The organism is Aequorivita vladivostokensis, from assembly GCF_000952855.1.
GTDB classification, from domain to species: domain Bacteria; phylum Bacteroidota; class Bacteroidia; order Flavobacteriales; family Flavobacteriaceae; genus Aequorivita; species Aequorivita vladivostokensis.
Genome location: NZ_JSVU01000005.1, coordinates 1 through 57,671, shown reverse-complemented (window position 1 = coordinate 57,671; position 57,671 = coordinate 1). Strand labels below are relative to the sequence as shown.

50 protein-coding genes (1 of these 50 running past the window's edge) are annotated in these 57,671 nt (G+C 37.5%); 41 read left to right on the top strand and 9 right to left on the bottom strand.

All coding sequences use genetic code 11. From position 1 onward, the window contains the following. The 6 genes from MB09_RS09135 to MB09_RS09105 all read right to left on the bottom strand — a co-directional run. On the bottom strand, nucleotides 1-260 hold the beginning of the coding sequence (locus tag MB09_RS09135) for an ABC-F family ATP-binding cassette domain-containing protein (protein ID WP_045080600.1). It extends 1,609 nt beyond the left edge of the window; the window shows 260 of its 1,869 coding nt (coding positions 1-260); it begins with the start codon at nucleotides 258-260; its stop codon lies off the left edge, out of view. An 82-nt stretch (nucleotides 261-342) separates the two neighbouring features. Continuing rightward, nucleotides 343-816: a hypothetical protein gene (locus tag MB09_RS09130; RefSeq protein WP_045080599.1), complete on the bottom strand. Its 474-nt coding sequence runs from the start codon at nucleotides 814-816 to the stop codon at nucleotides 343-345. A 9-nt stretch (nucleotides 817-825) separates the two neighbouring features. Beyond that, nucleotides 826-1,341, bottom strand: coding sequence for a hypothetical protein (locus tag MB09_RS09125; RefSeq protein WP_045080598.1), 516 nt, complete (start codon nucleotides 1,339-1,341; stop codon nucleotides 826-828). A 68-nt stretch (nucleotides 1,342-1,409) separates the two neighbouring features. After that, on the bottom strand, nucleotides 1,410-2,345 hold the full coding sequence (locus MB09_RS09120) for a leucine-rich repeat domain-containing protein (protein ID WP_052671342.1): 936 nt from the start codon (nucleotides 2,343-2,345) through the stop codon (nucleotides 1,410-1,412). A 74-nt stretch (nucleotides 2,346-2,419) separates the two neighbouring features. After that, nucleotides 2,420-5,941, bottom strand: a complete 3,522-nt coding sequence (locus MB09_RS15485; RefSeq protein ID WP_052671341.1) for an alkaline phosphatase PhoX — start codon at nucleotides 5,939-5,941, stop codon at nucleotides 2,420-2,422. A gap of 193 nt (nucleotides 5,942-6,134) precedes the next feature. Then, nucleotides 6,135-7,964, bottom strand: a complete 1,830-nt coding sequence (locus MB09_RS09105; RefSeq protein ID WP_045080597.1) for a cytochrome-c peroxidase — start codon at nucleotides 7,962-7,964, stop codon at nucleotides 6,135-6,137. Between the two features lie 223 nt (nucleotides 7,965-8,187). Here MB09_RS09105 and MB09_RS09100 point away from each other — a divergent pair, with 223 nt between their 5' ends. Together MB09_RS09100 and MB09_RS09095 are read left to right on the top strand one after the other, a co-directional pair. Further along, nucleotides 8,188-8,982, top strand: coding sequence for a polysaccharide biosynthesis/export family protein (locus MB09_RS09100; protein ID WP_045080596.1), 795 nt, complete (start codon nucleotides 8,188-8,190; stop codon nucleotides 8,980-8,982). A gap of 5 nt (nucleotides 8,983-8,987) precedes the next feature. Then, nucleotides 8,988-11,456 carry a GumC family protein gene (locus MB09_RS09095; RefSeq protein ID WP_045080595.1) on the top strand — a complete coding sequence of 823 codons (2,469 nt, stop codon included), beginning with the start codon at nucleotides 8,988-8,990 and terminating at the stop codon, nucleotides 11,454-11,456. A gap of 204 nt (nucleotides 11,457-11,660) precedes the next feature. Here the strand turns inward: MB09_RS09095 and MB09_RS16165 are convergent, their stop codons facing one another. Beyond that, the gene (locus MB09_RS16165) at nucleotides 11,661-11,861 is read right to left on the bottom strand and encodes a hypothetical protein (RefSeq protein ID WP_165586691.1); all 201 of its coding nucleotides are present in this window, start codon (nucleotides 11,859-11,861) and stop codon (nucleotides 11,661-11,663) included. An 11-nt stretch (nucleotides 11,862-11,872) separates the two neighbouring features. Here MB09_RS16165 and MB09_RS09085 point away from each other — a divergent pair, with 11 nt between their 5' ends. The 3 genes from MB09_RS09085 (at nucleotide 11,873) to MB09_RS15480 (ending at nucleotide 16,670) form a co-directional block, all read left to right on the top strand. Continuing rightward, nucleotides 11,873-13,159 (top strand): nucleotide sugar dehydrogenase, encoded by a 1,287-nt coding sequence (locus tag MB09_RS09085; RefSeq protein ID WP_045080593.1) that lies wholly within the window; start codon nucleotides 11,873-11,875, stop codon nucleotides 13,157-13,159. 210 nt (nucleotides 13,160-13,369) lie between these two features. Then, complete coding sequence (locus MB09_RS09080; RefSeq protein ID WP_045080592.1) at nucleotides 13,370-14,344, top strand: SDR family oxidoreductase; 975 nt, start codon at nucleotides 13,370-13,372, stop codon at nucleotides 14,342-14,344. Between the two features lie 415 nt (nucleotides 14,345-14,759). Further along, a complete protein-coding gene (locus MB09_RS15480) occupies nucleotides 14,760-16,670 on the top strand; it encodes a hypothetical protein (RefSeq protein WP_052671340.1) in 1,911 nt (636 codons plus the stop codon). A gap of 100 nt (nucleotides 16,671-16,770) precedes the next feature. Here MB09_RS15480 and MB09_RS09070 read toward each other — a convergent pair whose 3' ends face one another. After that, complete coding sequence (locus MB09_RS09070; RefSeq protein ID WP_045080591.1) at nucleotides 16,771-17,622, bottom strand: SdiA-regulated domain-containing protein; 852 nt, start codon at nucleotides 17,620-17,622, stop codon at nucleotides 16,771-16,773. A 1,076-nt stretch (nucleotides 17,623-18,698) separates the two neighbouring features. Here MB09_RS09070 and MB09_RS09055 point away from each other — a divergent pair. From MB09_RS09055 to MB09_RS09045, 3 genes are read left to right on the top strand one after another with little or no spacing between them, the layout of a single operon-like run. Next, nucleotides 18,699-19,019, top strand: coding sequence for a hypothetical protein (locus MB09_RS09055; protein WP_045080807.1), 321 nt, complete (start codon nucleotides 18,699-18,701; stop codon nucleotides 19,017-19,019). Nucleotides 19,020-19,025: 6 nt separating this feature from the next. Beyond that, nucleotides 19,026-19,535: a DUF2231 domain-containing protein gene (locus MB09_RS09050; protein ID WP_131459875.1), complete on the top strand. Its 510-nt coding sequence runs from the start codon at nucleotides 19,026-19,028 to the stop codon at nucleotides 19,533-19,535. 6 nt (nucleotides 19,536-19,541) lie between these two features. Continuing rightward, entirely contained in the window at nucleotides 19,542-20,426 is an 885-nt protein-coding gene (locus tag MB09_RS09045) for a cation diffusion facilitator family transporter (RefSeq protein WP_045080588.1), read from the top strand. A 577-nt stretch (nucleotides 20,427-21,003) separates the two neighbouring features. Here the strand turns inward: MB09_RS09045 and MB09_RS09040 are convergent. Next, nucleotides 21,004-21,411 (bottom strand): helix-turn-helix domain-containing protein, encoded by a 408-nt coding sequence (locus tag MB09_RS09040; protein WP_045080587.1) that lies wholly within the window; start codon nucleotides 21,409-21,411, stop codon nucleotides 21,004-21,006. An 849-nt stretch (nucleotides 21,412-22,260) separates the two neighbouring features. Here MB09_RS09040 and MB09_RS09030 point away from each other — a divergent pair. The 33 genes from MB09_RS09030 to MB09_RS08870 form a co-directional block, all read left to right on the top strand. Continuing rightward, entirely contained in the window at nucleotides 22,261-23,127 is an 867-nt protein-coding gene (locus MB09_RS09030; protein WP_045080585.1) for an ABC transporter permease, read from the top strand. After that, on the top strand, nucleotides 23,127-24,407 hold the full coding sequence (locus MB09_RS09025; RefSeq protein WP_045080584.1) for an ABC transporter ATP-binding protein: 1,281 nt from the start codon (nucleotides 23,127-23,129) through the stop codon (nucleotides 24,405-24,407). The genes MB09_RS09030 and MB09_RS09025 overlap by 1 nt, the downstream gene beginning before the upstream one ends. Nucleotides 24,408-24,418: 11 nt before the next feature. Then, nucleotides 24,419-25,117, top strand: coding sequence for a class I SAM-dependent methyltransferase (locus tag MB09_RS09020; RefSeq protein WP_052671337.1), 699 nt, complete (start codon nucleotides 24,419-24,421; stop codon nucleotides 25,115-25,117). A 12-nt stretch (nucleotides 25,118-25,129) separates the two neighbouring features. After that, the gene (locus tag MB09_RS09015; RefSeq protein WP_045080583.1) at nucleotides 25,130-26,089 is read left to right on the top strand and encodes a hypothetical protein; all 960 of its coding nucleotides are present in this window, start codon (nucleotides 25,130-25,132) and stop codon (nucleotides 26,087-26,089) included. Between the two features lie 23 nt (nucleotides 26,090-26,112). Further along, nucleotides 26,113-27,051: an NADH dehydrogenase gene (locus MB09_RS09010; protein ID WP_084709071.1), complete on the top strand. Its 939-nt coding sequence runs from the start codon at nucleotides 26,113-26,115 to the stop codon at nucleotides 27,049-27,051. After that, nucleotides 27,051-28,142, top strand: a complete 1,092-nt coding sequence (locus tag MB09_RS09005; protein ID WP_084709070.1) for a DegT/DnrJ/EryC1/StrS family aminotransferase — start codon at nucleotides 27,051-27,053, stop codon at nucleotides 28,140-28,142. The genes MB09_RS09010 and MB09_RS09005 overlap by 1 nt, the downstream gene beginning before the upstream one ends. Nucleotide 28,143: 1 nt before the next feature. Further along, nucleotides 28,144-28,755, top strand: coding sequence for a NeuD/PglB/VioB family sugar acetyltransferase (locus MB09_RS15475; RefSeq protein WP_165586690.1), 612 nt, complete (start codon nucleotides 28,144-28,146; stop codon nucleotides 28,753-28,755). Next, nucleotides 28,752-29,927, top strand: coding sequence for a glycosyltransferase family 4 protein (locus tag MB09_RS08995; protein WP_052671335.1), 1,176 nt, complete (start codon nucleotides 28,752-28,754; stop codon nucleotides 29,925-29,927). The genes MB09_RS15475 and MB09_RS08995 overlap by 4 nt, the downstream gene beginning before the upstream one ends. Nucleotides 29,928-29,931: 4 nt before the next feature. Then, a complete protein-coding gene (gene gmd / locus MB09_RS08990; RefSeq protein ID WP_045080801.1) occupies nucleotides 29,932-31,044 on the top strand; it encodes a GDP-mannose 4,6-dehydratase in 1,113 nt (370 codons plus the stop codon). A gap of 16 nt (nucleotides 31,045-31,060) precedes the next feature. Continuing rightward, the gene (locus MB09_RS08985) at nucleotides 31,061-31,984 is read left to right on the top strand and encodes a GDP-L-fucose synthase family protein (RefSeq protein ID WP_045080800.1); all 924 of its coding nucleotides are present in this window, start codon (nucleotides 31,061-31,063) and stop codon (nucleotides 31,982-31,984) included. A gap of 8 nt (nucleotides 31,985-31,992) precedes the next feature. Continuing rightward, a complete protein-coding gene (locus MB09_RS08980; protein WP_045080582.1) occupies nucleotides 31,993-32,832 on the top strand; it encodes a glycosyltransferase family 2 protein in 840 nt (279 codons plus the stop codon). Between the two features lie 60 nt (nucleotides 32,833-32,892). Continuing rightward, nucleotides 32,893-33,846, top strand: a complete 954-nt coding sequence (locus MB09_RS15470) for a glycosyltransferase family 2 protein (RefSeq protein WP_052671334.1) — start codon at nucleotides 32,893-32,895, stop codon at nucleotides 33,844-33,846. 25 nt (nucleotides 33,847-33,871) lie between these two features. Next, on the top strand, nucleotides 33,872-34,999 hold the full coding sequence (locus MB09_RS08970) for a glycosyltransferase family 4 protein (RefSeq protein WP_045080581.1): 1,128 nt from the start codon (nucleotides 33,872-33,874) through the stop codon (nucleotides 34,997-34,999). A 4-nt stretch (nucleotides 35,000-35,003) separates the two neighbouring features. Beyond that, entirely contained in the window at nucleotides 35,004-36,845 is a 1,842-nt protein-coding gene (gene asnB, locus MB09_RS08965) for an asparagine synthase (glutamine-hydrolyzing) (protein ID WP_045080580.1), read from the top strand. A 116-nt stretch (nucleotides 36,846-36,961) separates the two neighbouring features. Further along, entirely contained in the window at nucleotides 36,962-37,858 is an 897-nt protein-coding gene (locus MB09_RS08960; RefSeq protein WP_052671351.1) for a class I SAM-dependent methyltransferase, read from the top strand. A gap of 108 nt (nucleotides 37,859-37,966) precedes the next feature. Then, nucleotides 37,967-38,752 carry a sulfotransferase family 2 domain-containing protein gene (locus MB09_RS08955; protein ID WP_084709069.1) on the top strand — a complete coding sequence of 262 codons (786 nt, stop codon included), beginning with the start codon at nucleotides 37,967-37,969 and terminating at the stop codon, nucleotides 38,750-38,752. A gap of 10 nt (nucleotides 38,753-38,762) precedes the next feature. Beyond that, nucleotides 38,763-39,632, top strand: coding sequence for a glycosyltransferase family 2 protein (locus tag MB09_RS15465; protein ID WP_052671333.1), 870 nt, complete (start codon nucleotides 38,763-38,765; stop codon nucleotides 39,630-39,632). A gap of 3 nt (nucleotides 39,633-39,635) precedes the next feature. Continuing rightward, a complete protein-coding gene (locus tag MB09_RS08945) occupies nucleotides 39,636-40,637 on the top strand; it encodes a glycosyltransferase family 2 protein (RefSeq protein WP_045080577.1) in 1,002 nt (333 codons plus the stop codon). Then, complete coding sequence (locus MB09_RS08940) at nucleotides 40,634-41,833, top strand: glycosyltransferase family 4 protein (RefSeq protein WP_052671332.1); 1,200 nt, start codon at nucleotides 40,634-40,636, stop codon at nucleotides 41,831-41,833. Before MB09_RS08945 ends, MB09_RS08940 begins: the two co-directional genes overlap by 4 nt. 141 nt (nucleotides 41,834-41,974) lie before the next feature. After that, entirely contained in the window at nucleotides 41,975-43,366 is a 1,392-nt protein-coding gene (locus MB09_RS08935) for an asparagine synthase-related protein (protein WP_045080576.1), read from the top strand. Nucleotides 43,367-43,471: 105 nt separating this feature from the next. Further along, nucleotides 43,472-44,524 (top strand): glycosyltransferase family 4 protein, encoded by a 1,053-nt coding sequence (locus tag MB09_RS08930; protein WP_045080575.1) that lies wholly within the window; start codon nucleotides 43,472-43,474, stop codon nucleotides 44,522-44,524. Nucleotides 44,525-44,528: 4 nt separating this feature from the next. Continuing rightward, the gene (locus tag MB09_RS08925) at nucleotides 44,529-45,380 is read left to right on the top strand and encodes a sulfotransferase family protein (protein ID WP_045080574.1); all 852 of its coding nucleotides are present in this window, start codon (nucleotides 44,529-44,531) and stop codon (nucleotides 45,378-45,380) included. An 8-nt stretch (nucleotides 45,381-45,388) separates the two neighbouring features. Next, complete coding sequence (locus MB09_RS08920) at nucleotides 45,389-46,567, top strand: glycosyltransferase family 4 protein (RefSeq protein ID WP_045080573.1); 1,179 nt, start codon at nucleotides 45,389-45,391, stop codon at nucleotides 46,565-46,567. Between the two features lie 136 nt (nucleotides 46,568-46,703). Further along, on the top strand, nucleotides 46,704-47,597 hold the full coding sequence (locus MB09_RS08915) for an FkbM family methyltransferase (RefSeq protein ID WP_045080572.1): 894 nt from the start codon (nucleotides 46,704-46,706) through the stop codon (nucleotides 47,595-47,597). Between the two features lie 139 nt (nucleotides 47,598-47,736). Then, nucleotides 47,737-48,795, top strand: a complete 1,059-nt coding sequence (locus MB09_RS08910; RefSeq protein WP_131459873.1) for an exostosin domain-containing protein — start codon at nucleotides 47,737-47,739, stop codon at nucleotides 48,793-48,795. Next, nucleotides 48,758-50,137, top strand: a complete 1,380-nt coding sequence (locus MB09_RS08905; protein ID WP_240484822.1) for a glycosyltransferase family 2 protein — start codon at nucleotides 48,758-48,760, stop codon at nucleotides 50,135-50,137. The genes MB09_RS08910 and MB09_RS08905 overlap by 38 nt, the downstream gene beginning before the upstream one ends. Beyond that, nucleotides 50,137-51,195: a glycosyltransferase family 4 protein gene (locus MB09_RS08900; RefSeq protein WP_045080570.1), complete on the top strand. Its 1,059-nt coding sequence runs from the start codon at nucleotides 50,137-50,139 to the stop codon at nucleotides 51,193-51,195. Before MB09_RS08905 ends, MB09_RS08900 begins: the two co-directional genes overlap by 1 nt. Then, on the top strand, nucleotides 51,159-52,301 hold the full coding sequence (locus MB09_RS08895; RefSeq protein ID WP_045080569.1) for a glycosyltransferase: 1,143 nt from the start codon (nucleotides 51,159-51,161) through the stop codon (nucleotides 52,299-52,301). The genes MB09_RS08900 and MB09_RS08895 overlap by 37 nt, the downstream gene beginning before the upstream one ends. 112 nt (nucleotides 52,302-52,413) lie before the next feature. After that, the gene (locus MB09_RS16565) at nucleotides 52,414-53,616 is read left to right on the top strand and encodes an O-antigen ligase family protein (protein WP_084709067.1); all 1,203 of its coding nucleotides are present in this window, start codon (nucleotides 52,414-52,416) and stop codon (nucleotides 53,614-53,616) included. Next, on the top strand, nucleotides 53,617-54,567 hold the full coding sequence (locus MB09_RS08885; RefSeq protein WP_052671330.1) for a glycosyltransferase family 2 protein: 951 nt from the start codon (nucleotides 53,617-53,619) through the stop codon (nucleotides 54,565-54,567). Nucleotides 54,568-54,664: 97 nt separating this feature from the next. After that, the gene (locus MB09_RS08880) at nucleotides 54,665-56,143 is read left to right on the top strand and encodes a hypothetical protein (RefSeq protein ID WP_131459868.1); all 1,479 of its coding nucleotides are present in this window, start codon (nucleotides 54,665-54,667) and stop codon (nucleotides 56,141-56,143) included. Between the two features lie 8 nt (nucleotides 56,144-56,151). Beyond that, on the top strand, nucleotides 56,152-57,165 hold the full coding sequence (locus MB09_RS08875) for a glycosyltransferase family 4 protein (RefSeq protein WP_045080566.1): 1,014 nt from the start codon (nucleotides 56,152-56,154) through the stop codon (nucleotides 57,163-57,165). A 266-nt stretch (nucleotides 57,166-57,431) separates the two neighbouring features. Then, nucleotides 57,432-57,671, top strand: a 240-nt coding sequence (locus MB09_RS08870) for a transposase (RefSeq protein WP_045080565.1), incomplete at its 3' end; no start/stop codon positions are given.

The following is a 57,671-nucleotide window of genomic DNA, read 5'->3' as shown; positions in this document are numbered from 1 at the left end:
ATGGTTTGCTCTATCGTAAGTGAAGGATCTAAATCCGGTTCCTGCGGCAGATAGGCGATTTTCAAACCTTTTCTGAAAACCACATTTCCGGTGTCGGCCTTATCGTTTCCGGCGATTATATTGAGAAGCGATGTTTTTCCGGTTCCGTTCTTGGCAACAAAACCTATTTTTTGCCCTTCGTTAATTCCAAAGGAGATATTCTCAAACAAAACCCGCATCCCGAAGGACTTGGAGATATTTTCTACTGAAAGGTAGTTCACGGTTTATATTTTTGGCAAAAGTACTGTAAATGTTTAATGAATAATATTTAATGGAATTTTTGTTGATAGTTTATGTAATATTTCAATTACTATATTTTGACAAACGTTGCAATTTTCGAATTTCCCTTTTTTCAATTGTTGCCAAAGGCTTATTGCGATCACATAAACTTGTTATGAAATCTGAATTATTCCTTGTATAACTATTATAGAAATCTGAATTAATCGAATAAACAAGGTATGTTTCTCCTAAATTGAATTTATAACCACAACTTGCGGATTCTCTTGCAGAAACCACTTCAATTATTTTGGTTTCACTCTGTCCCTTAAAAGTTTGGACAACTTCAAAAATATAGATTAGGGGATAACCGGAAAATGTGGTTTCTCCAGTTTCATTATCAATAATGTCTATCACTTTTCCTGTGAAAACCAAATCAGATCTTTGGAATTCAATTTTTACTTTTTTTCCCAAACTAATATTTTCCTCTATACAGCTGCATGCAAGGGCCTGTGTAATGGAAATTAAAACGAAAATTATAATGAATATGAAGTTTTTCATTTCTAAATATTAAATTTTGTTTTCCTTTAAATCCTTCGCCAAACTGGCGGTCTTCAACTTTTTATTCCTAAGGATATATGCCATATCCGAAGTATTGTCAACCATTAATTGGGTGTGGTAATAATTGATGTGCTCCAAAATGGCAAAGAGGTTTGCGGCAAAAGACCACATTAAAATATTCGCATGAAACTCATTCCAACTCACAAGTAATAGCTGGAATGCAAAAATTATAGGGATGCCCATTATCAAAAAGAGATTAATGCGTTTGGCCTTCTTGAAAAACTTTAAATTTTTCACTTGCAGAACTGGCTTTCCTTCCATTCGCCATAGCTTAAGTTGCCAGTATTTTTGACCTTGGTAAAGAATAAAAATACACAGCATCATGCCATAGAGAAACCAAATACTTCTTACAAATGGATGTTGGGTAAGAAAATAGATCGCCAAAAGGGGAAATGTGAAAAAAGCGTGCAACTTCTCCAAAGGGTAGTACCAACGCAATCTTTTAACCAAATCTTGTTTTCCCATTATTTTCTGCTGAAAGCATTATTTCGAAAAATAACAAAAAATATGGATTAGTGAAAATAGTTGGCGCTTTAAAAATAAACGCTACAATTTGGCAGCAAACCCTTAATTCTTTCTTTTTCCGAAGCAGCAATTGGATTGCCCACCAAAATAAGTGTTTTAAGGTTTTTAAGTTTTTCCAAGTGGTTTGGCATCGTTTTAAGATGGTTGTTTGAAAGAATCAAAAGCTCCAATGATTCCAAATTTGAAAACGATTCGGGAAGTGATTTTAATTTATTGTCATTCAGCAGCAGCGATTTCAAATTGTGAAAAGTGCCAATTTCCTTTGGAAGATGCTGCAATTGGTTGTGCTCCATATTCAATTCTTCCAATTTTTCTAGCTGCGACCAACCCTCGTTGAACTCATTAAATTGGTTAAAACCCAAATCAAGCGATTTTAGTTTTCTTACTTCAAAAAATGTATGCGGCATAAAGCTCAGTTGGTTGTTGTCCAGTTCCAAAACCTCCAGACTTTTGCATTTGTTGATACTTTCGGGCAATACGGTGATATAATTAAAGGAAAGATGCAGATAACGCAGGTTTCTCAATTTATTTATTCCCGTGGGCACTTCCGCGATTTCATTGTTTGAAAGGTTTAAACGTATTAAATTTTTTAATTGGTCAATTTCTTCGGGAATATATTTTAATGAATTCAGCATTAAGTTCAGCACTTCCAATTTTTTTAAACTAAATAAATGTGGGTTCAATGTTTCCAGATTATTTCCCATTAAATTGATGAAACGTAGGTTTTTAAGCAGTTTTATGGAATCTGAAATTTGAAATAAATGGCGATCGCGAAAATTCAATTGGGTTGCTCTTTTATTTTCTGCCAAGGCTACTTCAATACTTTGATATACCGGAGCTTTTAATGGATTGGCATTTTGTGCCACAACGGAAGTATAAAAACTAAAAATCAGCAAAATGTAAAGGAATATTCTGAAGCATCTTTTTTTTGGGGAATAGCTCATCTTTGTGAAAATATTTTATGAGAAAAGGACCGATACATAAATATCGGCCCTTTAAATTCTTATTATTAAACTAATTATTTACTTGTTAGAATTTTAAACTGACCCATTTTGCCGTCAATTTCTATATTCATTATCAGCACATTGTTGCTTGCAGTAAAGCTTGAAAGGTCCAGCTCTATTTTTTGGTTTCCGCCCGTAGTTTCAGCGTTTGTGCTGTAAAGGCTTCTTCCCAAAAGATCGTAAACTTCAATTTTAACTGTTTTTCCTGCATCTGCGGAATTCAACTCCAAAGTAATATCACCTTTTGTCGGGTTTGGATACAGAGATAGGTTTTGAAGCGCATCATTTTCATCAATTCCAACCAACATTTCTACTGTTATGTATTGTGATTTTACTTCAGTAGCACTTGTTCCGGCAATATTTAAAACTTCGAGCGAAACATCATATACGCCAGCAGTATTGTATGTAACAACAGGAGATTCATCTGAGGAGGTAGCCGGTGTTCCACCTTCAAAAGTCCAAAACCATGAATTTGTGTTGTTCTGGCTAAGATCGGTAAATGTGACTGATTCACCTTCGCTAACAAAAACTCTATCAGCTTCAAAAGCGGCTACAGGCATTTCAGCTACTCTAATATAATCTGTTTTCATTTCGCTATCACTGGCTCCGGCAAGATTGGAAATTTCAAGTGTAACGTCATATTCTCCGGGAGTGTTGTAAGTAACAACAGGGGATGGATCAGTTGAGGTTGCTGGCGTTCCGCCTTCAAAAGTCCATAACCAAGAATCTGCAGTATTTCCACTTAAATCGGTAAAGGTTACTGTTTCCCCTTCGGTAATTAATAGGTCATTTGCTTCAAAATCGGAAAGTGGGTCCTGATCAACAGTTATATATTCTGTTTTGATTTGCGCATCACTTGTTCCGGCAATATTTGAGACCACAAGCGTAACATCGAATGTACCCGGAGTATTGTAAGTAACCACAGGTGATTGATCGGTTGAGGTTTCCGGAATTCCACCTTCAAAAGTCCAGTTCCACGCATCTGGAGTGTTTTCACTTAAATCAGTAAATGTAACTGTTTCACCTTCCGTAATTATTGTGTTATTAGCCTCAAAATCTGCAATCGGAGCTTGTATTCCAATCTCGGTGCGAAGTGCGAAAACAACAGTTGCCGAAGCATTGAAAGTTACATCGTTCAAAGTTGCATCCTGCTGTGGGGAATTGCCACCACTTGGATGTTGTACGGAAAAAAATCCATATTTATAATCTGGAGTAAAAGTTAAACCCGTTGGCTCAGACCCAGCGGGCATAGAGCTGTGTAACAATACTTTTGGATTGCTCTGGGTGTGGTCTGGACGCACTACCCAAATGTAATTGCGACCGCCATCCTGAAGAACCCAAAGGTTTCCTTTGTCATCAAAAGTAAGATTGTCGTTTCCATCGCTCCAAGCTTCTGTAAATACACCTTGGTCTGTATTTATGTCGTATGATTTTCCGCCGACAAATGTTTCAAATTCAGAAATTGTGTTTCCATCATCCTTAAATCTATAAACGCGATCTTTTCCTTTAGCGGTAAAATAAATTTTTCCGGTTATTGGATTTATTTCGCAATCTTCCACACCGTTAAAGTTTGTTCCGCCAAGGGCTCCTGCAACCGATGAAATATTATTGCGGTCAGCTTTTGTGGTATTCGGAACCTGTATCCACGTAGCGGTAGATGAACTTGGATCGTTTCCTGAAAGTGGAAGATCCAATTTCAATACATACACGGTTCCGCTTGTAAGATCGCCGGGAGTGTCGGCCACAAATTTGTACACACAGTCCGTGCCTCCATCTTCACCGTAATATGCAGTTGTGCCGTCAGCAGAAACAACTACGTTTTCATGGTTCATACGGCCCATTGCCCAAAGTTTTTCCTGTCCATTTCCATAATCCATAACCTGTGCGGTAACAGGGTCGATTTCCACAAGCCAGCCTACGTCCTGATAGCCATCGCCATTGGCATCGCCACCACTTGTATTTTCCTCGGCCGTTATTGCGGTTCCCCAGGGAGAAATACCCCCCGAACAGTTTCTTATAGTAGTTACCAAAGCATTATTGTAAAAATCAACTGCTTGTGTATCATCCAAAACCCAAAGATTTGTTGCATTATCCAAATGAAGATTTACCATTGAAACTCCTCCCGGACTGTTTTCGTGGTTTACTGAAAGATATCCAAGCTCGCTGCTGCCGGCATTTCCAATATATCCTGTAAAATCGTGGTTCCCAGGTACTGTTCCGCCGCCAATTGTATAGGCGCTTCCTTGCTTTAAAATCTGTTGGAAATTGTGCTCTTGTGGAATAATCATATTAGAGGTTTGCCCTGTGGGAACGATAGATGTAAAACAACCAATGTGCTCATCTGCACATTCCACCGAAAGGTCTTCATAATTCTTGATATACATATCAAAACGCAAGTCTGAACTCTGACCGTCGCGGTTATGAATTTCAACGGAAATACGGTTGATACCGTTCACAAGAACACTTTTTGGTACTTGTTGGGTGAAGTAAATATTTTCGTTTATTCCATCAATTATGGTTGACGAATGCGTTAAATAATCAGTTGGTTCTTCAGGCATATTATCACGGAAAACTTCAACTCCATTCACATAAACAATTGCGCCATCGTCTCTTTTTAAGCCGAATTCAACAAATTCTGAAACATTTGCCAAATCAACTTCAATATCCTTTGAAAAATAATAGGTAATATATTTGTCGTTCGAATTTGGACCAAAAGAAATTAAGGTATTTACAGGATCACCATAACCTAATGTTCCATGGCCATTGGCCCAAGATGAATTATCATACGCCAATTCCGTCCAGTTTTCGCCATCCAGACTTGTGCCGTTGTCTAAATATTTCCAGCGGGAATCCTTTGCAACGGGAAAAGGAGTTGGTTCCAAGGGAGGAAGCACCTCTGTGGAACTCACGGCCATATCAAAACCAAGATCGCTGCTATTAGCTGAAGCTTGGTGAAGTTCAACAGCGATAACATTAGTGCCATTTTGAAGTAAATTAGCAGTTACTTCTTGAAAATAAGTAGTTTCATTGGAACCGCCCACAGTAGAAGAAGCATACGTATTATAGGTAATAGGACCCGAAGGCATATTCATGCGGAAAGCTTCGGTGCCATTTACGTAAACAACAACGCCATCATCACGGCGAACGTCAAAAATTAAATCGAGAAATTGTGACGCATCAGCAATATCAAAAGTATTTCTGAAATAATAGGTGGGGTATTTGTTGTTTGCATCTGGACCAAAATTCAAGGTAGTGGTTTCAACACCATCACCATATCCGAAAATACCATTTCCGGATGCCCAGGCGGTATCATCAAATGCCACATCTTTCCAAGTTGTACCAAGATCTACGCCCGTATCGTTGTATTTCCATTCGCTTAAAGCAGGAATGGGAAACACACCGTTTACGGCAATGTTTTCTGAAGTCCCGGCAACACAAGCTGTGCTGATCGAAACATTTTTTGGCGTTTCAGCTTTTACGCCAAAGCCCATTAAAATGGCCACTAATAAATTGACCAATAGGAATTGTTTTTTCATTTTTTGTGGTTTAGAGGGTTTTATTAAGTGCTGTAAAAGTAGTTTCGGTAAGTTGCCCTACAGTAACCTGAAATTTAAGGTTGGGTAAATCCTATGTTGCGGGTGTTATTAAATCCTTAACCTGGAGAATTTGGTCTTTTAGAAAGAAATTATTGTTATCTTTTTATTTGTAGGTAGTTAGCAAAAAAAGAAACTATTTATAAGAATTTATATCACTTAACGTTTTCATAAACGCAATCAATTCTTTTTTTTCTATATCGGTTAGCTCTAGTTTGTCGGGCGCCAAAGTTTGATTTGCCACATTCAGTCCCATTCCCGCACCGCCACCTTCGTTGTAGAAATCAATTACCTCTTCCAAGGTTTCATAAGCCCCATTGTGAAAATATGGGCCAGTGAATTCCACATTTCGAACCGTAGAAGTTTTAAAGGATTTTTCATAAATCCAAGCTTCTTCACTTAATATGTTATTTGCAATTCTTCCTGCGTCGGTATCAAGGGTTTTAATTTTCGCTTTTGGATCTTTCAGAACACCTAAAATTTCAGTTTCATTTTCGCTGTAAAAAGGGGGAACCAAACCTGAAAAAGTAGGGGCGAAGTGGCAGGTGGCGCAGCTCGCTTTTCCCATAAAAAGATTGAAGCCATTTTTTTCTTCCATAGAAAGATTATTGGATTCATTGCGTACGTATTTATCAAATTTACTGTTCCAGGAAGTAAGTGAAAGCACATACGAGGCCAAAGCTTTTGAAAATTTTTCGCGTGTTATTTCCCCTTTTCCAAAAACTTCCCTGAATTTTTTGGCATACTTTTCATTCTCGTTCAGTTTCTTCAAAATATCGCTATATGCAGTGTTGAACTCGTCTTCATTAAAAATTACATGCTCAGCCTGTTGTTCCAATGTGAAGGCTCGCAAATCATAAAAATAACGATCGGCATACACTGAATTTAAAAGTGTTGGCGCATTGCGGAGCACCGTTTTGCCTTGCACATTACTGGCAGATTTTGAAGCATTATCCGTAAAGGCCATTTCGGGATTATGACAGGAAATACAGCTTAATTGCCCATTGTTGCTAATGGAGGCATCGTAAAAAAGGTCCTCTCCCAAAAGCTTTATTTGTGCATTATCTTCCTCTTTCTTTAATCCGGTGAAAAAATAGGGATTCAAAAAATCTGCAGCAAAAATGGAATTACTTGTGGGATTCCATGAGGTTGTATTTGCAAGGGAAGCATCAATTTTTGGGGATTGAATCATCCCCAGATTTTTATAAAGTGGATCGATGTATTTTTTTAGAAATTGTAATCGGTCAAAAGTTTCAAAGTTTGACGCATTTTGAATATTTACAATGGCACCTTCAAAAAGAGAAATAATTTTTTCATTTTTATAATTTTCAGCAAAATAAGCTTTCATTCCCTTTAAGGAAGATTCCGCTTCCGGGAGGGCGCTTAATGAGCCCGGAGTATCAAAACCTGTGATTCCCATAGAAAATATTCTAATTAATTGCAGACGCATGGCAGCAATGTCATTATCAAAAAGGTTTTTTGTTTTCGGAAGGGAATTATAGAGCAAGCTATAGCTGGCATTGAGTTTTGTGGCGAGGGTAGCGATTTTTGTTTTTTCATCAAAGGCTTCTTCTGAAAAAACCAATTCGTCCAAAACCTGCAATCCTTCCGGTTCCAAAACGGTAGGACGAGTATTTTCGCGTTCTATATGGAGCAGGGGCGCCCCGTTAAAATGTTCGTTCGTATATTCCGGATATTGGAAGGCAATGTAAAACTCAATTTTTTTATAAGCTTCCCGAGCGGAAAGCACTGCTTTTTGAAGTGACTCCTGATTTGTTTTTCCAAGTTGATAGTCGGACGCCACTTTTTCCAACGCCGCCGTAGTATTTTTAAATTGTGAAAGCTGCTGCTGAAGAACATACAGTTTTACAAATTCTTTATTTGACGGTGAAAAGGAATAAAAAAGCGAAATACTTATACTGGAGAATAGTATTAAGACAAAACTGATTTTCTTGGAACGCGGCATTTATTTTTCATTTTTAGGAATTATAAATAATTGCCGAAAATAGAAACCGTTTAAGGGGAGTGTGTTATTTTAATATTAAAAAACAATTAAGTTAGCAATGCTTTTAAAAGCAAGTAAATGCTTAAAGTCTACAGCCCAAAGTTTATCACAATTAAGGATAAGAAAAAATGTTTCATTATTAAATGCGTTACTTTATATTTGTCCATTAACAACCCTGCCTTGTATGAAGTTTACGTATCTATTGCTGTTTTTGATTGTTGCCGTATGCACAACTTCCTGCGTTACTACCAAACAACTTACGTATTTGCAGGAAAACACCAGCAGTGCCGATACTCTGGCGCTATTGCGAAAAAGACAGGAGCCGTACCGACTTCAGATAAACGACCTGTTGAGTATCCGGGTAAAAGCTTTGGACCAGGAGACAGTGGGCATCTTTAACCCCATTAGCGATGCCAACCCAAACGCTACCGGGGAGGAAAGGCTGTATTACGATGGCTTTGTGGTGGACGACCACGGCAATATCCGCATTCCGAGTCTCGGCGAGATGAACGTATTGGGCTATACTGTAGATGAGGTGCGCGAACGTTTGGAGGAAATATTACTACGCGATTATTTTAAAGCCGAGGCAAATGTATTTGTAACCGTCAAATTGGCGGGTATCCGTTATACCATCAATGGCGAAATAGGCAGCCCGGGCTCAAAAATTATTTATCGCGACCAAGTGAGCATTATGGAAGCCATCGCCAACAGTGGCGATATCACCCTTACGGGCGATAGGACCGATGTGGTGATCATTCGCCAATACCCTGCCGGCCAAAAGGTGCACCACATAGACCTTACCCGCCTGGACGCGATGAACTCGCCATATTATTACGTAAAACCGAATGACCTGATTTTAATAAATCCATTGCCGCAAAAATCGTTGGGTACGGGCACCACTGGGTTGCAATCATTCACTACAATTATATCCATAACAACAGCATTGGTAACAACCATATTGTTATTTACCCGATTATAACAGCTATGAGCGAGGAATTCGAAATAAACGAAACCCATACCACTTTTGATTTTAAAGGTTTTCTGTTTAGGCTTTTGCACCATTGGCCGCTGTTTCTGGTTTCCTTGGCCATTGCCTTCTCCATAGCCTATTATATAAATGTCCGCAAACTGCCGGTGTATCAGATGGAGAATATGCTTTCCATTAAGGACGACCAAAACCCCTTTTTCACCAGCAATACTAGCCTAACCTTTAATTGGGGCGGTACTACCGATAAGGTAAATACGGCCGTTATTACCCTACAGTCCCGATCGCATAACGAAAAAGTGGTAGAGCGTCTGCAATATTATTTGAACTATTTGCGCGATGGGAAATATCAGCAGGTAAACGCCTACCGGCAAACGCCTTTTCTTGTGGAAGTGGATACTACCAAACCACAAATGCTGAATAAGCAGATTAAGATTGTTTTTAAGGATTCGGTGAACTACAACCTTAGTGTTTCCTTTAAAGAGGCAGGAAACATCAACCTTCAAAATTACAGTACCAAAGAGAGAAGTACTAGATTTGTGGATGCGGGCGAATTTTCGCAGGATTTTAAAATTGGCGAACCCGTGCGGCTACCTTTTTTCAGTGGCGTATTAATGCCCAATCCCGAAGTAATCTCAAATCCCGGTACGCCGTATTACATTGTCTTTAGAAATTATGACGGCATTGTGCGGAGGTACTTGGGCATACGCGTTGATCCGGAAAGCAAAGGTTCCTCGGTGCTTAGAATGCGGCTTACGGGCGATAATAAGGCCCAGTTGGTAGATTACCTAAATACTTCGGTCGAGGTTTTAAGTGAAGATATGCTGGAGCGCAAAAACCTCTTTGCCACCAAGACCATCAAGTTTATTGACAGCAGTCTCGCTATCAAGTCGGCCGAACTGTCGACCGTTGAGGATGAACTCAACCAATTCAAAAACAAGAATGCCATCTTCAATCTTGAAAATGAAGGTTCTGAGATCAATGCCAAGTTGAACGAATTGGATCTGCGGAAGGAATCGGTAAACCGAGAACTCAACTACTACAACACCCTCCAGGATTATTTGATAAATCGCTCCGACTATCGCGATGTGCCGGCGCCCTCAGTTGCGGGCATTTCGGAAGCTAGTGTAGTGGCTGGGGTAGGCAAGATAGTGGCCCTTGCCGAGGAACGCAATAAGCTTCAATATTCCTTTAAGGAGGGCGCTCCTATTTTTAACGATATAGATAGGCAGATAAATGCTGTGAAAACGGTTTTATTGGAAAATATCCGTTCTTCAAAAAGTTTAAAAAATCAGGAATTGAGTTCCATCAATCGCGATATTGGCCGCTATGAGGGAGAAATACGAAAACTTCCAAAGGAACAACAGGACTTATTGAATATAGAGCGCCGCTATAACCTGAGCCAAGGTACCTACAACCTGTTTTTGGCAAAACGCAGCGAGGCAGGACTTGTAAAGGCTGCCAATGTGAGTGACGTAATGGTTATCGATTCTGCGAAGGATACGGGTGGCGGACAGATTGGCCCCAACACCCAATTAAACTATATGATGGCGGGCTTGCTGGGCTTTTTCTTTCCTTTGATTTTTGTATTCCTCAGGGTGTTTTTCGACACCAAGATCAGTAATGTAAAGGATTTGGAACGGGTTACTTCAATTCCACTTTTGGGGATTATCGGGAAAAGTCCTATAGACACCAATCTGGTGGTCCTTACAAAACCAAAATCGGCCATGGCCGAAGCCTTTAGGGCGCTGCGCTCCAGTTTGCAATTTATATACAAAAAACAGGGTATAAAAGGCGCCAAAACCGTATTGGTAACCAGCTCTGTGAGTGGGGAAGGGAAAACCTTTTGTTCCATTAACCTAGCCTCCGTCTTTGCCCTTAGTGAAAAGAAAACGGTCTTGGTGGGTCTTGATCTTAGAAAGCCAAAGATATTTGGCGACTTTAATATAAATAACGATATGGGGGTAGTGAACTTCCTTATCGCCGAAGCCGATATTGATACCGTAATACAAAAGACCGAAATAGCGCATTTGGACGTGATTCCCTCTGGCCCCATTCCGCCCAACCCTTCAGAACTGCTAATCAGTGAAAAATTGGATGAATTGATCAATGGCCTAAAAGAGCGCTATGATTATATTATTCTGGATTCCCCGCCCCTGGGCCTTGTTTCCGATTCGTTGGAACTAATGAAACACGTGGATGCTACACTATATATGGCACGGTTCAATTATACTCATAAAAATATGTTCACCTTCGTAAACGAAAAATACAAAACGGGTGAAGTAAAACACATCAGCATCGTGCTCAACGGGTATGTGGAGAAGGCCGGCAGAGGTTACGGCTACGGCTATGGGTACGGTTACGGCTATGGTTACGGCACTTATGGCAATTACGGCAATGGCTATCACGAACATATCAAGCCCACCACTTTCTTGGATCGGGTTAAGGGTATTTTTATAAGAAAGTAACATCTCCCCCCAACCCCCTCTTCGAAGAGGGGGCTTTTAATTTTTAGGACATAATTTAGACTGACGTCCCTCTAGACCCCCTTCGTAGGGAGACTTTTATTTCTTTCAATAAAATATAATTTTTTTTCCGACTCGGGCTCCTCCCTTTGAAGGCGATGTGCTGAGCGAAGTCGAAGTAGAGCCGGGGGAGGGATGTTTTTAATTTTAACAGCAGTACTTTCCGTTAAAACCCTTAATTTTGCCGACCAAAGAAGCCGATAATCGAAATAGTATTGAAAATGAGATTGTCTCAGCAAAAGCATCAAAAGCATCAAAAGCATCAAAAGCATCAAAAGCAACAACAGTATCAATAGTATCAATAGTATCAACAGCATCAACAGCATCAACAGCATCAACACGACCCACAGTCCCACAACATGAAACAAGACCCCACAATCGCAATCATTGGCTTAGGTTACGTAGGCCTACCTCTTGCCGCTGCATTCGCGGAAAAATATAAAGTAATCGGTTTCGATATCAATTCAGAACGTATCAAACAATTGCAGCAAGGTGTTGACAATACATTGGAGCTTTCTTCGGAAGAAGTAAAGAAGGCCTTATCACAGGATGGTAATAGTGGTCTTAAAGTGACTGACGACCCATCGGAAATGGCTGCTGCCACCGTATTTATCGTGACTGTTCCCACGCCTACTAACAGATATAACCAACCCGTTTTAGTCCCGTTACAGAAGGCCAGTGAGACCGTGGGAAAACTCCTGAAGCCTGGAGATACGGTAATCTATGAATCTACGGTGTATCCCGGGGTGACAGAGGATATCTGTGTGCCTATTTTGGAAGAACATTCCAAGTTGAAGTTCAACAAGGATTTTTACGCGGGCTATTCTCCAGAACGAATCAATCCCGGCGATAAGCAACATACCGTGACCAAAATTTTAAAGGTTACTTCGGGTTCCACCCCCGAAGCCGCGCAGTATGTTGACAATCTGTATGCCTCCATAATAACGGCAGGCACCCATTTGGCTCCGTCCATAAAAGTAGCGGAGGCAGCTAAAGTGATTGAGAATTCGCAACGCGACATCAACATAGCTTTCGTAAATGAACTCTCAAAGATTTTCAGATTGCTGGATATAGATACCCAAGATGTCTTGGAGGCGGCAGGTACCAAATGGAACTTTTTAAAGTTTACGCCTGGCCTAGTGGGCGGACATTGCATAGGCGTGGATCCGTATTACTTGGCCCAAAAGGCTCAGGAAGAAGGGTATAACCCAGAGATTATTCTGGCCGGAAGACGCATGAATGACGGTATGGGCAATTACGTGGCCCAAGAGGTAGTTAAGCTGATGATCCAAAAGGAATGTAAGGTGAAGGGAGGCCACGTGCTCGTTCTGGGCATTACCTTTAAGGAAAACTGTCCCGACATCCGCAATAGCAAGGTTATAGATGTTATAGAACAATTGCGTAAATACAATCTCAATATAGATGTCTATGATCCTTGGGCCAAGGCATCTGAAGTTTCAAATGAATTCGGCCTACGCTTATTAAGCGAGGAAGGACAGCTGAAACAGAGTTACGAGGCCATTATTTTGGCAGTAGGACACAAGGAGTTTTCTGATTTCCAATTGGAGAAGCACAGGGCCTCTCCCTCGATCGTTTTTGACGTGAAATCATTTTTCCCCAAAACTTGGGTTGATGGCTGCCTGTAGTTGTCGGTTGCTAGGTTTTGGATGTTTGATTATGCGCTCGATGACAACCTTTGTATTAATGAATAAAAAAAATTACGAATTCCATAAAAAGTAAACCATAGAGAAATCAAAGAAGGCACAAAGGGACACTGCGAAAATATTTGTGACCTTTGTGAAAAACTCAGTGTCCTCTGTGGTTAAAAGATAAATCCATAATTTACAATTAACGCTTTGCAGACTCCCAAATACCACACCACAGACCTCTCAAAACATTCTTTCCTCATAACCGGCGGTGCAGGCTTTATAGGCTCAAACCTTGTCGCTTATTTATTGGGAAACAATGCCAAAAAAGTTCGAGTCCTAGATAATCTAGCTACAGGATTTAGGAAGAATCTTGATGCGTTTCAGGATAATCCCAGTTTTGAATTTCTGGAAGGCGATATCCGCGATTTGGAAACCTGTAAAAAAGCCATGGACGGGATCGACTATGTGTCGCACCAAGCCGCCTTGGGTTCCGTACCGCGCTCCATCAACGATCCCCTTACTTCAAACGAAGTGAACGTTACGGGTTTTGTGAATATGCTGGTGGCACAAAAGGAAAGTGAAAGTGTGAAACGATTGGTGTACGCAGCTTCCAGTTCTACCTACGGCGATAGCAAAAACCTTCCAAAAGTAGAACATACCATAGGTAAACCCCTTTCGCCTTATGCGGTTACCAAACTGGTAAACGAACTTTATGCCGATGTGTTCCATAAGACCTATGGTACCGAAACCATCGGATTGCGTTATTTCAACGTGTTTGGCCCCAACCAGAGTCCTACGGGGGCTTATGCGGCGGTCATTCCCCTGTTTATGCAGGCGCTAAAAGATAAGAAGTCGCCCACCATAAACGGCGATGGCGAACAGACACGCGATTTTACTTTCGTGCAGAACGCAGTGCAGGCAAATGTGCGTGCTTTTTTCGCAAAAGAGGAGGCGGTTAATGAGGTCTTTAATGTGGCTTTTGGCGAAAGGATAAGTTTAAATACGCTGTGGGAAAACCTTAAATCCATCTCAGGAATCGATATTACGGCTACCTATGGTCCCCCCCGCAAGGGCGATGTGCGCGATTCTTTGGCGAATATAGACAAGGCGAGAAAACTTTTGGAATATAACCCATTGTTTTCCGTAAAGCAGGGCCTCCAGCTTACCTGGGAACAGTTTTAGAACCGCACTTCAACCCCGGAATTATTTCTCCAGAATCCAATCAATAGAGATGGAAGTTTTACGAAACTTCATTGCTTTTATTGGTTCATATCTAAAATGGATAAGTAGAAAAATATATCGTTAAAGGACACCCCTTTTTTCAAATTCCAGAAGAATTTTGCTTCAAATTGGCAATTTTGAAATGTTAAAGTTTTAACAGCGCTGTCCGATAAGGCTTTCGGTGTCAATAGTTTCCTACACAAAAAAAGCCTTTATCGAAATTTGAAAACATCTTAACGGATATTCTGCCAATTTTTCTGACAAACGCCCCATACCTTAAGTATAGCGCACAAAATTTGCATTTTTACAAAGCCTTCAATATTATTGTTACGCCCCTTATCATAATAATTTCGTTTTAATCTAAAAACATTTTTTTATGAAAAATTGGTCATTTCCCCAAGCATGTGCATTTAGTATTTGCTGCCTATTTTTATTTCTTTCATTTAATTCTTTTGCCCAAGTTGGTATTGGAAATACTAATCCAAATAACGATGCACTTCTTGAAATTGGAGATGCCACTACAACTACAAAGGGTCTGTTATTGCCGAGGGTAAACCTTGTAAATACATCCAGTTTTGCGCCTATGACGGCCCATGTACAAGGGATGGTTGTGTATAACAAAAACACCGCTGGCGATGTCACCCCCGGCTATTACTATAACAACGGCTCGCAATGGGTACGCCTTGCTGCCGATGCTCCAAGTGATGACTGGTCTAGAGCTGGAAATGCTGGGACAGTCGCGAACACTAATTTTTTAGGCACTACTGACGATATGGCGTTGAGATTTAGAACCTATAATTCAGATAAATTTGAAATTTCAAGTGGTAATGCTGCCAATAGAGGTAGATTACGCGCTTTTGAAAACGGTTCAGCGGCCCGGCCCACTTATTCGTGGCAGACAGATACAGACTTAGGAATGTATCGTATATCGGCAAACACGCTTGGTTTTTCCGCATCGCAAGCATCATTCAATGGTAATCCATTATATGCGTTCGATAGATTTACCGTACATGGAGCTGATAATGAATATGCAATTAATGCTTATGCTTCTGGCGCTAATGGGGTGGGAGTCTTTGCTGAAAGTATAGGATATGATGGCATGGTGGCAATAGCCGCAAGATATGGAGTCTATGGATCTGGTTCTTTCGGAACCTATGGTGATGGAGTACTTTACGGAAGTTATGGTATAGTAGATAATAGTACAGGCATGGGGATGAGAGCACACAATAGCAATAGCTCGGGTACTGGCCTACTTGCATCTGGAAATAATGCTCTTGGAAATTATTTAGGTGGTGGATCTGGTGTGGCAGGTTCGGGAAATACAGGGATGTACGGACGATCCTTAACGGCTACAGGAACAGGAGTGATTGCTTCGGGAAATAACAATGCTTCTATTGCGGTTTCTCCTAACGGCTCCGGCTTGGCCGGCTCGGGAAGCGTTTTAGGAATTTTTGGATATGCTGGATTAGGGAGCATAGCAAATGGAAATAGAGGGAACCATGGCGGGGAGTTTATTTTGGATTCAGATAATGATCCTACTACCAATACGGCTACAAATGGCAATAGGGCAACTGCAATTTTAGCCGGTTTTGATGATATAGCTGCCTCTGGACCTGGAGGAGTGCCCAATCTACCCGTCGCAGATAGTTATTTTGGCGGTTATTTCAGTGGGGGGAATGAAAATGCCTCTGGCACCCCACCCAGTTATTCATACGTGGGTTTGAGATACAATACCGGATCCAACGGAACTACTGGTACGGATTATAAAATTATTGGGCCTGGTACTGTTTCTACATTAATTAACGATCATAATAATAACCCAAGAATCATGTTTGCCCCAGAATCACCGGAAATTGTTTTTCAGGATTATGGTGTTGGCAAGCTTACAAATGGAGTAGCAAGAATTCGTATAGATCCTATATTAAGACATTCGTTGTATATCGATGATCAACATCCACTAAAAGTTTATGTCACTCTAGAGGGTGATTGTAAGGGTGTGTATGTTACCGATAAATCCAGTGATGGTTTTACAGTAAAAGAGTTACAGGGAGGAACAAGTAATGTTTCCTTTTCCTGGCAAATCGTGGCTAATAGAGCCGATTCCAAAGATGCTAATGGAAATATCATTTCAAAACATGTGGGTCTCCGCTTACCAGAAGGTCCAGGACCACTAAAAGTTGAGGCTATCCAGTTGGAAACGAAAGATGTTAAGCCCGTGATAAGAAGCAACATCAAAAGAAAAAATGCCGCACCTTTTACAGCTGATCTTTCAGAAGAAAAGGAATAAACAAAAAATATAGGTGTTACTTTCACAAGCAAAACGCTGGGCTATTTTCCAATTCGTTCAGGATGGACACGGATGCAGGTAATGTAGCTACGCATATGCATTAGTGAAACCGCACCCGTAAAATGTTGGCTTCAGCATCACCTGCCTCATTGGATATATAGAGTATTCCGTCGGGACTAAAGGTAATACCTTCGGGCTGGGCAAATTTCGCTTCGTCCAGTTCGTGTAATTTTTTGATGGCACCGCCCTTATCGAGGATCAACAAGCTTGGATTTTTTCCTTCCAACACATAATAATCGCCAGTTTTCGGATGTATGGCAAGATCTGATGGATTAAAGGTTTTATAGGCTTTTTTCTTCTGAAGGTCTTTAAATGCCCCATCATTCATTTTAATTGTAATATCAGGCTCAGACTGCATGACCTTTGAATCTAGGGAAATAGAATACAACCCCTTATAAGCATCAACTTTGTCCCTATCCTTCGGCACCACGATCAAGGAATTATTTTTCTTATCAAATGCTAGCGTTTCTATATTGTTATCCTCCGAAAAATCTGTCTGGAAAGTATGTATTTTAGGTGTCGCTTCCCGGAAGTTTAGCACTTCATAAATAAGACCATCGCTGCGCAAGACATAAGCATCCTTGTCTCGCAAAGCTATCCCTTCGTAATCCCCGGCTCCGGCGAAGTCTATTTTATTTATAATTTTTTTCTGTGTTAAGTCATAGATAAAGATTACACCCTCCTCATCCTGGACCGCAGCTATCTCATTTTCCGAAAGCCAGGCAATGCCACTTATTTCATTGAGCTCTTCGGGCAATTTCCACTCGGCTTCAACAGTATAGTTCCCGTTGGTGAATTTTTTTTCTTTGGAATCTTGCCATACAAAGCCAAAACCAAGCGATATTACCAATATAAGAAGTATTATTCCAAATATGTATTTTAGTTTTTTCATTTTTCTGATGTTTATTCTACAGATACCTATTTACTTTGAGAGTATATGTTCAATAAATGGAAGCACTATCCCAGTGCATTTCATATATTATTCCACAAACCTACCGCGCCACATAAATGGGCCGATAAGGATTATAAAACAAATATCCTGCTAAATTCTGGAAACAATTGGGAATTTCCCACGGAAGAGATCTTGAAACTAGAAATTCCAACCCGATACCTATCCGGATCCAAATCCCGAAACAATTTCGAAAACGAAACCCATTAGCCCGAACATTTCAAGCAGTCCCCCTGACCCCCAAAGGGGGAATATACTTAGTTTTAAGATTCCCAGGATATAGTTTAAAAACCTGTAACCTGAAACTTGAAACTTGTAACTTGTAACCCCTAACCCCACAAGCAGTCCCCCTGCCCCCTAAAGGGGGATAGATTCAAGATTTAAGATTCAAGAAAACCCGAAACAATAAACTATAAACCACTAAAACCAAACATAAAATACGAAAGTAGAAATACGAAAACCTTACACCTCATACCTCATACCTCATACCTCAAGCCTCGAATCTATCACCCACCACCAACCACCTGAAACCTGAAACCTGAAACTTGGAACCTGAAACCTGAAATCTGAAACCTGGAACCTGAAACTTGGAACCTGAAACCTGAAACTTGGAACCTGAAACCTGAAACCTGAAATCTGAAACCTGAAACCTGAAACTTGAAACCTGAAACCTGAAACTTGGAACCTGAAACTTGAAACCAGAAACAAAAAACAAGAAACCCCAAATCCCGAATCAACGAATCCCGAATCCCAAATCAACGAATCCCAAACCTGCCTGTCGTGCCTCTGGCAGGCAGATCCCCATTAACCGATTCCACAATCTAATCCCTCACCCTACCTTTGCTTATATCTTCAGTTTGTGTGTTCGCCGAGACAGGAGACGAATGTATCAAGATTTGTTTCAACAAAGGGATCTCCGCATCCCGTATCCCTCTCCAAAATATCTTAATTTTACTATAAATCTCCTACGCCTTCCACTTCTTATGTTTATTTTTGAAAAAAACCAAAAGTATTACATTATGAAAAAACTTATTTTAGGCCTTTTCCTTGGATTAACCTTCTTATTTACATCTTGCGGAGAAAACAAAAACACTGATGTTGTTGAATCAGGAACCTACCAAGGTGTAGCAGAAGAAGTAGAGCCGGGTGAAAAGGAAATCTATGTTAGAACGGCAGACGATAAACTTATTGAGCTTTATTTCACTGACGCAACTCAACTAATGACTTCCGATGGCCAAACTACTAATTTTGAATCCTTAAAAGAAAATGGAAAAGTAGAGGTTACCGTAACCAAGGAAGGAAATAAAAACGTTCCCGTATCGGTCAAGATACTGGATTAATTACTGATGATGTTATTGGCTCCGGAAATTCCCTCTATCTGGAGAGAGGAAGTTTGGCATGCACTATCGGTACACTTACCCATAGCTACCTTGTTTTTGGCCTCTCTTACGGCCATGGTTTATGGGGTATGTAGTTCCACCCATCGTTTGTTTCTCGGAAAACTCGTTATGGTACTATTGGCCATTGGGGTTATATCCGGTTGGGCAGCTATCTATACGGGGGAAATTGCGTATTCGGTTGAGGTAAGAAAAATATGTGATCCAAAAGTGCTGCAGGAGCATTCATGGTGGGCATATGCCACCCTCTTTGCTTATTCGGGCGCTTTGGGTTTAATTATGGTTAAACTTTTTTCCCCAAGTACTTTTCCAAAATTTATAAAAGTTGTTGTGCTTATTTTACTTACCGCGGCTCTGGGAGGCTTAATCTATACTGGTCACCTTGGGGCAAGTTTGGTCTATCAACAGGGTGCGGGTACTTATAAACCTTCAGCAGATTGTGCTGAATTTGTTAAATAAATAGCAGTGGAGTCTGCAACAGTCAAAGCGGCAATTAAGGCATCCTATTTCAGTATAGTGGGCAATATTCTATTGGCAGCAATTAAATTGGTCTCAGGCTTCTTGGGCAATTCCTATGCATTGATAGCAGATGGCATTGAATCTACCACCGATGTATTTTCCTCTTTGTTTGTACTTTTCGGTATCAAATATGCCCAGCGCCCTCCAGACGATAACCATCCCTACGGTCATTCCCGCATAGAGCCCCTGATTACCTTTGTGGTTGTAGCTTTTTTGGTTACTTCAGCTACTGTAATCGCCTATGAAAGTATTATTAACATCCAAACCCCACACAAAATTCCGGAAACTTGGACCCTTATTGTACTCGGACTTATCATTTTGTGGAAGGAAGGCTCTTACCGATATGTACTGAACAAGAGCAAACTTACCAACAGCTCCTCTTTAAAGGCAGATGCCTGGCACCACAGAAGCGATGCTATTACTTCCGTTATGGCCTTTCTGGGCATTTCAATCGCCTTAATTTTTGGAAAAGGCTATGAAACGGCCGATGATTGGGCTGCACTTCTGGCCTCGGGCTTTATTCTTTATAATAGCTACCTTATCTTTAGACCGGCCTTGGGAGAGATTATGGACGAACATATATACGACGATCTCTTGGAAGAGATACGGGAAGAATCCATGAAGGTGAAAGGGATAAAAGGAACCGAGAAGTGTTTTATAAGAAAAGCAGGAATGGAATATCATGTGGATCTGCACGCGATTGTGGATGGGGAGATTCCGGTTCGGGAAGGCCATGAATTATCGCATAAGCTGAAGGATCATCTGCGCAAAGAAATTCCCAATTTAGGCCATGTGCTTATTCACATTGAGCCTACAAATTACGAACACTAATATTGTTCCCCTCAAATCTGTTCAAAGGCGCCAACTTGAATGCGGCGCAAACCCCTTACTGCAGATTATGAGAAGTTGACAATTTATTTAGAAAATTCAGGGTCATATTAGCAAATTCCAAATTCCAAATTCCAAATTCCGAATCCCGAATCCCAAATCAACGAATCCCGAATTAACGAATCCCGAATCAACAAATCCCGAATCAACGATTCCCCAATCCCGATTAAACGATTAAACAATTCAACAATCTAACCACTCGATTACGGGCTAATGGATAGCCCAAGACCGACAACAGACAACCGAAAACCCCAAAAGTAGCTTGATAGTAGGAGTATGGTAGCTTAAACGTACCATTAACGTAGCTTAAACGTAGCATTAACCATACATTCAACCCCCTTGAACCATACATTAGCTCACTTCGAACTATACATGGGCTCACTTCGAACCATACATTAGCTAACTTCTATGCTCTGGGGTACTTTTTAAAAACTATAGGTTATAAGCTGTAGGCCTTAGGCGTTAAAGAGTGTTCAGTGTTCAGTGGTCAGGGGTCCGTCTCACTTCTCACGCATAACACTTATTGCTTATTAAGCAATTTTTCCAAACGTGCCATCATCTCATCCTTTTCCTTTAGCATACGTTCGTAAAGGGCGATTTTTTCTTCATGAAGTTGAATTATCTTTTCGATTGGATGAAATGTGCAGCCATCATTCTTTTGATAACCAATAGCGCCATTATCGAAGGAGTTGGAAATAAAGTTCACCGCCTGTTCCTCATCAAAATTTTTAAACGCCTCCGCGGGAATGTGCAGCACCTCAGAGATCTGTTCCAAGAGGGGCGTATCAATAGTTTCCTTCTGTTCCAGTAATGATATTTTCTTTTGGTTCCAGTCCTCCCCAAGTTCATAGGCCAAGGCTTCCTGCTTAATGCCCAGCATTTCACGAAAACGTTTTACGTTGCGGCCTTGGTGTATTTTTTGATCCATTTTTATTGGCTTTAAGCTTTAGGCTATACGCTAAAGGCTAGCTTATTTTCAAATTTAAAACTTATTTTAATATTACGGGGCATTTGGGTTTCTAAAATATCCTCAAACATAGTATAAATTATCTAGTTAGGGTTTCGATACAAATTTAAGCTCGCTGTCGCTTCCTTAAATTCACGCGACCTGACAGGGGAAGTACAGGGGTAAGAACGACGAAGTAGGAAAAACGAAGCACAAGATCCATATCCCCAATCCCAAATCCCGAATCAACGAATCGCGAATCAACAAATCCCAAACCTGCCTGTCGTGCCTCTGGCAGGCAGGTTCTAAATCCCAAAGCAAATACGAAATCGGAAATATGAATACTTGAAACCTTTCAAAATTCGAGCGGACCCCCTGCCCCCTAAAGGGGGATAGATTCAAGATTCAAGATTCAAGAAAACCCGAAACAATAAACTATAAACCACTAAAACCAAATATGAAATACGAAAGTAGAAATACGAAAACCTTACACCTCATACCTCATACCTCATACCCCATGCCTCAAGCCTCGAATCTATCACCCTACACACCAACCCCCTGAAACCTGAAACCCGAAACTTGGAACCTGAAACCTGGAACCTGAAACCTGAAACTTGGAACCTGAAACCTGAAACTTGGAACCTGAAACCTGAAACCAGAAACAAAAAACAAGAAACCCCGAATCCCAAATCAACGAATCCCGAATCCCAAATCAACGAATCCCGAATCCCGAATCAACGAATCCCGAATCAACCAATCCCGAATTAACAAATTAACAAATCCCAACTCCCCCAAAATCCCTATATTAGCCCCCAAACAAAACCCTAACATTTGACTCCCCAAGAAAACGATACCTGGCTTTACGAGATTTCGTCTGAAAAGAAAGCTTTTGATCTTAACCTAAAGGAAGTGTGGCGCTATCGCGACCTGCTTATACTCTTTGTAAAACGGGATATAACAACAGTCTATAAGCAGACTATTCTTGGACCTTTGTGGTATTTTATCCAGCCTCTTTTTACTTCGGTTATCTTTACCTTGGTGTTCAACAATTTGGGAAGTATTAGTACGGGTAGTGTACCTCCATTTCTTTTTAACCTTGCCGGGATTACGGCTTGGAATTACTTTACGGCCTGTTTCACGGGAACTTCCAATACATTTAGGAGCAATGCAGGAATTTTTGGAAAGGTGTATTTTCCAAGGGTCATTATGCCTATGTCGGTTACCATTAGCAACCTGATGAAATTTGGAATCCAATTATTGATATTTATTATTTTTTATTGTTATTATTTATTACAGGGGTTTCAATTAAGTCCAAACTTGCATTTACTTCTTTTTCCTGTTTATATTGTAATGATGGCTTTGCTGGGGCTCGGTCTTGGAATGACCATCAGTTCCATGACCACCAAGTATCGAGATTTAAATGTCTTGGTGGGTTTTGCGGTTTCTTTATTAATGTACGTTTCTGCCGTGCCTTACCCGCTTTCCGAGGCGAGAAAAAAGCTGCCGGACTATGCCGCAGATTTAGTGGCATATAATCCTCTAACCCAAACTATAGAAGGTTTTCGATACATGCTTCTGGATACGGGTAGTTTTAGTTGGATAGGATTTTTCTATGTTTTAATTATTAGCATAGCGCTGTTTTTATTAGGTTTGGTAATTTTCAATAGAACGGAAAAATCATTTATTGATACGGTATAATGAAAAATATTATTCTAAAGGCTGAAAATATTAGCAAACAGTATCGCCTGGGGCAAGTAGGTACCGGAACTATTAAGCATGATTTCAATCGTTTTTGGCATAAGATACGTGGCAAGGAAGATCCTTATTTAAAAGTGGGGGCGGTAAACGACCGGAGCAGTAAGGGCAAGGAAGAATACGTATGGGCGCTACGCGATATCAATTTTGAAGTGCAGGAAGGAGAAGTACTCGGTATTATCGGTAAAAACGGGGCGGGGAAATCTACTTTGCTTAAAATTCTTTCAAGAGTTACGAGCCCTACTACGGGCGTAATTAAAACTAAAGGACGAATAGCCAGTTTACTGGAAGTGGGGACGGGTTTTCATCCCGAGCTTACGGGACGGGAAAATATTTATTTAAACGGAGCCATTCTGGGAATGACACGCGCCGAAATAACCGCCAAACTCGATGAGATTGTGGAATTTTCGGGTTGCGAAATGTATATAGATACCCCAACAAAGCGTTATAGCAGTGGAATGACCGTGCGTTTGGCCTTTGCCGTTGCCGCGCATTTGGAGCCGGATATTTTGGTGGTTGATGAGGTGCTGGCGGTAGGTGATGCCGAGTTTCAGAAGAAGGCGATAGACAAGATGAAAGATATATCAACAGGTAACGGAAGAACCGTTTTGTTTGTAAGCCATAATATGGCTTCGATCCAAAACCTATGCACACGTGTTATGCTTTTGAATAATGGTGTTGTTGATGTTATAGGAGATACTGAAAACGTAATTAGTTATTATCTAAAAAAATTCAGAAATGAAGAAGTCGCTCAGGAACTATCATTGAGAACGGATAGAAAAGGAGACGGAAGCTTAAAATTTCTGGATTATTGGTTTGAAAATTTTGACTGTGAAAGGATCCACATAATTCCATCTGGAATTGCTTATATTATGGTTTTAAAAATTGAAAATACTTCTAAGAGTCACGTTCATAACATCAGAATTTCTGTTGGTATAGATGATGACCAAGCAAGACGAATTACCATATACAGTAATGACTTAACAAATCAACTAATTAGTTTTGATTCTCACGAAACCAAATTGATAAAAATTTTTGTCCCCACAAATCCTTTTCAGTCTGGACATTACTATTTCACACTCTTTGCGAGTCAAGATGGAAGTGTTTCCGATTGGGTTATGAATGCGGGCTCATTTGAAGTAGAGAATGGAGATTTCTTCAATACAGGACGTGTTATTCCGGTAAATCAGGGGCATATTTTAGTAAAGCATGAATTTTATTAATTTTTCTCTTTATGAAAAAGTTTAAATATTTAGTAAAGAAACATTTATTAAAATATACTGTTAGATATGTAAGTAAAAATAAAATACTAGCAACCGTATTATTACCGTCAGAAAAGGAAGCACTGAAACATTTGAGGTATGGATTTCTTTATGATAAGGGTTGGTGGAAATCTTGGGAAACAAAATCACCATTAGATTTGGATAGTAAAGCATTGCCTTGGGTTACGTATAGCTTTATTGATTTTATAGAAAATCGACTGAATAAGAATATGATTATATTCGAATATGGATCTGGAAATTCAACGATATATTATAGTTCAAAAGTAAAAAAAGTTTATACAGTTGAACATGATATTGATTGGTTTAATAAAGTGTCACAAACACTTCCGAAAAATGTTATGATAGAAAATGTAGAATTAGAATATGGAGGAGAATATTCTCTTACTTCCCAAAAGAAAGACTTGAAATTCGACGTTATTATAGTTGATGGAAGAGATAGAGTCAACTGTATTATTAATTCAATAGAATCATTGAAGGATAATGGTGTATTAATTCTTGATGATTCCGAAAGAATTTCCTATCAATTAGGAATTGATAAGCTCAAAGAAGATGGATTTAAAAGCTTGGATTTTTGGGGAATATCCCCTGGTTTATTTTATAAAAAATGTACTTCAGTTTATTATAAAAATCCGAATGTATTAGATATTTAATAATTGATGTTAATGAAATTAGCCCCAATAATATTATTCGTTTACAACCGTCCTTGGCACACAGAACAGACATTGGAAGCTTTGTCCATAAATCTATTGGCAGATCAAAGCGTCTTGTATATTTTTAGCGATGGCCCGAAAAAAGATGCTTCGCCCGTGGACCTAACCAAAATAGAAGAGGTCCGCGGTGTAATCAGGAAAAAGCACTGGTGCAAGGAAATAATAATTAAGGAAAGAGACCAAAACTTGGGTTTGGCTGAATCCGTAATCAAAGGTGTAACTGAGGTTATTGAAAAGCATGGGCGCGTTATTGTTTTGGAGGATGATATACTTACGGGAACTTATTTTTTAAAGTTTATGAATGATGCGCTGGAACTGTATGAGAATGAATCGCAGGTTTTTGGGGTTTCGGGATACTCGTACCCCTCAATAACTAAAATTGAAGAACCGACATATTTTTTGCCTATAGGAAGTTCATGGAGTTATGCTACCTGGGCAGATCGATGGAAAAAAGTAAATTTTGATTCGAGACAATTAAAAACCGCGATAGATGCCAATCAATTAAAAAGTAAAATTAATTTCGGTAATTATCCGTATTATGAAATGCTGGAAGACCAAATTAAATCTAAAAACGATTCTTGGGCTATCCGTTTTTATGCTTCTATGTTCTTAAACAAGGGTTTTTTTCTTTTCCCAAATAAATCTTTGGTTCGGAATATTGGTTTTGACAACTCGGGAATCCACTGTAAAACAGATAATTTTTTTAGTATTATTAATATTAATAACAATGAAATTAAAGTTGAACCATTAGCGCTAACATTGAACAATAAATTAGTTGCTTTGGTAAAACAGAGCTTTGAGTTGCGCTTGATTAAAAAAAGCAAAAAATCCCAATCAAAGACTCCACAAAAGGCTTTAAAAAAATTAAAAGTTCTACTTAAAAATGGATTGAAGTCTCTAAAATTAGTTTGAGATATAGAATGGTCGATTGTTATATGTTAAAAAAGGTAAAAAATAAAATATTAGGATATAATAGGGTTACTGATACCCTTGAAAAAGTTAAGAAGCAAAATGGCATATTTGACAGTTTATTAGAAAACACTATGCTTCAAAATGGAAAAATTTTGTTAGAGAATATTTTACGCAAAAAAAATATTTCTTCAATACAAGACACTGAATTTAAAGTTTTTTCTCAATGGGGCGATGATGGAATTATTCAATATCTAATTAACTATTTAGAAATTGGTAATAAGGTTTTTATTGAGTTTGGTGTAGAAAATTATTTAGAGTCTAATACTCGATATTTACTAATGAATAACAATTGGACGGGTTTGGTAATGGACGGAAGTTCAACTAATGTGGATAAAATTAAAAAATCTGATTTTTATTGGAAATATGATTTGATAGCTAAATCTGCGTTTATAACATCAGAAAATATAAACTCTTTAATTGAAGAAGTAGGGTTTAAGGGGGAAATTGGATTATTGCATATTGATATTGACGGTAATGATTATTGGATATGGAAAGCCTTACATATTGTTGAACCCATTATTATGATTGTTGAATACAACAGTGTGTTTGGTAGTGATCGATCTATAACTGTACCTTATAGGTCAGATTTTTTTAGAACTGATGCGCATTATAGCAATCTGTATGCGGGTGCTTCCATTGCGGCTTTATGTGATTTGGCAAAAGAAAAAGGCTTCACCTTTATTGGCAGTAATAGCACGGGAAATAATGCTTATTTTGTAAAGAATAATCATTTGAAAGACTTGAAGCCATTAACAGCTGAAGAAGGTTATGTAGAATCCAAATTTAGGGAATCAAGAAATAAGGAAGGGAAACTTACCTATTTAAGAGGTAGTGAACGTTTAGATATAATAAAGGGACTTGATGTATTTAATACTAGAACTAATAAAATAGAAGAACTATAATGGTAGCTATTAAATATCCCGTATATCAACCCAGTTTGAATGGGAATGAAAAAAAGTATGTCAATGAATGTCTTGATTCTTCTTGGATTTCAAGTAAAGGTAAATTTGTAAATCTATTTGAGGATCAATTTTCAAATTTTGTCGGAACTAAGTATGGAACAGCTGTAAGCAATGGAACAGTAGCCTTACACTTAGCGTTATTGGGATTAGGAATTGGAGAGGGTGATGAAGTAATAGTGCCTACATTAACTTATATAGCCTCTGTTAATTCAATAACCTATACTAATGCGAAACCAGTATTTGTTGATTCTTTGGAGCATACTTGGCAGATTGATCCCGAAGATGTTAGGCGCAAAATCACATCGAAGACAAAAGCTGTTATGGCAGTCCATCTTTATGGGCATCCTTGTAATATGGAAGCATTAAAAAAGCTTTGTGATGATCATAATTTATTTCTTATTGAAGATTGCGCAGAAGCCATAGGCTCTAAATACAAAGGACAACATGTGGGGACTTTTGGCGATGTTGCTACTTTTAGTTTTTATGGAAATAAAACAATAACCACTGGTGAGGGCGGTATGGTCTTAACCAATGATGGTGCACTTCACGATAGGATTGTCCATTTGAAGGGACAGGGATTGGCCAAGTATCGGGAGTATTGGCATGATGCAGTTGGATATAATTATAGAATGACAAATATCTGTGCGGCCATTGGTGTTGCCCAATTGGAACAAATTGACAGTGTACTATCTAAAAAACGGCAAATCGCAGATTGGTACAGAGAGTTTTTGAAGGATACTCCTTTTGTTTTTCACAGCGAATCTGGAGATGTATTCCATTCATATTGGATGAATACAATACTACTTCCTGAAGAAATGGATAGGGATGACCTAAAACAATTTTTAATTGATAAAGGAATAGAAACACGGCCTATGTTTTATCCTATACACACAATGCCGATATATTTCAAAAAGTACGAAAAACATCAAGTAGCGGACAGATTGGCTAGGCGTGGTATGAATTTGCCAAGTTTTCCTGAACTGAATAGAGAAGATGTTTTACAAATTACAACAGCACTTAAAACCTTTTAAAATGGAACAATTATATTTAATTGGAGCTGGAGGGCAGGCAAGGTCAGTTATTTCATTGCTGAAAGCTTGTAACATTAAAGTTGTTGGCATCTATGACGAATCTTTTAATAAGAACAACATCGAGATAATCAATTCAGTTAAATTAATAGGGGATATTGAAAGTTACAATTATACAGGTAAAATTGTACTCGCCGTTGGTGATAATATTAAAAGAAGAGAATTGTTCTTGTTATACAGAAAAAATGTTTTAAAGAAAACCATATGCCATCCAACGAGTTTTATAGATAACACTGTAATACTGGGTGTGTCAAATTTATTTTTCGCAAATACATTTAGTAATTCGAATGTAATTTTTGGAGATAATAATATAATAAATACAGGAGCTATCATTGAACACGAGGTTGTTATTGGCTCTCATAATCATATATCCGTGGGAGCAATAATATGCGGAAGAGCCACCCTTGGCAGCAATTGTTTTATAGGTGCGGGAGCTGTTGTAGTAGATAAAATAGAAATTTGTAGCGACGTTACTATTGGTGCAAACGCAGTTGTAGTTAAATCAATTAAGGAGCCTGGAGTATATGTTGGTAATCCAGTAAAAAAAATTGCGTGAATATTCTATTAGACATACCCAAACTGAGTAAAACCCAGGGTGGGGTGTATCAATATTCATTAGCCTTATTGAATATTTTGGCAACTGGAAATTTACCGCATGACTTTTTTATCTTTTGTCATAAACCAGATGAGGATGTAAAAATAATTGTAAATGCCAATTCAAACTTTACTTTAGTATCAGTTTCTAATCCTACATACTCAAAGAAGAAGCTTTTAGCTTTCAGAATAGTAAATATAGTTTTTCGTGTTCTTGGCCTAAAAAAAAGATTTAAAAAAGAAGATATATATGATGTGATAGTAAGAAAGCATGATATTGATATAATCCATACCCCATTTCAATCTTTAGTCAAAAAACCAAATGTAAAAAGTATAACTACTTTGCACGATGTACAAGAATTACATTTCCCAGAATTTTTCACTTCAGCCCAAAGAGCCTACAGAGCTGTAAACTATAAAAGAGCCATCGATGGAGCGGATGCAGTAATAGTTAGTTATAAACATGTAAAACAAGATATAGTCAATTACTTTGAGAAGCCAGAAAATGAAGTTTTTACCGTCTTATTGGACATGAAAGATTTATGGTTCGATAAAATAGTAATTCGAGATACTGGATTATTGGATGCTTATCTGTTACCTGATAAATTCTTACTTTATCCAGCGGCCACTTGGGCACATAAGAATCATCTTCGTTTGCTCGAAGCAATGAAATGTTTAGATGACCCTGAAATATATCTAGTTTGTACGGGACATCAGAATGACCATTATGTAAAAAATATTTTGCCATATTTAGAATCAGAAAAACTCTCAAAACAAGTAAAATTTCTCGGTATTGTTTCAGATGAGGTTTTGTTTGAACTGTACCATAAATGTAGAGCAGTAGTAATACCAACCTTATATGAGGCAGGAAGTTTTCCGCTTATGGAAAGTATTTTAATGGGAATTCCAGTGGTGTGCTCCAATGTCACTTCCTTGCCCGAAACAATAGGTGATGAAAGTTTTGTTTTTAATCCGAAGGATATTGTTGATATTGCCGATAAAATCAATAAAATATGGTTCGATTTAAATTACAGAAAAGAAAATATAGCTTTGCTAAATGTACAGGCAGAAAAAATAAGTAATAATAATGCAGCTTCCAAAATTTCAAAAGTTTATGAAGCAATATCTAAATAAACAAATGAAAAAAGCCTTAATAACAGGAATCACGGGACAGGATGGTGCTTACTTGGCTGAATTGTTATTGACCAAAGGCTATGAGGTGCACGGTATAAAGAGAAGGGCTTCCTCATTTAACACCGATAGAATAGATCATTTATACCAAGACCCCCACGAAAAGGACATCTGCTTTAAATTGCATTATGGCGATTTGAGCGATGCCATGAACCTTACGCGTATTATTCAGGAAGTACAGCCCGATGAAATATACAACCTCGGGGCCATGTCGCACGTAAAGGTGAGTTTTGATACCCCGGAATATACCGCCAATGTGGATGGGCTGGGCACTTTAAGAATATTGGAGGCAGTGCGTTTATTGGCCTTAACGGAAAAGACAAAAATATACCAAGCCTCCACGTCGGAACTTTATGGCCTGGTACAGCAAGTGCCCCAGACCGAGAAAACCCCCTTTTACCCGCGAAGCCCGTATGGTGTGGCAAAATTGTATGCCTATTGGATTACGGTAAATTACAGGGAAGCCTATAACATCTTTGCCTGTAACGGGATTCTCTTCAATCATGAATCTCCTTTACGCGGCGAAACATTTGTAACCCGAAAGATTACCCGTGCCACGGCAAAGATTGTTTTGGGAATGCAGGACACTTTGTATCTTGGCAACCTAAACGCCAGAAGGGATTGGGGTCATGCCAAAGACTATGTGGAGGCTATGTGGTTGATGCTGCAACAGGATGAGCCCGATGACTATGTAATTGCCACGGGGAAAACCACTTCAGTACGTGAATTTGTGCAAATGGCGTTTGGGGAAGTAGGGGTGACCCTAAATTTTAGTGGCGAAAAGGAAAAGGAAATCGGTACAGTGGTTTCCTGTAGCATTCCAGAATATCAATTGCCAAGAGGAAAGGAAGTAGTTAAGATAGATCCAAACTACCATCGCCCAACCGAAGTGGACTTATTGATTGGCGATGCCACCAAGTGCAAGGAAAAGCTGAACTGGAATCCAAAATACACCTTGGAGGCCTTGGTTGCTGAAATGATGGAATCAGATTTAAAGCTGTTTAGAAAAGAAAAGTATTTGCGGGAAGCGGGCCATGACACCTTGGACTACCACGAATAGTTACGAAAATTGCAAAATGGATAAAAGTGCCAAGATATATATAGCCGGACATAAGGGAATGGTAGGGTCGGCAATTGTTAGACAATTGCAGGAAAGGGGCTATACCAATTTGGTCCTAAAAACCTCCACTGAGCTCGATCTGCGTGTTCAAGCCCAAGTGCAATCCTTTTTTGAAGCCGAAAAACCCGAATACGTATTCCTTGCAGCTGCAAAAGTGGGCGGTATAGAGGCGAACAATACCTATAGAGCTGAGTTTTTATATGATAACTTGATGATACAGACCAATGTGATACATCAAAGTTATATACATGGTGTTCAAAAACTGTTGTTTTTGGCTTCGTCTTGCATCTATCCCAAATTTGCGCCCCAGCCCATAAAAGAGACTTCTTTACTTACCGGAACCTTGGAAGAAACCAATGAACCTTATGCTATTGCAAAAATAGCCGGAGTAAAGATGTGTGAAAATTACAACAGACAATACGGTTGCAACTTTATTTCAGTAATGCCCACCAACTTATACGGGCCCAATGATAATTACGATTTAGAAAGTGCCCACGTTTTGCCCGCCCTTTTGCGGAAGTTTCACGAAGCAAAACTAAAGGGGGATGCCTCGGTGGGAGCGTGGGGCACAGGCGAGCCAAAGAGGGAGTTCCTGCATGTGGACGATTTGGCGAAGGCCTGTTTGCATTTGATGAACACCTATGAAGGCAATGTTTCCGTGAATATAGGCACTGGAAAAGATATTTCCATAAAAGAACTAGCTTTATTGATTAAAGAAATTGTAGGTTTTACGGGTGAAATTAATTGGAAGACCGCCAAACCAGATGGCACTCCCCGTAAATTATTGGACGTCTCATTAATACACAGTTTGGGGTGGGAACATAAAATTGAACTGGAAGAAGGAATCAGAAGGGTTTATAGGGAAACTTTTTTAAATTAAGAAGAAACGTGCTAATTTCTATAATTACAATCAACTACAACGATCTGGAGGGATTGAAAAAAACCATGACCAGTGTTTTAGGCCAGACCTACAGCACCATTGAATATATAGTAATAGATGGTGGCTCCAATGATGGCAGTAAGGAATATATAGAAACGCGCCAGGATTCCCTGGTTTATTGGGTAAGTGAACCCGATACTGGTATTTATAATGCGATGAACAAAGGGATTGATAAAGCTACTGGGGAATATTTGTTGTTTTTGAATAGTGGGGATTGGTTGGCGGATGAAAACGTTATTAAAGGAATAAAACCTAGCTTAGAAGGTTGCGATTTACTATATGGCAATATGATAAAAGTACTTTCCAACGGAAAGCTTCATGTGGATAAAGGTCCCAAAGGCAAGCCGATTACTTTAAATACTTTTTTTAAAGGCACGTTGAATCACCCGGTCACATTTATCAGTACAAGATTGTTTGACAAACATGGAAAATATGATGAATCTATAAGGATTGTTTCTGATTGGAAGTGGTTTTTGATAGCATTAGGATTGAATGACGCCAATATAAAATATGCAGACATTAATATTTCTTACTTCGACATGGGTGGTATAAGCAATATTAACAAAACAACCATGAAAAACGAAAGAAAGCAGGTTTTACAAGAAATATTGCCAGTTTCAATCTATGATGACTATATCTACCTTTCAAATATAGAAAGGAGATTAAATTCTAAAAACATCAAACTTTTGACTGAATTGGAACAATCAGCTTTACAGAAAAAAATTATTTTTCATTTTATGAAATTATTAAAGATAACGAAAAGGTTAGTGTCAACAAAAAGGAAATAGTAATAATTTTAATGGCATAAGAATTTTTGGTAAGCAACACGTCTTCAATTAAATAACTAAATGAATAATCCGTTAGTTTCTATAATTATCCCTACCTATAATCGCGCCCACATAATTAGCGAGACATTAGATAGCATAATTTCCCAGACTTACCAAAATTGGGAATGTATTGTTGTGGATGATAGGAGTACTGATAATACAGAGGGAGTGATTGGGGAATACCTTAAACTGGATAGTAGGTTTTCTTATTACCAAAGACCCGAAAGTAGAGTACAAGGTCCCAATAGTTGTAGAAACTTTGGTTTTGAGAAAAGCAAGGGTGCTTTTATACAATGGTTTGATAGTGATGATTTATTGCTTTCAAACGCCATAGGTCTCCTTATAAAATCATCAATTGGAAATCCAGATGCAATAGTAGCCAAAACTGACTGTTTCGATTTTCTTACTGACACACGAATAAGCACTAACAAAGTTTTTTCTCATAATCTAATTGAAGATTATTTCACAGGCAAAATAACGTTCTATATAGGAGGGATCCTATGGAATCGAACTTTTCTTTTAAAACAGGATGAATTATTTGATATTAATATAAGGAATATGGATGACTGGGACTTTAATTTGCGAATGTTATATGAAAAACCTAAAATCGTGTTTTTGGACGATATTTTATTTCAATATAGGCTTCATAAAGATTCATTTTCAAATGAGTTAAGAAAACTAAACAAATTAGAGCTTATTTCTGAATTTAAGGCTCGTGATAAACATTTGGCAATATTAGAGAAAAGAAAGGATATAAATAAAGAGGTAATCCACACTTTTTTATTAAGAAGGCATAAGAAATATCTAAAAATGGCAATTATAAAAAGTGATAAAAATGTTTACTTCCTCTTTAATTTACTATTTTTAAAACAATTAGAATATGGTCGTTTTAATGATTCGTTAAAAACTGCCGTTGGATTTCTAGTTTTTTTTATAACGGGTAGAGGCTATATTTTTTTTAAGGATTATCCATGAATTGTGCATTAAACAAAGTCCATAGATGTTAGATAGACAAAAAATAAGAATAAACCACCTTTTTGATAGTTACTCAAATTTCTATCAGCCCTACATTCCACCAGTTATTGAGTCGTTATTAAAAATAGATAATTTAAAAATTGAGGTAAATGCATTTAATGGGGAAAGTAATAAGAACGTAAAAGTTTTTCCTGCGCATTACAAAAGAAAATTTAAGGAAAAAATATTTGCTGTTAGCCATACAAAATTGCCAAAATTAAATTATGCCGAGATCTTCTTTCTTCAAAATAAAATAGACATCGTTCATATTCAACATTCCTATTTGTTTCCAAAAGTTTTAGGCTTACTCTCAATGTTAACAAATAAACGTCCGAAAATTATAATTACATTAAGAGGAGGAGATACTTATGTAAAACCTTGGCATTATAAAAAATGGTCAGATTTTTTTGAAAATTTTGGAAATAAGGTAGATGCATTTATTACTATGAGCGAACATCAAAAAGAGTATTTACACAGCAAATGGGGGGTAAGTAAAGAAAGGATCTACGTAGTTCCAATTTCATATGGGTATAAGGTTGAGGTTCAACCCAAGCAACCCAATAAAGATGTTATGAAAATAATTTCTGCATTTAGAATGTGTTGGGAAAAGAATATAGATGGCAATTTAAGAACCATAAAATCATTAAAAAATATGGGGATTCCAGTGCAATACGATGTCTATGGGGATGGTTCAGATGTGGGGCAACTTTTTTATCTTATCGATAAATATAATTTATCAGATTGTGTTTGTTACCATCGCAAGATTAAAAATGAAGTTCTAAAGAATTTATTACCCCAATATGATTTCTTTCTTCAACTAAGTCACTCAGAATCCTTAGGCATTTCTGTTGTAGAAGCACAAGCATACGGAGTTCCAGCTATAGTTTCAAACAGCGATGGTTTGCCAGAATCAATTATTGATGGAAAGACCGGATTCAGTGTTGATACTTACAATATTGAAGATGCCGCTAAAAACATGCTCTATTTATGGGAAAATATAGAAATGTATAATTCCTTTTCAAGGGAGGCAATTAAATATGTAAATTCAAAATTCACTATTTCAGCAGAAGTCAATAAATTAAAAGAGGTATATTCAATCTTAGCAAAACAATAAACTAATGTGTGGTCTTTTAGGTGAATATTCATTTGTGAATAATTTATCAGATTCAGAAAGTTTTGCGAACCTTCTATCTTTATCCAAACACCGTGGCCCAGATTCCACAAAAATAGAAACTGGTGAAAAATATAGATTGGGTTTTAATAGGTTGGCTCTTTTAGATTTAAGTTCTGCAGGTGAACAGCCAAAAAAAAGTCCATCCGAAAGATATCACCTGGTCTATAACGGCGAAGTTTATAATTACCGAGAACTCATTGTTAAATATGATTTGCAGAACTTAGAATCCACATCAGACACTGAGGTAATCTTACATTTACTGGATAGTATTGGAGTTGTGAAAACGATGCAACAACTTAATGGCATGTTTGCCATCGTTATTGTCGATATTGAAACATACACACTTTATCTTACTCGTGACTTCGCTGGAATAAAACCACTTTTTTATGGCATAAATGATATTGGGGTTGTATTTGCATCCCAATTTGACCAAGTTTTTAAACACTCTTGGTTCACTGAAAATCTTAAATTAAGACCTAAAATTGTCCGTGAGTATTTCGCCTTTGGTTATATGCAGGCTCCTAACACCCTTTATGAAAATATATTTCAGATTAACCCCGGTGAGCTTTTGAAGATTACTAATGACGGTAAAATAATTAAAGAAAACATTTTGCATTTTCCGAAGGAATCACTTTTAAACACGCATTATGATTTATCGAAATGTAGAAAAGCATTACAAAAATCTGTAAAACTGCAATTAAACTGTGATAGGCCATTGGCTTCCTTTTTAAGCGGAGGCGTTGATAGCACTTTGATAACAGCTTATGCAAAAGAAACTAAAGATGATATTGAGGGATTTACCCTAAAAGTGAATGATGAAAAGTTAAATGAAAGTGAGTTTGCCAAAAGTTATGCGCAACATTTAAACCTAAACCATACTAATGTAGAAATAGATGAAAACGAATTGGTCTCTATTGTAGAAGAACATTTTGAAGCTTTTTCAGAACCTTTTGGGGATTATTCAAGTATCCCAACTTATATGGTAACCAAAAAAGCGGCACAATATCACACTGCGATGTTATCGGGGGATGGGGGTGATGAATTGTTTTGGGGCTATCCAAGAATGTATGATGTGTTGAAAAAAGCTTGGTGGTTTAAACTACCCCTATTTTTAAGAAAGAACTTGGTAAAAGTCACCAATAAATTTGGGATCACCAATACGTTTGCCCCTTTTACAAAAAGCTTGGAGCAATTTTGCATGGATAAGCACATTAAACTCCCGAGCGAAATTTTGGATTCTCTTTTTAAAACAGGGTATTCAGTAGAAATGAGCAGCAACCTTTATCGTTTGGATAAAAAATACAATAAAAGACAGTTACAGCAATTTTTGCGTTGGAATGAGTTTTATGGACACATGCAACGAATACTTATAAAAGTGGATCGAACGAGTATGAAAAACAGTCTAGAGGTGCGGATTCCTTTTTTAGACAAAGAGGTTATTGAGGAATCTTGGAAAACTTATTTTCCACTTGATAACTTGAAAGACCTTAAAAGACCTCTGAAAAGTCAAGTGCAACATCTTATTCCCCAAAATCTTATTATGCAAAAAAAGAAAGGTTTTTCTGTACCCATTGTATTGTGGTTGAGAAATCAATTAAAACCAGATTTGATTAAAACAGTTCTAAATTCAAATCTTTATGGCAACGAACATTTCGACCAAATTAAATTAAAAGAATATGTGCAAGCTTTTTTAGAAGAAAAGCACAATAATGGTTGGGGAGTTTGGCATATTTATGCGTGGCAAAAATGGGCAAATAAATGCGTATTAAATAAGAAAAATATTTAATATTCCTATGTTTTAAGAAATTAATAACTTTCAATATCGAATTGGAAGCATGAAAAATAAAAGATATATAAACAATTGCTAAACAAATCTTGCAAAGAATGGATTTAAAACAATCTATGAAAAAATTACTGAACATGCTTCCACATATTCGGGGATTATATAAAGAAAATCTAAAACTTAAATCAAATTCCAAATTTCCCCCAGGCCATTATTATTCCCCAATTGTCTCTCTGGAACAAGTGAAATCGAAAGAGAATATTATTTGGAAAGAAGATAAAATAGATAAACTGAATGGAATCGACTTGAACCCTGAAAAGCAGAGGAAATTACTCGGGGTTCTTGAATGTTATTATCCGGAGTTACCTTTTACCGCAGAAGCCAATGAGGAAAATAGATATTATTTGAATAATACCTATTACTCCTATACAGATGGAATTGTACTTTATGCTATGTTACGTCATTTTAAACCAAAATCTATCATAGAAATAGGCTCGGGGTTTTCCTCGGCGGTGATGATGGATGTAAATGATATTTTCTTTAACAGTGAAATTAATCTAAATTTCATAGAGCCTTATCCCACCCGATTAAAAACTTTGATGGCTTTAAGGGAAAACAAGAATACAGTCTTAATTGAAAAAAACGCTCAGGATATTGATTTAAAGTTTTTTAATAAGTTAGAAAAAAATGATATTTTGTTTATTGATAGTTCTCATATAGTGAAAACGGGAAGCGATGTAAATTATATTTTATTCGAAATTCTTCCCATCTTAAACGAAGGGGTTCTCATTCATTTTCACGATATTTTTTATCCTTTTGAATATCCGAAACAATGGGTCTTTAATGGGCATAACTGGAATGAAACCTATTTTCTAAAAGCTTTTTTGATGTACAATATTGATTTCGAAATCATTTTGTTCTCAGATTATATCCACACCTTCCATAAAGAATCATTTGCGAAAATGCCGCTTTCCTACGAAAATACCGGAGGCAACCTATGGCTGGTTAAAAAATAAATGCAAAGGTGTTTAAAATGTAAAATCAATAGGCACTTTTCTAAGAATAGAGATATTATACAGCAGTTTTATAATCTGTTTCTTAGAAGACTTGATATTAAATAAATTATGATATCCCATATCCATAAATGTATATTCATACACATCACAAAATGCGCAGGTAGCAGTGTGGAACATGCCTTTGGGGTGAATGTTCACAAAAATACACCTACAGATTATGAGCATCTTTTTGGGTGGTGTCCACAAAACAAACTTTTTTTGCAACACGCCACTCCCCAACAGCTTTTGGATCTTGGCTATATTAGCCCTGAAGTATGGGCCGCCTATTACAAGTTCATAATTGTCCGAAATCCTTGGAGTCGAGCGTATTCAGATTATTATTGGCTCATTGAAAACTCCAAAATCTACGGTTCATTTGAAGAATATATAAATGGAGAAGGTGGGTTTAAGGAAATAATGCATAAAACTACCAAACGATTTAGAGGCGATCATTTGTATCCACAAATAGATTATTTTTTCATGCATGGAAAAGGAATAAATTATGACCAGATTGTTTATTTTGAAAACTTAAATACGGGTCTTGATTTGGTTACACAGCAGTTAGTTCTGCCAAGAGACTTTTTTACGCATAGGGTGAATACATCTTCCAAAAAACTGGCACATTATTCTTTATTTTACAACAATAAACGAAAAAGGTTGGTGGAGGAGAAATTCAAGAAAGACATATCCTTTTTGAAATATCAGTTTGAGGAAAGAAAAACTGTTATGGATAAAATAAAACTACCATTTAGATATCAATTCCCACCAACTTACAAGTCAAAATTTAAATATAAATATCCAAAGCTCGCAGCATTCTATAAGGGGTTTTCTGGAATTTTAGGCTGGAGGGTATAAACGCATTAAAATGGAAAATTTGGTTTCAGTTATTCTTCCCAGTTACAATCACTCCTTATATTTAAAAGAGCGTTTAACTAGTATTTTCAACCAAACCTATCAAAATTACGAAGTTATTATTTTGGATGATGCATCGACAGACGATAGTCTGTCAATCTTGGATAGTTATAGAAATCATCCGAAAGTCTCCCATTTTATAGTAAATACAGAGAACAGCGGCTCTCCCTTTAAACAGTGGAAAAAAGGATTGGAATTGGCACAAGGCGATTATATGTGGATAGCCGAAAGTGATGACCGCTGTGAACTTAATTTCTTGGAAATGCAGTTGCAGCATCTTAAAAACTGTGATATGAGCGTTGCAAAAACTATTGTGTTTAATGGTGAATTGGTAGGAAAAGAGTTGTCTCATCCCGCTTTTATTAAAGGTGATGAAGCAATTTTGAATAAAGAACTTATTTGGTATTGTCCAGTTCTTAATGTGAGTTCCGCATTATTTCAGAAAATAGACAATCAAAAACTTCACGATTCCAAATTCGCTGACTTTAGGATAATAGGCGATAGAGTTTTTTATCATGAATTTTTTCACGGCAAAAAATTGGTTTTTAATGACAGCACCCTAAGTTATTTTCGGCAGGAATTGAAAAACCTTTCAAATTTAGGCTCCAAAACCTTGAAATACCTTTCTGAATACTTTTGGGAGCATATAGAGTTTATAAATCTGGCCAGCAAAAAAGATAATGCCTTGCAGAAAGCTCGAAAACCATATATCCATCGCTTTTTTAAAAGAGTGCGCGATAGGGTTTCCCGTAAAGATAAATTGTCTGTTGCCTATTTCAAGCTCTATCTTTACTATCGTTTTCAATTGTTGAAATCTAATTGATCTATGAAAATTGCTGTGGTGCTTACCGTAAAAAACGAAAATCGCTTGTTGCGAAACAATCTGCTGTATCATGATGCAATAGGAGTAGACCGAATATTTGTATATTTTGATAACACAACTGACCAAGGAAAAGAATCCATTTCAGATTTTGAATTTGTTACCATTAATGATTCGGTGTCTGCTAAAAAATATGGGCATTTGCACTATTTGGAAAAATTTACTTCCCAAGCAAGAGAGCACCATACCGCACGCCAATGTTTAAATACTTTTGATGCCCAACAACTATGTAAAAAGGAAGGGATTGATTGGCTGATTTCCTTGGATGCGGACGAATTGATATGTACCCATTTTATAAAACCTTCCAATTTGAAGTCATTTTTTAAGGGAATAGCTAAAAATGTTGAGGTAGTGAATTTTAACACACTTGAAGTCCTTCAGCGAAGAGAAAGCTATGGAAATGTTTTTTTGGAAGAAACGCTTTTCAAACAAAACCGGAAGCTGAAGAATGGTCGTCCTATTTATAAAAAGTTGTTTAACCCTTTTACAGAAACCTCGACAAAATTTTCGTGGTGGTATGGGCAGCATTTGGGTAAAGGAGCGATACGAATCGACAGGGAAATAATCCCGCACAATGTGCACAGATTTAAAAGAAAGGACGGTAGTAAGGCGGATACTTTAAATAAGGGCAATATCCTACATTATCACGCTTATGACGCTCTGGATTTTATAAAAAAATTTACAAATTTCAGCGATCATCCTAATACGTTTTTATCAGGTAACAAGGTGGAAAGTATAAAACTTTTGTTGCGTGATATTGTCAATACTTCTGGAATGGATGTTATGGAACTTAAAGAATATTTTAAAGAAAATCTACTTTTTACGGAAGCGGAAGTAAAGGATTTGAAAAAAGAAAAGACTTATTTTTTATTTAAAAAATTGCCTTCTCCATTAACTGAAATAATTTCCGTTCAAAAAGTCTTCAAAAGCCTAATCCTTAAAAAGTGAAAGAATCATTGACCATAGTTCTTTTTGATGGCAGCCTAAAAACCACGCCATTCATAAACAGATTGGCAGAAGGACTGGCAAAAAAACATACCGTTTATATCATTGGCTTCAATGACAGTTTGAAACAAAAAGTAAAAGGAGTGGAATATATGGCTTTGGGTACTACACAAAATGCTTTTAATTTGTTATACCATTCCTTAAAAATTGCACTAATGGCTGTTTTCAAATGGGGTGATTTCAATCATTTTTTTAGAACATTGAAATATATCGTCACTAAAAAGACAGAAAGATTAAAACAGGAAAATTTCAATAAGACACTTCAAGTGATTGCTCCAGATATACTGCATATTCAGTGGCCTTCACTTTTGGGGTTGTGCGCAGATGCAATTGCAAACCCAAAAATAAAGACTGTTTTGAGTCAAAGGGGGTTTCAAAGCAATGTTCGCCCTTTTGTGGATGCTGAAAATTTTTCGGAATTGCAGGATTATTATCCAAAAATAGATGGCTTTCATTCGGTTTCAAAAGAAATTTCAAAGGTTGGCGATAAAATTTTTCATTTGGCAAATAAAATTGATAAAGTTGTTTATTCGGGTTTTGATTTTGAAAAACTGCCGTTTAATTTCAATTATATAAAAAACCAAACCTTAAAATTGCTTTCCATCGGGAGGCCACACTGGGTAAAAGGGTATGAATATGCTTTACGGGCCTGTGCTATTTTAAAGGAGAAAAATATCAGTTTTGAATATACTGTCGTGGGGGGGGAAGGAAATGAGGAGCTGCAGTTTTTGGTTGATGATTTAGGAATAAAGGAATCCGTTCGGTTTACGGAAAGGATTTCCCAAGAAAAAGTTTATGAAATCATGAGACAAAGCGATTTACTACTTTTGCCATCGGTAATAGAAGGCTTGCCAAACATTGCCGTGGAGGCTATGGCCGTGGGCCTTCCGGTTATTTCAACAAAATGTGGTGGCGTAGAGGAATTGATTGTTGACAATGAAACGGGTTGGTTGGTTACTGTGCGAAGCCCGGAAGCAATCGCCAAAGCAATTATTTCCTTTTTATTGGTTTCTGAAGAAGGACTCGAAGATGTTCGTAAATCAGCTCGTAAAACTGTAGAAGCTAAACATAATGAGGCTCAAATGGTTGATGAGATGGAGGATTTGTATTTTGAAGTTCTTTTCTTAAATGGGCGATAAGGTTTTCACCACAAAAACACAGAGGGCACAGAGGGCTTTGTAAACTCTGTGTCTCTGTGGTTAAACTTTTAAAGGATAAGCGTTCAACGTACAAACCCTTAATTTTATATTTTTACCACACCAAAATACGTTCCTCAAGCAGTGACTACAATCAAAACGCCCATAATTCCATCACATCAACAGTTTGCCGAAGTCCATGCATCCCATGAACTCGACAAAAAAGCCATCTGCATCTTTGCCGCCACCGGGTTCTTTTTGGATTCTGATACCTATTGGAAAAACAAAAAAGTATTGCCTACCGCTTCCGATAATATATTGGATGATAACGGTTTCTTAATTGTAAGCAAACCTTGGTTCCAATGGCATTACAGTCCGCGGGATATCAGTTTCGAAGCGGCATTGGAAGAATTTACTGCGCTTTTTGAGCAAATTATTTCGGAACAACATACAGATTCAAATGTAATCCTACCCCTTTCGGGCGGATTGGACAGCCGCACCCAAGCAGTTGCGCTGGCAAAGCTTAAGAAACCCGTTACAGCGTATAGCTATTCCTTTAAAGGTGGTTTTTCGGAAAGTGGGATCGGTAAGAGAATTGCGAAGGCATGTGGCTTTGATTTTAAGGAGTTTATTATTAAACCAGGATATCTTTGGCCAAAACTGGAAGCACTGGCTTCCATAAACCAATGTTATTCCGATTTTACGCATCCCCGGCAAATGGCGGTTTTGGAAGAATTTAAAAAAATGGAAGGCCTGTTTTCCCTGGGGCATTGGGGCGATGTCTTGTTTGACCGGGGAGCTCCCGAAGGGACAAGAGAAGAAGATCTGTTGGATATTATTATCAAGAAAATTGTCAAAAAAGGCGGGATGGAACTCGCCACCGCCCTTTGGCAGGAGTGGGAGTTGGAAGGAGATTTTGAAAGCTATTTCCGTGAACGGATTGCCTCTTTACTAAATAAAATTAAAATAGCTAATCCCAGTGCAAAACTCCGCGCCTTTAAAAGTCTATATTGGGCGCCACGATGGACCTCGGTCAACCTTTCCGTCTTTGAGGCCGCACACCCTATAAACTTACCCTATTATGACGATAGGATGTGCAAATTTATCTGTACCGTTCCGGAGGAATATCTGGCAGATAGGAAGCTACAAATAGCTTATATTAAACAACAAAATCCGGCTTTGGCCAAGATTACGTGGCAAGATCATAGGCCCTATAATTTATATACATTTGAAAGGAATAAATCCCCACACAATCTGCCATACAGAATTGGCAATAAATTGAAACGGGAGGTGAGAGGTAAATTGGGCAAACCCTACATACAACGCAATTGGGAACTCCAGTTTCTTGGTATGGAAAACGACGAAAAGTTGCAGGAACGGCTTTTTGGACAAAACTTGCATCCTTTTTTATCTAAACCGCTAATTGCGCGCTTTTATAATAACTTTAAAGCGGTTGACGCGGTGAAATATTCGCATCCATTGAGTATGTTGCTTACTTTGGCGATGTGGAATGATTGCCTCAGACGTGAGAATTAAGATGTGAGACAAGAGATGTGAGTTGTGATTATTGAGAGTTCGTTCTATGTAGAGTTGAATGTTTTGGTTAAGTTTGAAAATAATCTTTGAACCCTAAATTTAAGAATGGGTAAACGCATAAAAATTTTATATACCATTCCCAACTTCAAGACTGCGGGCAGTCAGTATGTTTTGTTGTCACTTTACAATAAAATTGATAAAACGCTTTTTGACCCCTATGTGTGCGTTGAAAAATTTTCCGAGACCATACCCGATGCAATTCCTATGGATCGTCGTCTTGTCTTTGAATTTACTGGAAATCACAAAATTGATTTAATTGGTTTACGTAAAATTTTAATGGAAAATAATATAGACGTGCTCCATTCTTGGGATTATAAATCAAATTATTTGGAGCCACTTGCGTGCAGATTTTCGAGTGCGAAATATTTATATACCAAAAAGAACAACGCTTGGTCCAAAAGATGGAAGCTTAAAAGTGTATTATCCCATCATATTGCTTACGATAATCCCGAGATGAAAAAGCGTTTTTTTGATTCATTTTTATTTCGAAAAAAAATCACTTTTGTTCCCCACGGAGTTGATGTGGAGATATTTAAACCCAGGGATAGAAAGGTGCGCCAAACCTTTAATATTGGATGCATCGGAAATATTGGAGCGAACAAAAACCAATTGTTTATAATTGAAGGCTTAAAAGATCTTCCGGAAAATGTGGTTTTGCACCTGTATGGAAATGAAGAGGAAGAATATAGAAAGCTTTTGGAGGAAAAGATTTTTAAACACAATTTAAAAAGTCGCATCCACTTTCATGGATTTGTTGAAAACAAAAAACTTCCTGAAGTTTTTGGAAATTTGGATGTATTTGTGCTTGCTTCCTTTCAGGAAGGAATGCCCGTTTCCATTTTGGAAGCCTTGGCTTGCGGAATTCCTGTATTGAGTTCAGACTCGGGTGGGGCTGCAAAATATTTATTGGATTCAGATCGTATCTTTTCTTTAAAAGACACAGACGAATTGGTTCTGAAAATATTGGAAATTTATCATTTGGATGTAAAGGGAAAAAAAAATATGACGGCCAAAGAGGTTCAAAATATTGCAGAAAATCATTCTCTGGATAAGGAAGTAAGGGCCTATGAAAGATTATATAAAAAATTGGTAAAATAAATTAGTGAAGCGCTTCAACAAACATATAATCATTACAGGTTCGGCCAGAAGCGGAACCAGTTGGTTGAGTGAAGTAATTGCACGGCAATTTCGGTACAGGATGCTTTTTGAGCCCGAACACGAATTCAATACGGATAAAGGAAAGCTGCTCTGCGATCGATGGATAAGAAGAAAAGAAGATGCCCCCGAGGCGCATCAATATTTAAACAAAGTTTTCAGCAATCGTGTGGACAGTGATTGGATTGGGCAGGTGAGCAATCGAAAATACAAAATGCACCTTTGGCCATTTATCCCCAAAAAATACATCATCAAATTTGTACGGGCCAATCTTTCTGCGAAATATATGAATGAAATGTTTAAAATTCCACTCATTCATATCATCAGGAATCCGTATGATGTTATCGCTTCCCAACATCGCGTAAAATTTCCATGGTTGTATAATTTGGGGCATTTTAAAAATCAGAACGAATTGGTGCAGACTCTAAAGAAAGAATTTGACTATGATCTTATAAAAGATACTAGAAACATTTCGTCAATAGAAACCTTAACTGTGCGATGGTGTATTGAAAATGTATTGCCCTTGCAAATTTGGCAGCCTTATCAACATAAACACCGGGTTTTAAAACATGAGGATTTGAGAAATAATATTCAAATTTTTTTGGACCTATGTAACGATTTTGATATAGAGCCCCTGCCTAATATTCAAATGGAATACGAGAGACCCTCTTCAAAAACACATCCCAAAAGTACTGTTATCACTAGCGATGCAAAAGAGTTAAGTTTTACAATTCCTGAATTGGAGAATATAAATAAATTGCTGGATAGATTTAATTGTGATCTTTACCCGCGTAAATAATAAAGAACATGCACATCGGCCTCGTCCTCTCCCAAACCCCTGGTTATTCCGAAACCTTTTTTAATTCCAAGATTAAGGGGCTTCGGGAGCATGGAATGGACGTCCGTTTGTATTGCCAGGGCAAAAAAGACGATTTTAACCTTTGCCCTGTTATCCTTAGTCCACGGGTAAGCCGCAATCCGTTTTTTCAGTCTTGGTATTTCTTAAAGGAAGTTGTATTGCTCTTACCACATTTACCCGCCGTAATCCGCTATATAAAGCTGGAACGGAAAGAGGGCACTGGTGTTCTCCAACTTTTTAAAAAGACATATCTCAACGCGCATTTATTAAAAGCCAAATTGGACTGGTTGCACTTTGGTTTTGCCACCATGGCTTTGGGCAGCGAGACGGTGGCAAAGGCTATTGAAGCGAAAATGGCGGTGAGCTTTCGGGGGTTTGATATTGCCGTTTATCCAGTGAAGCAACCAGATTGTTATAGAATGCTATGGAAATATTTGGATAAAGGGCATACCATATCCAATGATCTACTGGTATTGGCAAAAAAGCATGGCCTGCCAGAGGATATTCCTATTGAAAAAATTACCCCTGCCATTGATGTCAATTTATTTAAATCTGATTCTCAGATTGTGAATGCAAAGGAGTTAGTTTTTATGACCACCGGTCGTTTGCATTGGAAAAAAGGCTTTGTACAGACTGTTGAAGCTTTGGCGATTTTAAAAGCACAAGGCTTGAAGTTTACTTATAAAATTATAGGAGAGGGTCCCGAATACGAACGTATTGCCTTCGGTGCCTATCAATTGGGTTTAAAGAATGAAATTCTGTTTTTGGGGAAACTGCCCCATCATCAAGTAAAGAAAGAATTGGAGAGTGCAAGTATATATATCCAATACAGCATACAGGAAGGATTTTGTAATGCCGTATTGGAGGCACAGGCCATGGGCAAACTCTGTATAGTAAGTAATGCCGAGGGCCTTTCGGAAAATGTTTTACACGGGAAAACGGGATGGGTAGTACCCAAATACAAACCCCAGTTACTGGCCGAGACAATAAACAGAGTATTGGGCTTAAATAGTGAAGAAAGGAAAACCATTACCGAATACGCGCAAAAACGAGTAAAGGAAGAGTTCAACATAGAAAAACAGCAGTCCGAATTTATAAGATTTTACAAAACAAAAACCCCCGTTTGAAACCTGTGCTGAGCGAGGTGGAAGTAAGGAGTTTAGGGGGACATTGGAAAAATGAATTTCAGATGCTCACCTTTTTCAATAAAAGATTCCAATGGAAAAATTGTGATAGTTAATCAACATTAAATTAAGCTCATCGGTGAATATTTATAAGAAAGTAAAACGAAGGTTAATTCAATTTAAGGAACATCCTTTAACAAAGGATAGACCTTATGTTGCTTTGTGGAGATATATATTTTTTAATTTAAAGAATAGGCTTTTCCGTGAGCAAATAATCGATTGGATAGGAAACCTTAAATTTTATGCGCGTAAAGGAGATGCAGGCTTAGTTGGAAATATTTATTACGGGGTTTATGAATTTGAAGAGTCTATATTCTTGCTTCATTTTCTAAAAGAAGGAGATGTTTTTTTGGATGCTGGTGCCAATTTGGGTCATTATTCATTATTGTTATCCGGGATGAAGAAATGTAGAAGTATAGCTGTGGAACCAATTCCTGCAACATACAATCAATTGGTAAGGAATATTAAATTAAACAAATTGGAGAGCCTTATCGAATCATACAATTTTGGTGTTGCTGAAAATGAAGGAAGGCTAAATTTTTCAACAGACCGCAATACGATGGATAGAATTGTTGCCGAGACCTATAAAAATTCGATTCAAGTTTCCGTTTCCACAATAGACGCTATTATCAAAAATGATGTACCTATAGCCCTCAAAATAGATGTGGAAGGATATGAATACTTTGCACTGCAAGGAGCGGGACAGTTACTCGAATCACCAGATTTGAAAGTAGTGGTTTTAGAACTCAACGGCTCAGGAAAAAAATATGAAGTAGAAGACGTAGAGGTATTTCAAATGCTATTGGAAAAAGGCTTTAAGCCTATGGAATATGATTTTACACAACGCACACTAATCGAATTGAAAAATTTTAACACCCATAAATTTAATACAGTTTTTGTTAGGGATTTTCAATTTGTCGCCAAACGAATATTGAAAAGTGAAAAGATTCAAATTAGAAACAAAAAATTTTAAGTCAATATTATAGAATATTTCCCCACAAAGTTCATAACGGGATACACAAAATACCTAGGGAATTTCTTTGTGCCCTTTGTGCCTTCTTAATGTTCTTTGTGGTTAAAAAAAGAAGCATTCTAATATAGCAGCAGAAACATTGAAACTATACTACCCAAAATCACACTACAGCAAAGCCCATCGCGGCCTGCTCTTTCCATTATTGAAGCCCTTCCTTAAAGCAGAGGGATACGCCGATGCAGAGCGCATTGTTACCTATGGGGTTTCCGAAATGGATTTCGAGTTTACCGATCTTTTACAAGAGGCCGATTTGGTAATTTTAACCATGGCTTGGAACTATTACGTAAAAACAAAGCAAGAAAGTCTCGCAATTACTTTTGTAAATGAATGTGGAGCCCTAAATAAAAAAGTGATTGCCTTTAACGCGGGCGACTTTGGAGTGCAGATTCCTTATTACGGAAATCTGATTGTACTTCGTCCCAGCGGTTATAAATCTAAATTTACCAACAACGAATACGCACTTCCAGCTTTTATTGCTGATCCTTTAAAGAAGTATTTTGAGACTGATAAAATTTTTGAAAGACCCTATCAAACGAAAGCCATTGTTGGTTTTTGCGGACAAGCTAATCCTTCTGCTTTCAATGCCGCAAAAGAGGTTTTCAAAACATCCTTACGAAATTTAAAAAGCTTTATTGGGAAGTCAAAAGACGAAGCCCAGCAACTGCTATCTACATCTTTTTTAAGAGCTTCGGTACTTCAAACTTTACAAAACTCGAAGGATATTCAAACCAATTTTATACTTCGAAAAAAATATAGGGCAGGAATTACGGAACATAAAGACATCCATAGCACTACCTTGGAATTTTATAACAACCTAAAGGATTCCGATTATGTGGTCTGTGTTCGCGGAGCAGGTAATTTCTCCGTCCGTTTTTATGAAACATTGGCTATGGGAAGGATTCCTGTATTTATTAATACAGATTGTGCATTGCCACTTGACAAAATTATTGATTGGAAGAAGCATGTGGTATGGATTGAATACCAAGAACGTAAACAAGTAGTAGAAAAAGTGAAAAAATTTCATAAAACTTTGACTGATGAGGAATTTAGAGCATTACAAATTTCCAATAGAACAATTTGGATGGAGAAACTTTCGATGAATGGATTTTTTAACCATTTTTTCAATGCAATTACTTAATAAAGAGAAAATGCCTTTTTCATTTCTTAAATATCTACAACCAACACATTACTTTCAATTATTTAGAAAAAATGGAACTTCTATTTTTCCAATAACTGGAGAACTTCCAAAGGAGTTCCTTGAACAATTGGAAGAAGAGCGAAATTTCAAAAGCACAAAAGCCATAGAGTATGACTTGTCTTGGCAAGCACTTCAAAAAGGATATATCGGAAATACCGCAACTTATACTTCTTTTCAAAGGCTCCCCTTAGTCGATGAATATACTTTTCTCCGAAAATATTTCCACCCCGGTTGGGTTTTTTATGTACTGTTATTGCGAATTTTATCTTTCAAAAATCCATTCAATGAACTAACTGCCTGGTATAATAGTAGTGACGTAAATAGAAGCAGTTACCAACGGGAACCTATTCGTTACAACAATTGGACTACGTTTAAAGCAACACTTGTCGATAAGAATCCATTAATAAGTATTGTTGTTCCAACTCTTAATAGATATCCATATTTAAAAGATGTACTCAATGATTTAGAGAAGCAGAACTATAAAAATTTTGAAGTAATCATCGTGGATCAATCAACTCCTTTCCGAGAAGATTTTTACAAAAATTTTAATCTGAATATTAAACTTGTTTACCAAACTGAACGCGCACTTTGGCAAGCACGAAACCATGCAATTAAAATTTCAAAAGGGACATATATCCTTCTTTTTGATGATGACAGTAGGGTAAAATCGGACTGGATTACAAATCATTTAAGATGTCTCGATTTCTTTAAAGCAGATATTTCTTCCGGCGTTTCAATTTCAGTGGTGGGAGCTGAAGTTCCTTTAAACTATTCCTTCTTTCGAATTTCTGATCAAATTGATACTGGGAATGTATTATTAAAAAAGAGGGTTTTTCGAGAAATCGGTCTTTTTGATAGGCAGTTCGAAAAGCAGCGTATGGGTGATGGAGAGTATGGGTTGCGGGCTTACTTAAACGGATATATTAATGTTTCTAATCCGTTTGCGGATAGGATTCATTTAAAAGTCGGATCTGGAGGACTAAGAGAGATGGGTAGTTGGGACGGCTTTAGACCAAAAAAATGGTTTGGCCCTCGTCCTGTACCCAGTGTTCTTTATCAGTTTAGAAAATACTATGGAACAAAAGCCTCTATACTTTCAATTATGAAATTTTTACCCCCCTCAATAGTTCCATATCATCTAAAAAAAAGCAGAACGGGGTTAATCTTGGGATTTGTATTGAGCATTTTAATATTACCATTGATTTTATTTCAAGTAGTCAAATCCTGGCAATTGGCATCAAAAAAATTAAAAGAGGGCGCATTAATTGAAAAATTATATTGATGAAAGTACTTCAGATTATTGACAAATTAGACGTTGGTGGAGCCGAAAGGGTTTTGATTAATCTTTCAAATATCTTATTTGAAAATAATATGGACGTAAGTGTCCTTTGTTTATTAAATAAATCTGAACTGGACAGCGAACTACATTCGGCCATACCAATATATTATTTGGGAAGAAAAAATAAATTCAACCCTTTTATGATAAACAAGCTCTACCATCTTTTACAAAAATTTGATATCGTCCATATACATTCAAGGCATATCCTTAGGTATGTGGGGCTTTTATTGTTTTTGCCAAAAGTATATAGATCGTTCCGGGTGGTTTACCACGACCATTCTTTATTAGAATTGGAGGCTAATTTTAAAGAGAAAGGGTATTTGCTTAGATTAATCCGAAAAGTAGATGCCACAATTGTTGTTTCAGAAGAACAAAAATATTTTTTCCCTAAGGGAATCCCCATTTCTTTATTAGAAAATATTGTAAGAAGCTCAAAATTGCGAGTTGACTTACAACCCAATAGAAAAAAATTGGTGGCAATAGGAAATTTTAGGAGAATAAAAAATTATTCTTTTCTTTTTGAAATTCTTGAGAGACTTCCACCGGAATATTCCTGCGACATATATGTAAATTCAATCGAGAAGTCATATTTTTTAGAAAACAAAAACGTAATCCAAATGTTGGTAGATGAAAATAAACTTCAAATTATCCAAGGAGAGCTCGACATTCAGAGTCAATTGATAAATTATTCCTTGGCAATACATCCCTCTCTGTCCGAATCAGGACCTTTAGCAGCAGTAGAATGTCTGAGCGTTGGGTTACCTATTCTTATTTATAATACTGGAGCCGTAGCAAAACGCATTATAGAAAAAATACCCGAACTTGTTAAACATGATAATAATTGTGAACATTGGGTCCAATCAATTGTTCAATATCACAAGGATTTTAATATTATGAATACCTACAGCAGTGAGTTATATCAATTATATTTGGAGACTTATTCTGAAGAAAATTACTTTAAAAAATGTCTGAAAATTTACAACCGTATTTTAAGCTCTTAGTTATCTCCGACACGGGAATATTTCGAGAGAAAGAAGACTTTTATGGTTTTGGACCCGTAGTGAAAGAGCTTGAAGAACTTGAGTTTTTTAAGAAGATTATTTGGATAGGTTTTAATAGACCAGACCAAAAAGGGAATAGGGCGTATATGAAAATTGTAGATAAACGAATTGAAATAAAAACCCTTAAAAATACGGGAGGAAAGGGAATTCGTAATAAATTGGATATTTTAATCCAATATCCACAATATTTTTGGATTCTATATAAGGAAATACTTAAAGCTGAATTTATCCATTCAAGGGCGCCATCCAATCCTGCCATAATTGCTATGTTTCTCTCCCTTTTTTTTCCCAAAAAAAAATTTTGGTTTAAATATGCAGGCGATTGGAAAGGAGCTTCATCATTGTCTTACAAGCTACAGCGAAAATGGCTTCAAAATTTAAACAATAATGCGATAGTGACAGTCAATGGCATCTGGCCTGACCAGCCCAATAATATAAAAGCTTTTGAAAATCCGTGCATAGATGAAAAGGATAGGAGAGATGGTAAAATGGTAGTATGTCAAAAGAAATTATCCTCAACAATTAATTATTGTTTTGTGGGAGGGTTGAATTCGAACAAAGGTTGTTTGTTACTTATTAAGGCATTGCTGGCTATGGACCTTCACCAGAATTTGGCAAAACTCCATATTGTGGGAGAGGGAAATTTGAGACAAGAGCTGGAAAACCTAGCTGATAAATTGAAAATTTCCGTATTTTTTCACGGAGCTATATCCAAAGAAGAGTTAGTAAAAATTTATGAGATTTGTCATTTTATAATTTTGCCCTCGCAAAGTGAAGGTTTTCCAAAAGTTATCGGTGAGGCGATGAATTTTGGTTGTATTCCAATTCTCTCGAACATTTCTTGCATAGACCAATATATCGAACATGGTCGAAACGGTTTTTTATTAGATAGTATTGATGTTGCCGGCATAACGAAAAGTTTATATGCGAGTTTTAAAGTGACGGCAGAAAAATTTGACGCTATGATAAATATAAATTATCAGCTTGCGGTAAAATTTACATACCAAAATTATAGAGATAGAATTTTTAGTGAAATTTTCAGATAAAAAATAGATTATCCGGAGAAATAGGAAAATATTGGAGAAATTGACAGGAAAGCCCTTTTTTAGATTGGTGCTGTGGCTTTTGATATTTAGTTATTTCTATAATTTGCCTGTAATGTATTATTCTCTAAAGGGAGATAATGAATTGCGACTATATGATTTTCTAGGAGTTTTTTTCTTCTATCAATATTTTATCAATTATCGAATTATTTCACAAGAAATATCTAATGTGATATTTTTTCGACGATTTCATTATTTTTTGATGTATTGTAGTTTTTCTATTTTACTTACATTATTTTTTTCAATTCTAAAAAATAGGATTATGTGGTTTGTCCAAAGTTTTTTATACCTCTATCATATGTGGGTATTTTTCTTAGGGGCAGTTTTTTTATATTATCACTTAAGTTCGATTAAACGTTATCGAAATATTTTATTGTTTATAATATTATTGATTATTGCAGTAGGCATAGTGGTTATTCTTCAAAATATTGGGATAATACCTTTCTTATGGAGTAGACTGTATGAAATTTCTTATCACGGATTTCTATCTGGCACCTTGGGACCCAATAAGATAGTTTTGGGTATGACTATGCTGATTTCGTTTATATTTTTAATAGGTTTGAATAGTGAGAAAAAGATTAAAACTAATAAAATACTGCTCTATACAGGCATAGGTTTGGCAGCTATTTGTATTCTCCTCAGTGGCTCGCGTACAAGTTATGTGGGTGCAATTTTTTTCTTGTTATATTTTTTTCTTACAAAAACTGGTCATTTCGTGATTTTTGGGATAATAGGTGGCATTTTATTTTTGATTTTAATAAATTCTAGTTCAATTGTGATGGATCGTATCTCAGCTACCTTGGAAGATAGGGTGGCATATGCTATAGACGGTCCAGAAGACCTAACTAGTTACGAGGATTTTACGGGTGTTTATGATGAACTTGGTGCTGGCAGGGCAGAATTACATATGATGTATGTAAAGTATTTACTCAATAACCCTTTTATAATTCCTTTTGGGAGAGGATTTAATAATAGATTGGGAGTTGGCTCCTCCGCTCATAACCTGTATCTATCGCTCATTAACGAAGTGGGCTTGGTGGGCCTGATACTTTTCTTGCGGTGGATGTTTTCCTTTATGGTAATCGTAAAAAGAAAAATGCCCGGCTTTCAGCTCGCTCTAAATGGTTTGATAATTGCGCTTTTGATAACCCTTTATTTTGGAGAGCATTTATATGTTTATAGACCATTATTTGGTATTTTAGGCCTTTTTATGGCTATAACTGTATTGCTCACCATACCGTTAAGAAAATCAACCTAAATGGCATCCCAACTAAATGTTACAGGAATAGTAATTCCATATTACAATGCTGCAGCCCAAATTCAACTTGTGGTTCAAAAAGCATTAGTGTATTCCAATTTTATTGTGATTATAAATGATAAAAGCCCCCAACCACTTCCAGCAGTTTTTAATTCTATTCCTCAAATTATCATAATTGAAAACTCAGAGAATCTTGGGGTGGGAGGTGCTACAAAACGAGGTTTTGAATATCTGCAACAGTTAGAAAATATCAAAGTAGTTATTAAACTAGATGCCGATGACCAAATGGATACTTCTTATATACCTAAAATGATTGACGCTATTTTATCAGGAGAATCTCAGTTTGTAAAAGGAAACCGTTTTCGCGATTTTAAGGCCTTGAAGGAAATGCCTGCGCTACGACGCTTTGGAAATCTCTGGCTCTCCTTTTTAAGCAAGGCCGCAACGGGCTACTGGAACTGTTTTGATTTCAACAACGGTTTTTTTGCAATAGATTCCGAAAGCCTGAAAATGATTGACACAACATCACTTTCCAACAACTATTACTTTGAAACCTCGCTTATAGCGGCCCTTTATCATCAAAAGGCAAGTATCGAGGAAATCGCCATGCCCGCAATTTATGGCGATGAAAAATCGAATATGAATCTTTTTAAAATGCCGCTCCACTTTTCCTTAAATCTGCTTAAAACCTTTTTTGACCGCATTTGGAAAAGCTATTTTGTGTACGATTTTAATATCGGGACAATCTATCTTCTCTTCGGTTTCCCGTTATTTTTGGGAGGTGTTGTGTTTGGTGGATATAATTGGTACCACTACTCCAGCGCAAACCAATTTACCCCACTCGGAACCATCATGATCAGTGCGTTACTGATAATTTTGGGGTTTCAGCTTATATTACAGGCTATACAATTTGATATATTCCGAACCCCAAAGAGTTTTGAAAATGGCTAAAAAGCATATTTTTTTAGTGTTGTCGTTAAACTTTTTGATAGCTACTTCTTTCTTTGTCAAAAATATCGGGGTCGGTTATTCCCAATTGTCCTCCGATATGCAGAATATAGTACCCATGTGTATGAAACTGGACAATCCGGAACTATATCCCAACGACTTATTTTTGACTGACACAACCAATTTTAAATTCTACACTCCATTCTTTATAGAGACCTTAAGGGTGTTTGCCGGTTTTACAGATGGAAACTACGTGCAGGTCTCAAACATCTTACTGTTCATTTCAAGCCTGATGTTCGGCATTTGCTGGTTCTTCCTGCTCTTTAAGTTATTCAGGAATAAATTTTGGATCGCACTCCTTATTTCAATTTTAATGCGGGGCATCGTATGGCTGCCCGCGGGCGAAATTTGGGGCATTTCAGATTTATGGACCATAATGCCGCGAACGCTGTATATCGCTTTAATGCCAATTCCCTTTTTAGTATTGTTTCAAAGGAAAAATTTACATTTTTATGCCGCCAGCATTCTCATAGGCCTTATTTTTAATTTTCACCCAATTTCAGGTTTGGGCGGAATCCTTATATTTTTTATGGTGGTGTGCTGTGGGTGTTATTTTAAATATGCCAAATGTAGCTTTAAGCAAATAAGTTTAGGCGTTCTATTGGTTATCACGGGGATGCTTCCCTTTGTTGTAACGTATTTTGGAAAAACCGATACCGCGGTTTTTTATGACCTTCAAGCCTACGGGGCGGCATTTGATGCGAAAATAGCATCCCATTATCAAGAAGTGTATCTGGTCTTTAAATCATGGCTGAAAACAAAATTCTTATTTTTCTTGGTTCCTCTTGTGGTTTTTATTTTCTACGGATTTTCTAAGTCCAATACTTATGGAAAAGAAGCCGCAATACTGTTGGTTTTAACAGGAGCAATATTTTTTCTGCCCGTTTTGAGCATATATGTAGAACAGGCATTAAACAAGGGTTTGGGCATAAATTTAAGGATGTCTTTCCAACTGGTACGTATCCAAAAAATGGTTGTTCTGCCAGCATATCTGGCAATGGGATATTTGTTGGTACTGCTCGTTGATAAGCACATAATCGACGAACAGCTTATTTCTTATGGCTTTGCAAGCTACTTGCTAATCTTGACAATTTCCCATTCGCCATTTTTTAACAAGGTTCCCTTAATTGGTGATGACATTAGCCGTTCCATTGTTCCTAATTTCTCTGAGGTCTTTAAACCCCTATCGGAACGGAAAACAGATTTTGATAAAATGGCAAATTATATCAAGGAAAATACACCTGTTGCTGCCGTATTTTATAAAAACTACTATTTGCGCACCGCTGCCCAGCGTTCGGTTCGGTTTGATAGTAAGGGGGCAAACATTTTGGTTGAAGGCAATCCGCAAAAACTCATCGAATGGCATCGGGACCGCTTCTATTTAAAAGCGGCCTCTGAGGCAGAAAGGTTAAGGTATTTAAAAGAAAGAGGGGTTGATTACATGCTTTTAAATGAAGAAACAGATGCTTTGCGATTAGAAAAGAAAATAGGAAACCAGTTTCTATATACGCTTCAATAACTATTTACTTGAAAAAAATCCTCTACATAGGAAATAAACTGGCCGTCCATGGCAAGAACCCTACGGCCATAGATCGACTTCCGGCAAAATTGGAGGCGGAGGGCTATACCGTGATAACAGCTTCCTCAAAGCGCAATAAGCTATTTCGGTTATGGGACATGATAATTACCACCATTAAAAACAGAAAGCGGGTAACAATGGTTTTGATCGATACCTACAGTACCCAAAATTTTTATTATGCGGTAATTGTTGCCAGTTTGTGCAGACTGTTCACCTTGCCCTATATCCCCGTCCTTCACGGTGGAAACCTGCCTATCCGGTTAAAGCCGAGCAACGGCTTGAGCGATACCCTCTTTGGAAAGGCACATATAAATGTTGCCCCTTCAGAATATCTGCTCCATCAATTTAGGGACGCAGGCTTTCACAACATTATTTGCATCCCGAATGCCATAGAAATAAAGAACTATCCGTTTAAGACCAGACCCTCCATCACCCCAAAGCTATTATGGGTGCGTTCCTTTTCGGAACTATACAATCCATTGATGGCTTTGGAGATAGTTGAAATGCTAAAAAGGAAAGGGATGGATGTTTCCCTCTGTATGGTGGGCCCCGACAAGGACGGTTCCCTTCAGCGCTGCCAAAAAATTGCGGCAGAACTGCAGCTGCCCATTACCTTTACCGGCATGTTGAAGAAAAAGGAATGGATAGCGCTGTCAAAGGATTTTGACATTTTTATAAATACCACCAATTTCGACAATATGCCCCTAAGCGTAATGGAAGCGATGGCTTTGGGAATGCCCGTGGTTACTACAAATGTGGGCGGTTTGCCTTTTTTGATTGAAAATAATGTCAACGGCCTTTTAGTCCCTCCAAACAATCCAGAGGCTTTTGTAAACGCTATCGAGGCCATTTGCTCAAATGATGTAAAGGCACGGGAGCTGGCAAAAAATGCCCGCCTCAAAACGGAAGGGTTTGATTGGGAAAAAGTAAAACAGCGTTGGATAAAACTTTTGAACGATTGAAATTTAAGTAAATTTGAAAATTGGTGGTAGTAGTTAGTTTGAAGTATATGAGGTTCTATTTGCAAACTTCATTCAGTTTTAACCACCAAGGAACGCTAAGAAGGCACAAAGTTCACAGAGTTTCTTTGCGTTCTTTGAAACCAGAAACCAGAAACCAGAAACCAGAAACAAGAAACAAGAAACAAGAAACAAGAAACCAGAAACCAGAAACTGTCGGGTACTGAAATAAGTTGACCGTTTTACGGAGTTTAAACCAACTTATTATTATGGCGAAAGTAGAAGATTTTAGCAATAAATCGTCCCAGCGTGTAAATCGTTATTTTAGCGAGAGCTTTAAGCGCAAAAAAGTAAGAGAGATTGAGAAGAACGTTTCTACCGTCCTGGAGGTCAGCAGGGAATATGAAGTTTCCACTACGGCAGTATACAAATGGCTCGATAAATACTCGCACAACCGCAAACGAGGCGTAAAACAAGTTGTAGAACTAATGAGCGATACCCGAAAAATA

What these genes read in the sequence shown, in the direction of transcription:
- MB09_RS09095 (WP_045080595.1), top strand. Translation starts at nt 8,988, where the DNA reads ATGAGCGAGGAATTCGAAATAAACGAAACCCATACCACTTTTGATTTT.
- MB09_RS09040 (WP_045080587.1), bottom strand. Translation starts at nt 21,411, where the DNA reads ATGGATCAAAAAATACACCAAGGCCGCAACGTAAAACGTTTTCGTGAA.
- MB09_RS09120 (WP_052671342.1), bottom strand. Translation starts at nt 2,345, where the DNA reads ATGAGCTATTCCCCAAAAAAAAGATGCTTCAGAATATTCCTTTACATT.
- gmd (WP_045080801.1), top strand. Translation starts at nt 29,932, where the DNA reads ATGAAAAAAGCCTTAATAACAGGAATCACGGGACAGGATGGTGCTTAC.
- MB09_RS09125 (WP_045080598.1), bottom strand. Translation starts at nt 1,341, where the DNA reads ATGGGAAAACAAGATTTGGTTAAAAGATTGCGTTGGTACTACCCTTTG.
- MB09_RS15485 (WP_052671341.1), bottom strand. Translation starts at nt 5,941, where the DNA reads ATGAAAAAACAATTCCTATTGGTCAATTTATTAGTGGCCATTTTAATG.
- MB09_RS09005 (WP_084709070.1), top strand. Translation starts at nt 27,051, where the DNA reads ATGGTAGCTATTAAATATCCCGTATATCAACCCAGTTTGAATGGGAAT.
- MB09_RS09015 (WP_045080583.1), top strand. Translation starts at nt 25,130, where the DNA reads ATGAAATTAGCCCCAATAATATTATTCGTTTACAACCGTCCTTGGCAC.
- MB09_RS09010 (WP_084709071.1), top strand. Translation starts at nt 26,113, where the DNA reads ATGTTAAAAAAGGTAAAAAATAAAATATTAGGATATAATAGGGTTACT.
- MB09_RS08905 (WP_240484822.1), top strand. Translation starts at nt 48,758, where the DNA reads ATGGATTTTTTAACCATTTTTTCAATGCAATTACTTAATAAAGAGAAA.
- MB09_RS15475 (WP_165586690.1), top strand. Translation starts at nt 28,144, where the DNA reads ATGGAACAATTATATTTAATTGGAGCTGGAGGGCAGGCAAGGTCAGTT.
- MB09_RS08960 (WP_052671351.1), top strand. Translation starts at nt 36,962, where the DNA reads ATGAAAAAATTACTGAACATGCTTCCACATATTCGGGGATTATATAAA.
- MB09_RS08920 (WP_045080573.1), top strand. Translation starts at nt 45,389, where the DNA reads ATGCACATCGGCCTCGTCCTCTCCCAAACCCCTGGTTATTCCGAAACC.
- MB09_RS09055 (WP_045080807.1), top strand. Translation starts at nt 18,699, where the DNA reads ATGAAAAAACTTATTTTAGGCCTTTTCCTTGGATTAACCTTCTTATTT.
- MB09_RS08970 (WP_045080581.1), top strand. Translation starts at nt 33,872, where the DNA reads ATGTTAGATAGACAAAAAATAAGAATAAACCACCTTTTTGATAGTTAC.
- MB09_RS15465 (WP_052671333.1), top strand. Translation starts at nt 38,763, where the DNA reads ATGGAAAATTTGGTTTCAGTTATTCTTCCCAGTTACAATCACTCCTTA.
- MB09_RS15480 (WP_052671340.1), top strand. Translation starts at nt 14,760, where the DNA reads ATGAAAAATTGGTCATTTCCCCAAGCATGTGCATTTAGTATTTGCTGC.
- MB09_RS09025 (WP_045080584.1), top strand. Translation starts at nt 23,127, where the DNA reads ATGAAAAATATTATTCTAAAGGCTGAAAATATTAGCAAACAGTATCGC.
- MB09_RS08900 (WP_045080570.1), top strand. Translation starts at nt 50,137, where the DNA reads ATGAAAGTACTTCAGATTATTGACAAATTAGACGTTGGTGGAGCCGAA.
- MB09_RS08955 (WP_084709069.1), top strand. Translation starts at nt 37,967, where the DNA reads ATGATATCCCATATCCATAAATGTATATTCATACACATCACAAAATGC.
- MB09_RS09085 (WP_045080593.1), top strand. Translation starts at nt 11,873, where the DNA reads ATGAAACAAGACCCCACAATCGCAATCATTGGCTTAGGTTACGTAGGC.
- MB09_RS15470 (WP_052671334.1), top strand. Translation starts at nt 32,893, where the DNA reads ATGAATAATCCGTTAGTTTCTATAATTATCCCTACCTATAATCGCGCC.
- MB09_RS08930 (WP_045080575.1), top strand. Translation starts at nt 43,472, where the DNA reads ATGGGTAAACGCATAAAAATTTTATATACCATTCCCAACTTCAAGACT.
- MB09_RS08895 (WP_045080569.1), top strand. Translation starts at nt 51,159, where the DNA reads ATGTCTGAAAATTTACAACCGTATTTTAAGCTCTTAGTTATCTCCGAC.
- MB09_RS16565 (WP_084709067.1), top strand. Translation starts at nt 52,414, where the DNA reads ATGTATTATTCTCTAAAGGGAGATAATGAATTGCGACTATATGATTTT.
- MB09_RS09050 (WP_131459875.1), top strand. Translation starts at nt 19,026, where the DNA reads ATGATGTTATTGGCTCCGGAAATTCCCTCTATCTGGAGAGAGGAAGTT.
- asnB (WP_045080580.1), top strand. Translation starts at nt 35,004, where the DNA reads ATGTGTGGTCTTTTAGGTGAATATTCATTTGTGAATAATTTATCAGAT.
- MB09_RS09105 (WP_045080597.1), bottom strand. Translation starts at nt 7,964, where the DNA reads ATGCCGCGTTCCAAGAAAATCAGTTTTGTCTTAATACTATTCTCCAGT.
- MB09_RS09070 (WP_045080591.1), bottom strand. Translation starts at nt 17,622, where the DNA reads ATGAAAAAACTAAAATACATATTTGGAATAATACTTCTTATATTGGTA.
- MB09_RS08985 (WP_045080800.1), top strand. Translation starts at nt 31,061, where the DNA reads ATGGATAAAAGTGCCAAGATATATATAGCCGGACATAAGGGAATGGTA.
- MB09_RS09020 (WP_052671337.1), top strand. Translation starts at nt 24,419, where the DNA reads ATGAAAAAGTTTAAATATTTAGTAAAGAAACATTTATTAAAATATACT.
- MB09_RS08945 (WP_045080577.1), top strand. Translation starts at nt 39,636, where the DNA reads ATGAAAATTGCTGTGGTGCTTACCGTAAAAAACGAAAATCGCTTGTTG.
- MB09_RS08880 (WP_131459868.1), top strand. Translation starts at nt 54,665, where the DNA reads ATGCAGAATATAGTACCCATGTGTATGAAACTGGACAATCCGGAACTA.
- MB09_RS09100 (WP_045080596.1), top strand. Translation starts at nt 8,188, where the DNA reads ATGAAGTTTACGTATCTATTGCTGTTTTTGATTGTTGCCGTATGCACA.
- MB09_RS09130 (WP_045080599.1), bottom strand. Translation starts at nt 816, where the DNA reads ATGAAAAACTTCATATTCATTATAATTTTCGTTTTAATTTCCATTACA.
- MB09_RS08885 (WP_052671330.1), top strand. Translation starts at nt 53,617, where the DNA reads ATGGCATCCCAACTAAATGTTACAGGAATAGTAATTCCATATTACAAT.